The organism is Psychrobacter sp. 72-O-c, from assembly GCF_904846605.1.
Lineage (GTDB): Bacteria > Pseudomonadota > Gammaproteobacteria > Pseudomonadales > Moraxellaceae > Psychrobacter.
In genome coordinates this window covers 1-48,893 of the sequence record NZ_CAJHBI010000026.1, presented here as the reverse complement: position 1 = coordinate 48,893, position 48,893 = coordinate 1, and the positions used below count along the sequence as shown (strand labels likewise).

Annotated in this window: 38 protein-coding genes, 1 other RNA gene and 1 pseudogene; 11 read left to right on the top strand and 29 right to left on the bottom strand. The window is 43.8% G+C overall.

The genetic code is table 11. The annotated features are described in order from the left end of the window. Positions 1 to 137: 137 nt before the first annotated feature. Positions 138 to 464 (top strand): annotated as a pseudogene (locus tag JMX97_RS10230) (DUF1971 domain-containing protein); the annotation flags it as partial. Between the two features lie 116 nt (positions 465 to 580). Here the strand turns inward: JMX97_RS10230 and JMX97_RS10225 are convergent. Then, positions 581 to 1,003 carry a tetratricopeptide repeat protein gene (locus tag JMX97_RS10225; RefSeq protein WP_201557792.1) on the bottom strand — a complete coding sequence of 141 codons (423 nt, stop codon included), beginning with the start codon at positions 1,001 to 1,003 and terminating at the stop codon, positions 581 to 583. Between the two features lie 442 nt (positions 1,004 to 1,445). Next, positions 1,446 to 2,315, bottom strand: a complete 870-nt coding sequence (locus JMX97_RS10220) for a LysR family transcriptional regulator (RefSeq protein WP_201557790.1) — start codon at positions 2,313 to 2,315, stop codon at positions 1,446 to 1,448. Between the two features lie 121 nt (positions 2,316 to 2,436). Between JMX97_RS10220 and JMX97_RS10215 the strand changes: the two genes are divergently transcribed. Beyond that, complete coding sequence (locus JMX97_RS10215) at positions 2,437 to 2,928, top strand: lactoylglutathione lyase family protein (protein WP_201557788.1); 492 nt, start codon at positions 2,437 to 2,439, stop codon at positions 2,926 to 2,928. A gap of 258 nt (positions 2,929 to 3,186) precedes the next feature. Here the strand turns inward: JMX97_RS10215 and JMX97_RS10210 are convergent, their stop codons facing one another. Then, the gene (locus tag JMX97_RS10210; RefSeq protein ID WP_201557786.1) at positions 3,187 to 3,786 is read right to left on the bottom strand and encodes a class I SAM-dependent methyltransferase; all 600 of its coding nucleotides are present in this window, start codon (positions 3,784 to 3,786) and stop codon (positions 3,187 to 3,189) included. Between the two features lie 200 nt (positions 3,787 to 3,986). On the opposite strand from JMX97_RS10210, the gene benE reads away from it, so the two are divergent. Further along, the gene (benE, locus tag JMX97_RS10205; protein ID WP_201557784.1) at positions 3,987 to 5,183 is read left to right on the top strand and encodes a benzoate/H(+) symporter BenE; all 1,197 of its coding nucleotides are present in this window, start codon (positions 3,987 to 3,989) and stop codon (positions 5,181 to 5,183) included. A 287-nt stretch (positions 5,184 to 5,470) separates the two neighbouring features. Here the strand turns inward: benE and hrpA are convergent, their stop codons facing one another. The 4 genes from hrpA to JMX97_RS10190 all read right to left on the bottom strand — a co-directional run bounded on the left by hrpA (position 5,471) and on the right by JMX97_RS10190 (position 12,674). Then, positions 5,471 to 9,772: an ATP-dependent RNA helicase HrpA gene (gene hrpA, locus JMX97_RS10200; protein ID WP_201557782.1), complete on the bottom strand. Its 4,302-nt coding sequence runs from the start codon at positions 9,770 to 9,772 to the stop codon at positions 5,471 to 5,473. 234 nt (positions 9,773 to 10,006) lie between these two features. Beyond that, on the bottom strand, positions 10,007 to 10,483 hold the full coding sequence (locus tag JMX97_RS13915) for an alpha/beta fold hydrolase (protein ID WP_265089455.1): 477 nt from the start codon (positions 10,481 to 10,483) through the stop codon (positions 10,007 to 10,009). 19 nt (positions 10,484 to 10,502) lie between these two features. After that, the gene (locus JMX97_RS13910) at positions 10,503 to 11,027 is read right to left on the bottom strand and encodes an alpha/beta fold hydrolase (protein ID WP_265089454.1); all 525 of its coding nucleotides are present in this window, start codon (positions 11,025 to 11,027) and stop codon (positions 10,503 to 10,505) included. A 225-nt stretch (positions 11,028 to 11,252) separates the two neighbouring features. Next, positions 11,253 to 12,674 (bottom strand): SLC13 family permease, encoded by a 1,422-nt coding sequence (locus JMX97_RS10190; protein WP_201557780.1) that lies wholly within the window; start codon positions 12,672 to 12,674, stop codon positions 11,253 to 11,255. Positions 12,675 to 13,073: 399 nt separating this feature from the next. On the opposite strand from JMX97_RS10190, the gene JMX97_RS10185 reads away from it, so the two are divergent. Then, positions 13,074 to 13,235, top strand: coding sequence for a hypothetical protein (locus JMX97_RS10185; RefSeq protein WP_201557777.1), 162 nt, complete (start codon positions 13,074 to 13,076; stop codon positions 13,233 to 13,235). Between the two features lie 69 nt (positions 13,236 to 13,304). On the opposite strand, the gene JMX97_RS10180 is transcribed toward JMX97_RS10185, so the two are convergent. Both JMX97_RS10180 and JMX97_RS10175 read right to left on the bottom strand, forming a co-directional pair. After that, positions 13,305 to 14,003: a YoaK family protein gene (locus JMX97_RS10180; RefSeq protein WP_201557776.1), complete on the bottom strand. Its 699-nt coding sequence runs from the start codon at positions 14,001 to 14,003 to the stop codon at positions 13,305 to 13,307. A 171-nt stretch (positions 14,004 to 14,174) separates the two neighbouring features. Then, positions 14,175 to 14,984, bottom strand: a complete 810-nt coding sequence (locus tag JMX97_RS10175) for an enoyl-ACP reductase (protein WP_201557775.1) — start codon at positions 14,982 to 14,984, stop codon at positions 14,175 to 14,177. Positions 14,985 to 15,318: 334 nt separating this feature from the next. Between JMX97_RS10175 and folE the strand changes: the two genes are divergently transcribed. Next, complete coding sequence (gene folE, locus JMX97_RS10170) at positions 15,319 to 15,915, top strand: GTP cyclohydrolase I FolE (protein ID WP_227671550.1); 597 nt, start codon at positions 15,319 to 15,321, stop codon at positions 15,913 to 15,915. A gap of 838 nt (positions 15,916 to 16,753) precedes the next feature. On the opposite strand, the gene msrB is transcribed toward folE, so the two are convergent. The 11 genes from msrB to ffs form a co-directional block, all read right to left on the bottom strand. Continuing rightward, positions 16,754 to 17,986 carry a peptide-methionine (R)-S-oxide reductase MsrB gene (msrB, locus tag JMX97_RS10165; RefSeq protein ID WP_201557768.1) on the bottom strand — a complete coding sequence of 411 codons (1,233 nt, stop codon included), beginning with the start codon at positions 17,984 to 17,986 and terminating at the stop codon, positions 16,754 to 16,756. Between the two features lie 251 nt (positions 17,987 to 18,237). Next, positions 18,238 to 19,917, bottom strand: coding sequence for an ABC transporter ATP-binding protein (locus JMX97_RS10160; RefSeq protein ID WP_201557763.1), 1,680 nt, complete (start codon positions 19,915 to 19,917; stop codon positions 18,238 to 18,240). A 1-nt stretch (position 19,918) separates the two neighbouring features. Further along, on the bottom strand, positions 19,919 to 21,085 hold the full coding sequence (locus JMX97_RS10155; RefSeq protein WP_227671551.1) for an ABC transporter permease: 1,167 nt from the start codon (positions 21,083 to 21,085) through the stop codon (positions 19,919 to 19,921). Beyond that, positions 21,085 to 22,155 carry a microcin C ABC transporter permease YejB gene (yejB, locus tag JMX97_RS10150; protein WP_201557762.1) on the bottom strand — a complete coding sequence of 357 codons (1,071 nt, stop codon included), beginning with the start codon at positions 22,153 to 22,155 and terminating at the stop codon, positions 21,085 to 21,087. Before yejB ends, JMX97_RS10155 begins: the two co-directional genes overlap by 1 nt. Positions 22,156 to 22,270: 115 nt before the next feature. Next, on the bottom strand, positions 22,271 to 23,050 hold the full coding sequence (gene gloB / locus JMX97_RS10145; protein ID WP_201557761.1) for a hydroxyacylglutathione hydrolase: 780 nt from the start codon (positions 23,048 to 23,050) through the stop codon (positions 22,271 to 22,273). Between the two features lie 105 nt (positions 23,051 to 23,155). Next, the gene (locus tag JMX97_RS10140; RefSeq protein ID WP_201557760.1) at positions 23,156 to 24,988 is read right to left on the bottom strand and encodes an extracellular solute-binding protein; all 1,833 of its coding nucleotides are present in this window, start codon (positions 24,986 to 24,988) and stop codon (positions 23,156 to 23,158) included. 251 nt (positions 24,989 to 25,239) lie between these two features. Beyond that, positions 25,240 to 26,379, bottom strand: a complete 1,140-nt coding sequence (gene serC, locus JMX97_RS10135) for a 3-phosphoserine/phosphohydroxythreonine transaminase (protein WP_413786404.1) — start codon at positions 26,377 to 26,379, stop codon at positions 25,240 to 25,242. Between the two features lie 136 nt (positions 26,380 to 26,515). Further along, complete coding sequence (locus JMX97_RS10130) at positions 26,516 to 27,433, bottom strand: hypothetical protein (protein WP_201557758.1); 918 nt, start codon at positions 27,431 to 27,433, stop codon at positions 26,516 to 26,518. Positions 27,434 to 27,560: 127 nt separating this feature from the next. Beyond that, positions 27,561 to 30,500: a M48 family metalloprotease gene (locus JMX97_RS10125; protein WP_201557757.1), complete on the bottom strand. Its 2,940-nt coding sequence runs from the start codon at positions 30,498 to 30,500 to the stop codon at positions 27,561 to 27,563. A gap of 52 nt (positions 30,501 to 30,552) precedes the next feature. Beyond that, positions 30,553 to 31,149 carry a LemA family protein gene (locus JMX97_RS10120; protein ID WP_201557754.1) on the bottom strand — a complete coding sequence of 199 codons (597 nt, stop codon included), beginning with the start codon at positions 31,147 to 31,149 and terminating at the stop codon, positions 30,553 to 30,555. A 194-nt stretch (positions 31,150 to 31,343) separates the two neighbouring features. Next, positions 31,344 to 31,440, bottom strand: an RNA gene (ffs, locus tag JMX97_RS10115) — signal recognition particle sRNA small type. A 291-nt stretch (positions 31,441 to 31,731) separates the two neighbouring features. Here ffs and JMX97_RS10110 point away from each other — a divergent pair. Continuing rightward, positions 31,732 to 32,448, top strand: a complete 717-nt coding sequence (locus JMX97_RS10110) for an SIMPL domain-containing protein (RefSeq protein ID WP_201557752.1) — start codon at positions 31,732 to 31,734, stop codon at positions 32,446 to 32,448. Positions 32,449 to 32,648: 200 nt separating this feature from the next. On the opposite strand, the gene JMX97_RS10105 is transcribed toward JMX97_RS10110, so the two are convergent. Further along, a complete protein-coding gene (locus tag JMX97_RS10105; protein WP_201557798.1) occupies positions 32,649 to 33,374 on the bottom strand; it encodes a DUF4124 domain-containing protein in 726 nt (241 codons plus the stop codon). Positions 33,375 to 33,695: 321 nt separating this feature from the next. Next, entirely contained in the window at positions 33,696 to 35,105 is a 1,410-nt protein-coding gene (glnA, locus tag JMX97_RS10100) for a type I glutamate--ammonia ligase (RefSeq protein WP_201557750.1), read from the bottom strand. A gap of 780 nt (positions 35,106 to 35,885) precedes the next feature. Here glnA and JMX97_RS10095 point away from each other — a divergent pair. The 5 genes from JMX97_RS10095 (at position 35,886) to JMX97_RS10075 (ending at position 41,607) form a co-directional block, all read left to right on the top strand. Beyond that, positions 35,886 to 36,509, top strand: coding sequence for an anthranilate synthase component II (locus tag JMX97_RS10095; protein ID WP_201557749.1), 624 nt, complete (start codon positions 35,886 to 35,888; stop codon positions 36,507 to 36,509). An 86-nt stretch (positions 36,510 to 36,595) separates the two neighbouring features. Continuing rightward, positions 36,596 to 37,726: an anthranilate phosphoribosyltransferase gene (gene trpD / locus JMX97_RS10090; protein ID WP_201557748.1), complete on the top strand. Its 1,131-nt coding sequence runs from the start codon at positions 36,596 to 36,598 to the stop codon at positions 37,724 to 37,726. Positions 37,727 to 38,080: 354 nt separating this feature from the next. Then, on the top strand, positions 38,081 to 39,172 hold the full coding sequence (ychF, locus tag JMX97_RS10085; RefSeq protein WP_201557746.1) for a redox-regulated ATPase YchF: 1,092 nt from the start codon (positions 38,081 to 38,083) through the stop codon (positions 39,170 to 39,172). A 184-nt stretch (positions 39,173 to 39,356) separates the two neighbouring features. Next, a complete protein-coding gene (locus tag JMX97_RS10080; protein WP_201557744.1) occupies positions 39,357 to 40,829 on the top strand; it encodes a deoxyguanosinetriphosphate triphosphohydrolase in 1,473 nt (490 codons plus the stop codon). A 97-nt stretch (positions 40,830 to 40,926) separates the two neighbouring features. Further along, positions 40,927 to 41,607 carry a TetR family transcriptional regulator gene (locus tag JMX97_RS10075; protein ID WP_201557742.1) on the top strand — a complete coding sequence of 227 codons (681 nt, stop codon included), beginning with the start codon at positions 40,927 to 40,929 and terminating at the stop codon, positions 41,605 to 41,607. 78 nt (positions 41,608 to 41,685) lie between these two features. Here the strand turns inward: JMX97_RS10075 and gspK are convergent, their stop codons facing one another. The 7 genes from gspK to JMX97_RS10040 all read right to left on the bottom strand — a co-directional run bounded on the left by gspK (position 41,686) and on the right by JMX97_RS10040 (position 48,748). Further along, positions 41,686 to 42,789 carry a type II secretion system minor pseudopilin GspK gene (gene gspK / locus JMX97_RS10070; RefSeq protein ID WP_227671553.1) on the bottom strand — a complete coding sequence of 368 codons (1,104 nt, stop codon included), beginning with the start codon at positions 42,787 to 42,789 and terminating at the stop codon, positions 41,686 to 41,688. 33 nt (positions 42,790 to 42,822) lie between these two features. After that, positions 42,823 to 43,572, bottom strand: a complete 750-nt coding sequence (gene gspJ, locus JMX97_RS10065; RefSeq protein WP_201557740.1) for a type II secretion system minor pseudopilin GspJ — start codon at positions 43,570 to 43,572, stop codon at positions 42,823 to 42,825. Continuing rightward, positions 43,569 to 44,000, bottom strand: a complete 432-nt coding sequence (gene gspI, locus JMX97_RS10060; RefSeq protein WP_201557739.1) for a type II secretion system minor pseudopilin GspI — start codon at positions 43,998 to 44,000, stop codon at positions 43,569 to 43,571. The genes gspJ and gspI overlap by 4 nt, the downstream gene beginning before the upstream one ends. Positions 44,001 to 44,003: 3 nt before the next feature. Beyond that, entirely contained in the window at positions 44,004 to 44,690 is a 687-nt protein-coding gene (locus tag JMX97_RS10055; RefSeq protein WP_265089456.1) for a prepilin-type N-terminal cleavage/methylation domain-containing protein, read from the bottom strand. Between the two features lie 419 nt (positions 44,691 to 45,109). After that, positions 45,110 to 45,793 carry a TetR/AcrR family transcriptional regulator gene (locus JMX97_RS10050; protein WP_201557738.1) on the bottom strand — a complete coding sequence of 228 codons (684 nt, stop codon included), beginning with the start codon at positions 45,791 to 45,793 and terminating at the stop codon, positions 45,110 to 45,112. 209 nt (positions 45,794 to 46,002) lie between these two features. Continuing rightward, on the bottom strand, positions 46,003 to 46,791 hold the full coding sequence (locus tag JMX97_RS10045) for a TatD family hydrolase (RefSeq protein ID WP_201557737.1): 789 nt from the start codon (positions 46,789 to 46,791) through the stop codon (positions 46,003 to 46,005). Positions 46,792 to 46,960: 169 nt separating this feature from the next. Further along, on the bottom strand, positions 46,961 to 48,748 hold the full coding sequence (locus JMX97_RS10040) for a GspE/PulE family protein (RefSeq protein WP_201557736.1): 1,788 nt from the start codon (positions 48,746 to 48,748) through the stop codon (positions 46,961 to 46,963). Positions 48,749 to 48,893 lie beyond the last annotated feature (145 nt).

Below are 48,893 nucleotides of genomic sequence, written 5' to 3'. Positions count from 1 at the left end.
GGCTTAGATGTGTATAGCTCATGGTTGCAATCTCACTTTGGTGGTGGATAGAAACTGTGATGCTAGCGCATCTAGGCCTCTTTTTCACCTGCTGTTTGAAATTGCACTTCATGTGTTAATCTAAGAAGGATAAAGTCCCTGACGCTTTATTAAACCATCACAACACCGCTGAAGGCGTTTACGGCCAAATTTGCGTCATGCAAGGCACTGTCACCTTCTACGGGTTTGCCAATGAAGCTGCCACCGAACCTGAGCAAACCATAGTAATTGCAGCAGGACAATTTGCCGTCAGTCCACCTGAATATTGGCATCGGGTCGAATTAACTGATGACGCCCAATTCAATATTAACTTCTGGACTGAAGGCGATACTGGTAATAAATCGATGTTCAATAGCTCTAAGATTCACAGTAAACCGATTGAAGCTTTATTTGATAAATCAGACAAGGCTAAACCAACTGAGTAATAATCAACTACTCAATATATGCATATATTTAAGGCGCTGGTTCTTGAGAGTCAACGCCTTATTCTTTTGGCTTGCTAATAGGTTTTGGTATACTTAAATTCGTACATAAATACTTTTTACTCGGCTGTTAGCTCAACAAGTAGGTCATGTATTTCGTTCTTAAGTTCTTTATCTTCGATTTTATTGGCACTGATTTTTGCGTTTTGCAGGTTAACGACAGCAGCTTCAATTTGGCCTAATTCAACTTGCAATACCGCCATAGAAAAGGCTATCGATGACATAAAGTCTTTTGAATTAATTTTAATCGCTTTTTCTAAAGCTTTTTGGTAGATAACTAAAGCCTCGTCTAATTCCTCTGTAAAATCAGCCAGAGTCTCCCATTGTACGGGATGATCTTTATCGGTATTTTCGTTATCGGTGCATATAGTTTGCAGATCTATATAAAGCGCATCGAAGGCCTCTTGATTATGTCTATTATTAGCCTCTAATAGCTCTTCAGCTAAGATATAGACTGACTTATATATTTTGGTATTGACCATTACTCATTTCCTTTTTCTACGATTGTTAATACAGCATAAAATAGATACGCTGATATTTGTGTGCGGCTGGTAAAAATTTCTGGCTTACTATGATTTGATCTAAAATTGTCGCCTACGTAATTTCATGCCAGCGAAGTCAAAAAAAATACTGTTTGAATGCGATATCAGCTTCTATAGTCAGAACTAAATAAAACGGGTACACACATGGTTTTAGATAACTGGCAAAAAATTTTCTAGCTTGCTGTGTGACTGCGTCACTCTAGAGGCTTCGAAAACTTCTTTCAGCTATCCTGTATCTGTTTTACAGCGGCTTAGCTATAGAGGCCAACCTTGAGCGAGTATACATAGAAAAGTAAATGGCCGTTGTTCTTATCGCTTACTTTCTTTTAGTTTTTATTTTTGCCATTAATGCTTATTTATCCTGTCTGGTTATTGTTACGACTTACAGCCATTTTTGCATTTCGTTAACAACCGTCTGCATTCTATTGGGTAGCGCGTAGTCCCGCCTTGTAGCAAGATACAAGGTTTTACTGACCGGAGTGGTCAAACGATGGCTTTTAATAAGGTGAGGTTTCTGAAAGGCTTCAACGGCATGTTCTGGCAATACCGTAAAGCCTAATCCCCTACTTACCGGCTCTAGGATTAAACCAATCTGATTTGAAAAGCCTCTTTTTTCAAAATCATTACTGTGCTGAAACTCAGGATAATTGGCACTAAGCAGCATACCAGCATGATGAGCACCATCAGGATGATCGATAAATCCCAACTCCATTAGCGCCCCCCAGCTTGGTTCATTGACAGAGACAGGCGTCACTAATAACAATGCCTCGTTGGCAATAGCCGTACCACTTATCGTCTCTATCGCTGAGGTATCAGTCATAAAGCCGATATCAACCTCATGATAGGTCAAGGCGCGTTCGACATCAGCATTTGGAGCAAACCGATAATCAATCACCAGCTTAGGATACTGCTGTTGCAGAGCCAGTAGATGCGGATACAGCTTGAGTCCAACGCTTCCCGGCGACATTAGACGTACTACCCCTTCATAAGCGGGATCCTCGCCAATACGCTGCTCCAAATTCGATAAGCTCAAAAGTATACCTTGTGCTTCAGCATATAATCGCGCGCCTGCATCCGTCAGAGAGAACTGCTTACCTTGCCGAATAAGCAATGCAATATCCAATTGCGCCTCTAGCTTATTGATGTGCTGACTCACACCAGACTGCGTCATATATAGGCGTTCAGCCGTACGAGTAAAGTGACCGACTTCGACAAGTGTGCAAAAGGTACGTAACCATGTGGTATTTATCATTAAATTTCATACTTATTTTTATAATAAATGATAATTTTACGTAATGACTATAGGTTTGTATACTTATTTCACGTCAACAAGAGCACGTTAAATAAAAACCTATCAAACCGGAGTACACGTAATGAAGAATGTTTATCCTAGAAGTTTTTCGCACATTGGTCTGTCAGTCCCTGATTTAGACAAGGCCGTCAAGTTCTACACTGAAGTGATGGGTTGGTATACCATCGTAGAGCCCACTAAGATTGTCGAGGATGACAGTCCTGTTGGTCAGATGTGCACTGAGATATTTGGTAAGGGTTGGGGTCATTTGCATATCTCACACCTGTCTACGGCTGATCGTGTGGGTGTTGAGCTATTCCAGTTTAAGAATCAAGAGAATCCTGAAGATAACTTTGAATACTGGAAAACAGGCATCTTTCACTTTTGTGTCCAAGATCCAAACCTTGAAGAGCTCGTTGATAGTATCATCGCAGCAGGCGGTAAAAAACGGATGGAAAAACCACGTTATTACTATCCTGGCGAAAAACCTTACCGTATGATTTATATGGAAGACCCGTTCGGTAATATTGTTGAGATATACAGCCACAGCTATGAGCTTACTTACAGTTTGTAAAAGGCGTACTAAGACAGCTGTTTAATGAGTGTCATAACAGGTGATAGCGGTGACTACGAGTGATGAATAGACTGCTATTACCTGTTTTAAGGCTGCCTACCGAAACTCTTGTCAGTAGCCGTAGGGTCGGCTAGTTTAGGCAAAGTTTCGAAAAGCCAGTGGGCAAAACGAACCTGCCTTTATGACTTTGCTAGCTTTAAAAATAACCTCGTTAACTTTAAAAGTGACGGGTTATGCTATCGCTAATCTACCCTACTCTTACTTTTTATAACCGACAAATTGCACAACTGCGCTGAGACCTTGATGGCGCGTTCCTTCTGAAATAGTGCGGTGTTTTGCAATACCTATAACTTCCTCAAGCTCTGCAAGCTCACTCTGCAAATCTTCTAATGAGACGAATCTGTCTTTTTGCGTGGCAGGCGGCCCACCGACTCCTTCCATGGTAGTCTGCTGATAAGTATAAGCTTCGAGAATAAACACACCGCCCGGCTTCAATGCCGGTGCAACCTGTGCATGGACGCGTCGCTGTATTGGTTCAGGCATGTGTGCCCAAATAGAAACAATGCCATCCCATTGCGCAGCACCTAATTTATAATCGGCCAAATCTGCAACCTGAGTCGAGATTTCCACACCTTTATCACTGGCTAGTTTTAGCGCTTTGTTTAAACCAACTTTGGACAGATCCATAGCAGTGACTTGATAGCCATTTTGAGCTAAGAATACCGCATTCCTTCCCTCTCCTTCAGCTAAGCACAGCACACGCCCGCCTGCTGGTATTTTGTAAAACTCCTCTTTTAAAAAGTCGTTAGCTTCTGTGCCATAGGCAAAACCTGCCTCATTATAGCGCTGATCCCACATTTTACCTTCCTTCTGTTGCTTGATATTCAGTCTTATTCTACTATCTAATCAATAGCATTGTCTGCGCTGATGGTAAAACGTGTGTTCTATGCAAGTTAGTATCGTAGCGTGGATGAAGCGAAAGCATAACCCCCGTTAGCTTCTGTCCCAATAATGTTAGCTCCTGATGTAATGTATAGTGATGTTTACAAGAAGATAATATGGCAACTTTAATACAAACTCTTAGAGAAGATTGGTCAATTTCAGCGTCTATTGCCGGTTTTTTAGCGGTACTCATCGCTTATTCTGGCCCGCTGATTATTTTCTTTCAAGCAGCACAAGCCGCGCAAGTTTCAGATGCCATGATGGCGTCTTGGATTTGGGGGATTTCTATAGGGGCAGCTATACCTAGTATTTATCTATCCATCAAATATAAGACTCCTGTGGTCATGGGTTGGTCTGCCCCAGGGACGGCCTTATTAATAACGCTATTTCCACAGATGAGTATTAATGAGGCGGTTGCTGCTTATATTATCTCAGCCTTGGTTATCTTTATCATTGGCGCCACAGGCTATCTTGATAAAATTCTAAAGTTGATCCCTCCTGGTATTGCGGCTGGGATGATGGCCGGTATCCTGTTTCAGTTTGGCTTGGAATTATTTGTCGCCACTGACACCATGCCGTTTATCGTCTTCAGTATGCTGGCTTGTTATTTACTAGCGAAGCGCTGGTCACCGCGCTATACGATGATCTGGGTATTGCTTTGCGGCGTTATCTTAAGTGTGGTATTCGGCAAGATGAACCCTGTCGATATCAACTTTTCGATAACCATACCCACACTCATCTGGCCAGAATGGTCATGGAATTCAACTTTGAACCTAGCCCTTCCGCTTATCTTAGTGAGCTTAACCGGACAGCTCTTACCCGGTATGGCTATTTTGAGGTTGAGTGGTTACGACATTCCTGCTAAACCTATTATTACAGTCTCCAGTATTGCCTCTTTAGCCGTCGCTTGTGTTGGCGGCATCACGGTTATATTAGGGGCTATTACCGCCGCATTATGTACGGGAAAAGACGCGCACGAGCTCAAAGAAAAGCGCTACATCGCAGGAATAGCCAATGGTATTTTTTACTTATTAGGGGGCTTATTTTCTGGTAGTATCGTGACCGTATTTAGCTTGCTACCCAAAGAGCTCATCGCAGCCTTAGCAGGTCTCGCATTAATCGGTGCCATCTCTGCCAATATTACCGTTGCCATGAAAGATGATAACCAAAGAGAATCGGCGTTGATTACCTTTTTAGCCACGGCTTCCGGCATGCATTTTTTGGGGCTTAGTTCAGTATTCTGGGGGATTTGTATCGGTATGATTGCACACTTCGTATTGACTAAGAAACGTGTGACGGATGTTTCTGTGTAGCTAGATAAAAAGCTTGCCTTTTAGTGGTGGCCCCATAGCCTGATAGCTTAAGGCAAGTATCCATTAGCTAAGTATTTTCTGAGCACTTTCATAATTCATCAAAAACACTAGAATTAGTGTCCAGAAAGTATTAACTAACAGTGAAGGTAGTAGCCGTAAGGTTAAGTAGTTTTGGTAAAGTCTTGAAAGCACAGCCGACAAAATTTAAACCGCCTCGATGATTTCTATGACAACTTTAAAATAGGCGGGTTACACATTCGCTAACCCACCCTACAAAAAATCCCACCCTAACTCACCTTATCCCACATTTTACTAAGACGCTTCGGTGATACTGCCATGCGAGTTTTCATCGGTTGGGCGAAGAGTTGAATGCGATATTCCTCGACTAGCCAGCGATATTCGCTGATAGACTCAGCATTGGCGCGCCCTGATAACCGCTCCATATGTAAATCTAGCGCATAGACGCCATCGAGATCCGCTTCAATATTGTGCTCAAGTCTTTCAAGGCGAATCTCCAGCGCTTCGAGATAACGCGGATACTGCTGCCAATGGCTATAATCCATACGGTAGACAAAATTAGCCAAATGTAAATCTTCTAATTGGTCTTCCATATCGTCGATAGACTCACCAAATATTTCCCGATCGAGCATTAATAATCCTTGGCGAATACGCTGCCACCGGGTATAGACATTTTTAAGTGTCTTGATCACCGTCTGTCCGGTTAGTAGGAAGTTACTAATCACCACGTCTGAGGTTTGCTGATATTCTTCTAACGTGAAGGGTAGCTCTTCAGCTAAGCCGATAGCAATATCACCAGCGCTCTCAGGCAAGTCTTCACTATGATCAAATAAGATATAGTGCTCTTCAAGAGCAGCATCTAGTGCGGCATCAATGACGATGGTTTTTAGCTTTTCCATATCACCGAGTGGCGCAAAGGCCAGTTTAAATATCTTATCTATCTGACTGGTCAGCTGCTTTTTCTTCGCACCCAGCTGCCCTTTCATTAGCGTCAGAACGCCAATGCGGTGCGCTTGCAAAGCGGCGGTCACGTCAGTATATTGATGAATCGATACCGCCTCGCCAGCCTCATCAGTAACCAAGGCGGCAAACTGCTTCATGACTACGCCAGCGCTATGATGGTTTTTGCTAAACTTAAAATGCTCAGGAAAGCTAGTATGCGCGCCTTGCTGTTCAGTGACGGCTTGACTGGTCTCGCTAGCATGACGGACTTGCAAGGTTTGCAGGTCACGACCTTTTTCGATAATGCGATTCTTATCATCGACCACACAGATTTGCGGCTGTAAATAACGGTCAATGGTAGATGGGTTGAAGTTGTCGGGTGTTACCGACATAATTCCGCGGCGATTTAGCGCTTGGCACAGTTGCTTTAACAACCCTTGCGATTGCGCAGGTTGTAGCTCATCGAATAAACTGTCGGCCGTATCAGGAATCGGTACTATCTGTCGGCGAATGTCTTTCGGCAACGATTTCAATAGCTGTAACACCAGCTCAAATCGCCAACCGGGTACGCCCCATAACAATTCAATCGCATCCAATTGCGGTAAAGCCGCTAATGGCACACGAATAGTCACCCCATCTTCGTCGCTTGACGGATCGAAGATATAGCGTAGCGGTAGCTTTAAATCACCCAATTGCCAAACTTCTGGGAAATCACCAGTGGTTGGTGCTTGGCTGTTTAGTACATCTTCATCAGTAAAGAATAGATATTTGTTATCGGTTTTTTCAATGTCCGCACGCCAATCTTCAAAGGCTTTACGGCTGGCAATGTGCTCAGGTGTTTTCTGATCATAAAACTGATAGAGCGTCTCTTCATCAACCAGTAAATCACGACGACGCAGCTTGTCTTCGATGCGTTCAATATCAGCCACTTTATCCATATTATGCTGTAAAAATGGCGCTTGCCGGCCGAAGTTACCGGTTACTAGACCATCACGGATAAATATCTCGCGTGCTTCAATTAGATTAACTTGTTCATAGTTAGTCAGCTGCTTACCAATAATAATCAAGCCAAACAAGCTGATCTGCGCGTAGGCTTTTACCCGTCCAGTCTTCTTCGACCAGTGTGGCTCAAAGTAGTGATACTTTAATAAGTTACCAGCCGCTGAGATAATCCATTCTGGTTCAATCTTGGCAACCGTACGCATAAAGACTTGTGAGGTCTCTACCATCTCAAACGCCATCACCCACGGTGGTATTTGCTTAAATACGGTACTGGCTGGGAATATCTTGGCCTTTTGCTGGCGTGCGGCTAGATATTCACCACGATTTTCGGTTTTATGGGCGATAATTGACAGCAATCCAGTCAATAATGCACGATGTAAATTGGCATATTTAACCGCTTTTAGTTCCTCATCATCAATGCCTGTCGGATCACTATTAATATCGAGCTCATCAAGGTTGTTTTTAGAGCCATTTTTAGCACCGTTTTTATTACTGGCTTTTGAACTACTGACATCTTTGAGCTTAAGCTCGGTAACCATTTGTACCAGCTGACGATGGGTTTGATGCCATTCACGGACACGTGGAAAGCTCAAATAGTTGTTTTTGGCAAACTGCCTACGCTGATTGCCGGATAATTTATTGCCATCCTCATCTTTTTCAAACAGCGTTTTCCAAAGACTCAAATAGAATAAAAAATCCGAGTCATCTTGGCGGAATACTGCGTGCTTTTGATCTGCTTGCGTGCGCTTATTAGCAGGACGCTCACGTGGGTCTTGAACCGCAAGCGCTGCTACCACAATCAGCATTTCACGAATACAGTCAAAGTCACTACCCGCGACTAACATGCGTGCCAGCCTTGGGTCTATTGGCATCCGTGCCATTTTTTGTCCGGTAGACGTAAGACGCAGATGATCTAAACCTTTGCGTTTTGGCTTATTGTTTGTCTGGCTGGTTTCCCTGTCAGTTGCTGGCTCATTTTTGGGTGTAATCGCGCCCAACTCATCAAGCAATTTATGACCATCAGTAACCAAACGGCTGTCAGGCGGCTCAATAAAATCAAAGTCATCAACACTGCCTAAGCGCAAGTTAGCCATCTGTAAGATTACTGACGCCAAATTGGTTCGTAAAATCTCCGGCTCAGTAAACTCAGGACGGCCACTGAAATCCTCTTCGCTATACAAGCGAATACAAACCCCTGGCGCGACCCGACCACAGCGACCTTTACGCTGATTGGCTGCTGCTTGGGCAATGGCTTCAATCGGTAAGCGCTGCACACGCGAGCGGTAGGAGTAGCGTGAGATACGTGCAAAGCCCAAGTCAATCACATAACGAATACCAGGTACGGTCAAAGCGGTCTCAGCGACGTTGGTAGCGATGACAATACGTCGACCCCTACCTGACGGCTGGAAGATACGCTGCTGTTCCTCATAGGTCTGCCGCGCAAATAATGGTAATATTTCTGTGTGCTTTGGCCCATGACGTTCAAGCACTTCTTGCGTTTCACGAATTTCAGCTTCGGTGGCGGCAAATATCAAAATATCGGCTTGATCCGCATGACCCTTGCTTTGCGCATCACTAAAGCATTCTTCTACGGCGGCAACCACAGCACGCGGTAGATTCTCTTCAAAATCATCGTAACTATCGTCATCTGAGCTGGTCACCGGCTCATCGGTGAGCGGACGATAACGTACCTCGACCGGAAAGTTGCGGCCTTCTACATTAAAAATAGGCGCAGGTATCTGACGTTTTAACTTGGCATCATAGCGGCTAAAGTAATCACTAAAACGCTGGGTATCTAGGGTTGCTGAAGTAATAATGACTTTCAAATCAGGCCGTCTGGGCAGTAATTGCTTTAGATAACCCATAATAAAGTCAATATTTAAGCTTCGCTCATGGGCCTCATCGATAATGATCGTATCGTATTTACTTAAAAAGCGATCGTGACCTAATTCAGCAAGTAAGATACCATCGGTCATCAGCTTAATTACTGACTGCGCGGTACCTTGCTCGTTAAAGCGAATCTTAAAGCTGACCGTACCTCCTAACTGTTCACCTAACTCTTCAGCGATGCGGTTTGCCACACTGCGCGCCGCCAGCCTGCGCGGCTGAGTATGTCCAATCTGCCCTCTTATGCCGCGACCTGCCAGCATCGCCAATTTTGGCAGCTGAGTAGTCTTACCAGAGCCCGTCTCGCCCGCCACTATAATGACTTGATTATCGATAATCGCTTGCACCAAATCATCGCTTCGTTGGCTGACGGGTAAATCGAGATTTAGCCTTGCAGGTAGATTTTCTGGGATGCTATCCATGCGCGCTTGCACCGCTTGCTGTGAGCGGGTTTTTAGCTTTTCAAACTGTGCCTGCTTTTTCTCTAAATCATCGCTATTTTTAGCGTCGTGTTTGCCATCTGTACTAGGTTTTTTATTAGATGATTTTCTAGACGAAGAACCACGCGTAAGCTCACGTTCAAGTTTGCTTAAATAGAATTCATCTTTAGCAAGTACAGGTACATTGCCTGCAATTTGCGGCTGAGAATTTGTTTTATCCTCTACGTGATTCTTTATATCAATATTATCGTTTAGGTCATTCTTGTTCGTATTTTCGGTGTTCTTTGAAGTATTAGTCATATTTGCTTAGGCTATTTTTTTATATGAAGAGTGGTTAGATTATGGGGATAATTTGGCTGCGATTCAAGATACAGTCGAATTTCAAACCTTAAGTCTCAAGCCTTGAAGTGTTGCATACTACCATTCTAATATACTTTTACTAATATACTTTTGATAGTGCCATTAAAAAAGTGCGGCTGGATGGTCACACTTTCGAGTAATATACTTTTGACGTCAGAAGTTTCGCAAGTGCTGCTATTCACTGACTGGTTTTCCAGCCAAAAATTGTTTGACTACCGCGACTGTCGTAATGGGATCTTCTTCATGTGGCACGTGTCCTAAGCCGTCGAATATTTTGAGCTGACTGTTACTGATATCTCGATGAAAAAGAGCAGCGTTTTCGACTGGAATAAGGTCATCCTGTGCACCCCATAAGATCAAGGTTGGTATGACCAACTGCTTGATTTGCTCTGGATTGGCCGCGCTATCAGTCTCTTGCAAGCGCCGACTAAGCGCTTGGCGATTGCCTTGGCGCAATGTCAAATCATAGTAGCGATCAACCAAAGCCTCATCGACTTTGCTATCATTTGCATAAACGCTCAGAACGCTCTTTTTAACGACATCTCGGGGCAATACACGATTTAAGATAGGCGTTAACACAGGATATTTTGCGAGCTTAAAACCAATGGGTACGCTTTTTGGCGTGGCCGGATAGCCAACTGAGTCGATCAATATCAGTTTTTCCACGTACTCAGGATATAAGACGGCTGTACGCCAAGCAATTCCCCCCCCCTAGTGAGTTGCCTGCCAAAATGACTCGATCTAAACGCAACGTATCTAGTAGCTCTACAACAAAAGCGGCGTAGTTAGCGCTAGTGTACTCTGTCGTCTTATCAATATATGGCCCGGTCAAACCAAAGCCAGGCAGATCCATACTCACCACACAATACTCATCGCTGAGCTGCGCTGTCCAACCTTCCCAAGTATGCACGCTTGCTGAAGTACCATGTAATAAAACCATAATTTCTGGTAGTTTTTTACCAGATTTAACCGCATTATCGATCATCGGTCTACTACGATAAACCTCACATTGTGCTGACTGCACTACGTGAACTTGCATGCCTTGTACATCTATAAACTCACTATTAGGCAGTTGCCATTGTTTTAACTCAGCAACACTGCGATCAGGCGCCCAAAAAAATGCCAGTGTAGCGACTACTATGGCAAATATACTTATGCAAATATAGAAAGCAACTTTTACTAGACCTGGCATCATTTTAATTAAATCCATTTAATTATATTTGATTAATTTGCATAGCTAAATATTATTGATACAGCAGTCATAACAACGCTTATAATAGCAGCAAAAAAATGAACAGCCCCAAGCGTTGTTAACTGACAAGTACAAAACAATCAAACCTATGCAAAAAACCCGATGTCCAGCTATAGCGCAGACATCGGGTTTTTACATTAATTATTGCAATACTGGATTAATCAGTCATTAGAGTAAAAAGAAATACGCCCATAATCCGACCACAAAGGTGGCAATGATATTAAGTATCACACCAGTACGTATCATCTCTGACTGCTTGATAAGCCCTGTACCAAAGACAATCGCATTTGGCGGAGTGGCAACCGGTAGCATAAAGGCACACGAGGCACCAATACCAATAATCATTACCAATACGGCAGGCGGTAGACCCATTTGCTCAGCAATAGCCGCAAAAACGGGTACTAATAGAGCAGCAGAAGCGGTATTAGAGGCAAACTCCGTTAAGAAGATAATGAATGCCGCTACTGAAAGCACCACTAAGATAAGCGGTGCAGATGACAGCCCATTGGCGACTGCTTGCCCAAGAACCAAGGAGGCTCCTGAGACTTTTAGAACCGTTGATAGCGCAATACCACCACCGAACAACATAAGTACGCCCCAGTCAGTGTTGTCAGAGACCTGTTTCCATGACACCAAACCTAAGCTGACCACTGCTGATGCTGCTAACAATGCGACAATGGAATCGACATCATCGACATTAAGCGCTGCACCGATTTTTTTAGAGAGTATCCAGCTCAACGCGGTTATAATAAATACGATAATCGTCAGTACACGGGGTTTATTCCATGCAATAGGCTCATCTTCGTTGAGCGTGACCTGACGATTGAGATTGGGTTTAAGGAAAAGATACATTGCGCCCAATAATAGTGGCAACAGCACCAACATCATGGGAATACCAAACTTCATCCAATCAACAAAAGCAATATCAAGCGCTTTGGCAGCAATCGCATTAGGCGGTGAACCAACAATCGTACCCAAACCCCCAAGATTAGCAGAATAGGCGATACCTAATAGCACAAACACGAAAGTGCCACGGTCTTTTTCACGGTCAACCTGCGTTAAAATACCCAACGCCAATGGCAACATCATCGCCGCAGTGGCCGTATTCGATATCCACATCGATAAAAATGCAGTCACCCCAAATATCAAAAATACTGCGGTTCCAAGATTGCCACCTGACATTGATAAAATCTTGAGCGCAATTTTTCTATCCAATTTCTGCACATGCAACGCTGCCGCTAACGCAAAACCACCAAAGAACAAATAAATAATCGGGTTGGCAAAACTTTGTAAACCGATTTCGGCATCGAAGTCTGGTATACCAATAAGTGCCCCTATTACGACGACCAATATCGCGGTAATAGTCACATGCACCGCTTCAGTCAACCACAACACGCCAATAAAGAATAGCAGGGTGAGGCCTTTATTGGCACTGATATCGTACGGTAGGACGTTGTAAATAATCATACTGATAATCGCAGCTATTGCCACTACTATTAGCCCTTTACCAGTGCCCTTTGGGAAGGTATCGGTAAATAAATATTCGTTGCCATCATCAGGAAGATGGCTGTCTAATTTCTGCTCTGACATAAAATATCCTTCTTGTGTCCAAGAACAGTGATAAAAATTATAGGGGGTAAAGATAAATTTTAGCCATTAGCAATAGCTTTATAACGGCCCCACCAAAATACGTCGTCATCATAGCAGGAATATTCTCCGCTCGAATGCTTTTTACAGTGTTCTCAAAAAACCTTATTATCAATATGTCTTTATCATTACCTGACTGTAATAACTTACCTCAACTGGTCAAATCAGGATGGTATATTGTTACATACCGTCACTAAACAATCGCACATCGTCCCTGTACAACTAGTGATCGATATCACATACTCAATGGGGTAACCTAAAGGCATTAGTCAACTAACGCTTATAGACTTTAATTAATAATATTACCATTGGAAAGTTAATAAAAACAAACAGGAGTAACTCATGTCAAACGACAACAAAACTGACGCTACCACCAAAATGGCACCAAGAGATATTAATCAAGACGGCCTTGCTAAAGAAGACCAGCAGCGTACCGACGATTCAGCGCTCGATATGATGCAAGGTCTACACGAACACGAAGATCATAAAGAAGACGAAAAATAGTCTATCTAATGACTTAGCCTATTTAAGAAAGCCACAACACGAATTTATAAAGTATAAAAAAAGCGCTTATCAATTTGATGAGTGCTTTTTTCGTCTTGGTTGTCGCTTCTCAGGTAAATTATCTGACGCATAGTTGTATATAACAGCAGACATTAACACAATAATGATGGGTAAAAATAACGCGCCATAGCCAACTTTGGCATACAAAAATGCACCCACTGCCCCGCCACCGCAAAAGCAATACCAAATGATAGCCTGAAAGCCAAGGGTAGGTTTACTGATGCGGCGACCTGCCAGCCAGTTACCAATCGCTGCGCCCATGTCGGATGTCAAACCCGTCAAATGGGTCGTACGTATGACCGCGCCGCTATACGTGGCAACCATAGCGTTTTGTAATCCACAGGCCATTGCCGCTGCTAACTGTCCTAGATAATCATGCTGCTGATATAAAAAGTAGCTGATCAATAGCAATGCTGCCTCAATATACAGCGCGCGACCATAGCTTTTTCCCAGCTTTAAAGAGGTTTTCCCAATGACAAACCCACTTAATATCGCCCCTGCCAAAAATGACAATAACGACGCGCCAATATATAAAATACTGCGAGCATCAAAATGCGCGATGGCAGCTGAAAACAAACTGACATTACCAGTGACATGCGATACGGACAGGTTGGTAAAGCCCATTAACGCAGCAGTATTAACGCAGCCGGCACTAAAAGCCAATACCGCGCCACCCCACAGTATCCATTTCGGTAGTTTGGTTATCATATCCGCCGCCTAATAGCTCATCATCCGAAAAAGCCTACAGTATAACTGAAAAAGGTTATAACGAAAAAAGACAGCCGATTGGCTGCCTTTCTCCTTATTTATATATACAAAAACATATAACAGTGGGCGGTTAAGTATTAGTAATTAATTACCAGCTGCCAACCACTCAATCTATTTATCTTGTTCATCTAGCATCATTAATTGCTCACTGATGGCCACAGTATTAAAGCCGGCATCAACGAACATAATTTCCCCAGTGATACCAGACGCCCATGGCGATAGCAGGAAGAGTGCGGCATTACCCACTTCCATTTGGCTAATATTACGCTGTAATGGTGCGATTTTTTCACTGATATCGAGCATTTTACGGAATGACTTAATACCGCTAGCCGCAAGGGTACGGATAGGCCCTGCTGAGATGGCATTAACGCGAATACCTTCACCACCCATTGATGTCGCTAAATATCTTACACTGGCCTCTAGACTGGCTTTTGCCATACCCATGACATTATAGTTTGGCAAGACTGAAATGCTGCCTTCATAAGTCAGAGTTAGCATAGAACCGTGACGCATTGCTAGCAGCTCGCGGGCTTCTTTGGCCAACGCCACAAAGCTATAGCTTGAAATATCATGGGCAATTTGGCTGCCTTCGCGAGTAGTAGCACTGGTAAAGTCACCATTGAGCTGATCCATCGGAGCAAAGCCAATCGCATGTACCACGCCATCAATACCGTCACCCCAATGCGCCGTTACTTGCTCAAAACAGGCAGCAATAGAATCATCAGAGGCCACATCACACTCAAGTACCAGATCGGCCTCGAATTTTTCGGCGGCCATATCCACACGCTTTTTAATTTTATCGTTAGGATAAGTTAGGATTAAAGATGCTCCTTCACGATGCAGCGCTTCAGCGATAGCCCATGCAATAGAGAGTTTGCTGGCGATGCCGGTGACGACAAAGCGTTGTCCTTGGAGTAGCATAATAGTTCCTTGTGGATCGATCGAATATATGCAATTTATATTCGATATGATAAATAAACACTGCTAAATTGCAGAAAAATAAAGCGATAAAAAGATGTCTCATTATACACGAATCAAATTAAGTAAACAGTCGTAAACTATTATAGGTAATTATGAACAATCGCTGATTAAAGCACTTAGCCTTGTCCATAACGGTATGAAGTTGGGCAAAGTTCACGTATAATCACAGCCCTTCCCAGCTTGCACAATTTTTATAAGAATCCTTTATAACCGTTGTTTATAAACAAGGATTTAGCGTTAAGCTACACCCACATTTTGGATGGCTGCCAAACTTATGAGTAATACCCCAACCATAACATCAGATTACCAAGAGAGCATTGAGTCCTATCGTCAACTGATTACTTCAACTGGCGAAGACTTAGAGCGCCCAGGTCTTGGAGATACTCCCATGCGCGCGGCAAAAGCTTTTGCTCACTTGACCAAAGGCTATCATCAAAGCTTGGATAAGGTTGTCAACGACGCGTTGTTCCCATCGACCAATCGTGAGCTGGTACTGGTACAAAACATTGAATTTTATTCGTTATGTGAGCACCATATGCTGCCCTTTCATGGTATCGCACATGTGGGCTACTTACCAAACGGGCAAGTATTAGGCTTATCAAAATTTGCTCGTATCGTAGATATGTTTGCTCGTCGCTTACAGGTTCAAGAAAACTTAAGCGAGCAAGTTGCACAGACCATTATGGATGTGACCGGCTGTCGCGGCGTGGCGGTAGTGATGGATGCGTCTCACATGTGCATGATGATGCGCGGTGTCAGTAAGCAGCATACAACCACACGTACGACCGCTATGCTAGGTGAATTTGTTCATGATAATCAAGCACGTATGGAATTTTTGAGCGCGATACCTAGACGGCAACCGGCATTTTAATTGTTAAAAAAATAAAACAAAAAATAAATTCAAGGATGCGTGAGCGTCCTTTTTTTTGGTTAATTTTTAAGTCTATTTGACTGTTCTTGACTCTCTTACAAACTGTTTAAAAGTCATTGGTCATTATCAAAAACTTTAACTCTAATAAGAATATTACTGGTCTCAGAAATAAATCTTAGAGCTTTTTAAAAAAATAGACTGGCTTTATTACTGTCGCTAAATCTGTTTTTAGGCGTAATTAGGCTTCTCTACTTTAGTAAACCAAGCGTCGCAATAGTCATTTCTAATGGAGTTGAAGCATACGCGTATACCTTCATCATCCATTGTGACATACCAACGATCATCATTGCACCCTGTCAACAATTCAAAGTATTCTCCGCTTACAAACTTGCCTACAATGTAGGTCGTTCCTGCTACGTAACAATCATTACCGTCCGTGCACAGGAGTTCATCTCCAGTCTTTATCATATTTTTTCTCCAATTTGTTTAGTGAATAGGCATTTGTGTCATGCCACATCGTCACTGATATTGACAATGTGACATTAAATGTCGTTATCCGTAAAACGGAGGCAATCATTAATTTATAGGGTCTATATAATCGAATAGGGCCACTATAGAAGTATAGAGTACGCCAGTTGCCTGTAGAAACAAATTGAGAAAGGGTTGAGCGGTCGAAAATTCGTGCTTAGCGGGATATTGATAAAGAGTGCTGAGGACGCACTAAGTTACTCCATTCTGGTCGGCACCACCGCCACCGCAGAGCGCTGACAAAAAAAATCGCTCACCATGTTGGTGATTAGACACCGGTGAGCGATCTCTGATTACAATCAAATAAAGTTTAACTGGCAGATTTTACTTCGTCAATCCAGTTGCCGTAACCTTCCTTTTCCATCTGCGCTAGCGGAATGAAGCGCATTGCTGCTGAGTTCATGCAATAGCGCTTACCTGTGGGTGCTGGACCGTCATCAAATACGTGACCCACGTGCGAGTCAGCGTAGCGGCTGCGAATTTCAGTACGGGTTGAAAAGAAGCCCCGATCTGCCTTTTCAACTACCATATCAGCGCCTAACGGGCGAGTGAAACTCGGCCAGCCAGTTCCAGACTTGAATTGATCGCGAGAAGAATATAGCGGCTCACCCGATATCACGTCTACATACAGCCCAGGCTCTTTGTTATCCCAATAGGCATTTTTGAAAGCGCGCTCGGTACCATCTTCCTGAGTAACTTTATACTGTATGTCACTGAGTGACTTTTTAAGCTCAGCTTGTCCCGGCTTTACAAACGTATCTGGATTGAAGCCTGCACCTGCTTTAGTACTTACTTTAGTGCTTAGAGCATTACCTGAGACTTCCTGCTTTACGCTGCCAGCGGTAGGTTTAAACTGGCTAAAATCCAGCTCATAGTTTTTACCATATACGCTTTCGATAAACTGGTAGCGACCAGAATTAAAGGTGTAATATTTGTAGCGTAGTGGATTCTTCTTATAGTAATCCTGATGATACTCTTCCGCTGGGTAGAAGGTGCTAGCAGGAACAATCTCAATTACCACCTTCTTGTCATATACCCCAGACTCTTGCAGAGATTGCTTGGCGGCTTCAGCGGTCTGCTTTTCTTGCTGGTTGTTATAAAAAATAGCCGGGCGATACTGAGTACCACGATCTACAAATTGACCTTTATCATCGGTCGGATCTGCGATGCGCCACAAGGCTTGCACTATACCCTTATAGCTGATCTGCGTCGGATCATAATATACTTGCGCAGCTTCAGTATGACCAGTGCCGCCTGCCGATACCGAGTTATATGTTGGGTTTTCGGTCTGACCACCAGCATAGCCCGAGACCACTTCTACTACGCCAGGTATTTTCTCATAACCAGCTTCCACACACCAAAAACAGCCACCAGCCACTGTAGCCACAGCCAAATTTGGGTCGGTGGGCGCATAAGGGTTGTCAACCGTAGGGCCTTTCACAGTAGGACTAATTTCAGTAGTAGAGGCAGCACAGCCTACGTAAAGAGCACTGCTCGCCACTATGACCGTACCAACGACTCTAGCTTGTAATTTGAAATTCATAAAAATTTCCTAAAAATAATATTATCCATATATCATAACCTCTCGGTATCACCGAAACATTCCTATATTGTTATATATGTTTACAATGCGTTATATCATTTAAGTTTAACTTATAAAACTACGAACGGTGATCAAGTAGACTGAAAAGACAATATAGGGTCGTTGCGATAAATATTGAATACTTAATAAGCGAAGCTCAGCTTAGTTATTTTATCTTTCATAAGAGATAGATTGGTTAAGTTTTCTCTTATTTAGGCCATGGTACTTGCTTGCAACAAACGCTTGGCATAAGGGTGCTGCGGGTGATTAAAGATGTTTTCGGTACGTCCTGATTCAACACACTCACCATCTTTTAGAACCATGATATGCTGGCACAACGCGCGCACTACCTTTAAATCATGACTGATGAACACGTAGCTTATCTGCAACTTTTCTTGAATTTCACGTAGCAGATTAACCACTGTTACCTGTGTGGTACTGTCGAGCGCGGATGTGGGTTCATCTAATATCAGTAAACGCGGTTGCATGACCAATGCTCGCGCCAATGCTACCCGTTGACGCTGACCGCCCGATAGCTCATGCGGATAACGATGAGCAAACTCCAAAGGTAAATGTACAGTTGTCAGACTATCCACGACGGCTTGCTGACGCGCCACCTTACCGAATCCTTGTACGAGTAGCCCTTCTTCAACAATCTGTAACACCGTCATGCGCGGATTTATACTGGCAAATGGGTCTTGAAATACCATCTGAATCTGCGAGCGAAACTTGCGCAGCTCATTTTTAGGCAAGGCCTTTATATCTTGCCCATTGACAACTATCTGCCCACTAACACGCGCTTGAGTACCAAGCAGCTGACTTAACGCCAGCGCTATAGTGGTTTTACCTGAGCCAGACTCGCCCACGATACCGAGCGCTTGTCCTGTCTGTAAGGCCATGCTCACGTCTTTTACAGCATCGAACCAGCGCTTCGTGCCGCCAAATAAGCTTTTTTCTATAGAAAATTGCACTTGCAGGTTTTTCACTTCTAGCACTGGCACATGATTATCTTTAACCACAATATCAGCTAAATCTAGCGCTGCGCCAAAGTTCTGTTGCATCAGCGTGCGGGTGTAGTCGGCCTTAGGCTGGTGAAAAATTGCTGAGGTATTACCTTCCTCAATGGTCTGTCCTTGGCGCATAACGATAATCTCATCGCTATAACGGCGGACAATATTAAGGTCATGGCTGATTAAAACCATCGCCATATTATGCACACGCTTGAGGCTATCTAACAGCGCTAAAATCTCATGCTGCAAGGTTATATCAAGAGCAGTAGTAGGCTCATCGGCAATCAGAATATCTGGCTTTTGTGCTAGTGCCATAGCGATCATCACCCGCTGGCGTTGACCCCCTGACAGCTCGTGCGGATAGCGGCTAAGCTTATCAGCGGGATCAGTAATATTAACGTCATTTAGCAAAGCGATAGTTTGTTCGCGCCATTGTTTCTTAGATACGCCGCTGAGACGTAACGATTCAGCGATTTGCTTGGCAACGGTATGGAGTGGGTTTAGCGCGGTCATTGGCTCTTGAAATACCATGCCGATACGCTGACCACGAATGGCCTTCAGCGCCTTATTTCGGGCGCTACTACTATTACTACCATTGGCTATTGATAATCTACCTACTTCTTCCAGCTGCACGTTGCCACTAACGATGAGACTCTCTGGTAATAAGCCTAATAGTGCCAGACTGGCAATAGATTTTCCCGATCCGGATTCACCAACGATAGCCAACGTTTGACCTTTTTTAAGTTGATAAGACAGCTTATCAACTAACGGTATGCCTGCAGTAGTAACAATGCTCAGCTGATCGACTGTTAAAATTGTAGAAGCTTGTTCGCTGGTACTACTTTGATGTCGTTCATTATTTTGTTTAACGGTCGTTGTCATATTAAGAGCGCCTCGGATCAAACGCATCACGCAGCGCTTCGCCAATGAAAATAAGCAGCGATAAAATAAAGGTCAAACTAAAAAATCCTGACAAGGCTAGCCACGGCGCATCAAGGTTGTTTTTTCCTTGTACCATCAGCTCACCAAGAGACGGCGAACCAGGCGGTAGACCATACCCTAAGAAATCTAACGCCGTCAGCGCAATGATATTGGCAGTCAAAATAAATGGCAATTGCGATAAGCTCGACGCCAAGGCATTGGGTAGTATATGCCTCATCATGATTTGACTGTCTGAAACGCCAAGATTACGCGCTGCACGGACGTAATCAAAGTTACGAGCGCGTAAAAATTCTGCTCGAACCAAGCCAACCAATCCCATCCAGCCAAACAACAGCATCAACGCAAATAACACAGTAATACTGGGACTAAACAAGCTGACCAAAATAATGATCATAAACAGCTGCGGCATGCCGCCCCACACTTCCATAAAACGCTGACCTGCTAAGTCGATCCAGCCGCCATAATAGCCTTGAATGGCACCGGCGATAATCCCGATAATGGCCCCAGCTATGGTCAGTGCCAAGCCGAATAGTAAGGACACCCGCATACCATAGAGTATCCTCGCCAGCACATCACGCCCCATATCATCAGTGCCCAGCCAATTCTGGCTATTTGGCGCTGCTGGATATGGAAGACCCAGCTCAACGTTGGGCGTCTGATCGGCAAATGGAATGAGCGGCATCACATAATAACCCTGCGCATTGATTAATTCTTGTACCGCAGGATCTTTATAATTGGTCTCAGTCTCAAATATGCCACCAAAAGTCGTCTCAGGATAAGCCTTCAATACCGGTATATAATAATCGCCCTGATACTGTACCAATAGCGGCTTATCATTGGCAATCACATTGACCGCCATACAAATTACGAACACCACCGTAAAAACAACTAAGGAGATCACTCCAAGACGATTATCACGAAAACGATCTAGTCGCGCCTGCCAAACAGGGTTTAAGTGGCGTTTTTTTTGTTTGGCTAGATTGGTTTCTGGGGTCTGGGGTGGTGTAGAGTCAGGAAGTTTAGAATCAGCGTGCTTACCATTTAAAGGAATAGAGTTTGAAGACTCAATAGAAGACTCAGCGTTAGAAGGGGTCTGATGATTCGACATTAGCGCCCCTCAAAATCAATACGGGGATCAATCAAATGGTAGCTTAAATCACTGATTAGCTGTAATAGCAGCCCTACTAAAGTAAAGATAAACAGCGTACCAAAAACTACTGGATAATCTCGTTGCTGAATGGCTTCAAAGCCTAACAACCCTAACCCATCAAGCTTAAAAATAATCTCAATTAAGAAGTTTCCAGCAAAGAAAATACCAACAATAGCTGCGGGAATACCGGCGATAATAATCAACATAGCATTACGGAACACATGACCATACAAAACTTGCCGCTCGCCTAAGCCTTTCGCGCGCGCAGTGAGCACGTATTGTTTACCCAGCTCTTCTAAAAAGCTAAACTTAGTCAGATAAGTCAGGCCAGCGAAGCCGCCAACCGTACTTGCTAGTAACGGCAACGCCAAATGCCAAAAGTAATCTTTAATCTTACCAATCGCTGATAGCTGATCAAAATTCTCTGAGGTCAGTCCTTGCAAAGGGAATAGATTCCAATAGCTGCCACCTGCAAAAAATACCAATAAAATCACAGCAAACACAAACACTGGTATCGCATGCCCTACTGCAAGTAGCATGGCAGTCGCCTTGTCAATCGCTGATCCATGATGCATAGCTTTATAAACACCTAACGGAATGGCTATTAAGTAGATTAATAGCGTACTCCACAGCCCAAGCGATATGGATACTGGCAGCTTTTCTATAATCAACTCTGTAACCGACTGCCCTTTAAAGAAAGACTCGCCAAAGTCTAGACGGGCATAATTCTTTAGCATTAGCCAAAAGCGTTCTGGCGCTGATTTATCAAAGCCATATTGAGCATTGATTGCCGCGACCATATCCTCTGACAGTCCGCGCGTCCCTTGATAAGTACTGTCGTTACCACCTGAACTGCCCGCTCCTATATTGCCATTGAGTGCATTATCTTTAGCCCCTTGTTCAATCAGTGCCAACTGCTGCTCAACTGGACCACCAGGCGCGGCTTGTACAATAACGAAGTTCGCCAGCAATATCAAAAATAGCGTTGGCAATATCAGCAGCAACCTTTTTAAGATATAACGACCCATAGTGACGACTTCCTAAATAAGGAGAAACAACAGTAATCAAGAGTAATAGCAAACAAAGCCAACGATAAGTAAATACGACAGTGTTAATTTTTAGAACTGCACTTTAAAACAAACTTTAGAAGTTGTTTTTTAGCTCGCGTAAAGCTGCAAACACCGTTAGTGGTTTATCATCATCAAGTTTCATCTTGGCCTCGACCCCAGCTATTACAGTAGGTTCATCCGCGCGCAGGAACACATTTACTGCTCGCTCATGCTCTACCGTTACTGGCAATGTTGGGATACCTTTCGACGTCTTTTCTTCTGCTTGCAACAACGTGTGCTGCATGGCTGCATTGTTCGGCTCGATAGACAGACCAAAACGCAGATTACTAGCGGTGTACTCATGCGCCGGATAATATAGTGCGTCAGCTGGCAGGCCATTCAAGCGCTTAAAGCTGGCATATAACTGCTCGATAGTACCGGTAAAGACTCGACCACAGCCGCCACTAAATAGCGTGTCACCGCAAAAGCAATGCTTCTGCCCGTCAACATCTAAAATATAGGCCATGTGGCTAGCAGTATGCCCTGAAACGTCCCATACTTGTGCTGAACAGCCCCAAGCGCTAACAGTACTACCGTCTTTAATAGTCTGGTCTTCATCGACAGTGTGTTCACTATGTGCGACAAGATGGGTCATTGGGAAGTGCTCTTGTAGCTCAGCCACGCCACCAGTATGATCGTAATGATGATGAGTCGTCCAAATCGCTATCAAATCTAGCTCCTGTGCTTCTAGATATTCGATGACTGGCGCTGCCTGACCGGGATCAATGACGATGGCTTGCTTATTACTGTCGTTAATCAATGTCCAAATATAATTGTCATTAAATGCTTTAATGGGATGAATTTGAATACTCATACTGAATCCTTATTAGAAATTATCTTTATTGAAAGCTATATTATTAGAGGCTTTATTTATTAAAGGTTGTCTTTATATTCATATAAGAAACTTAACCGCGCAAGCTTATTGACCTAAATACTTATTGACACGTGCCTCTGCCTGTTTATCAACCCACCAGTAGTCAATCCCAACCGCATTGGTTGGCAGCTTGTCTGCATGCCGATATTGATTCCAGTAGGCTACGTTGGTCTCTGACTTACCATATAAGGGGACTAAGTAATGCCCAGCACGTAGCAGACGATCGAGCACTTGGGTATATAAGACAATCTCTTCACGGCTCTCAGCATTACCAAGCGCCTCTACTACCCTGTCAATGGCGGCATTTTTAATACCAATCGTATTATGGTTGCCCACCTCATCTGCAGCAGCGCTACCCCAAAACGCCGCTTGCTCCGCGCCAGGTGAGAGACTCTGAGCAAACACATCAACGGTCATATCATAGTCATAACTACGCATACGTTCATAATATTGTGGACCATCAACTTGGCGTAATGTCGCATCAAACCCCAAGCGCTTTAAGTTACGGATATAAGGAAGCAGCACACGCCCCATAGTATCGCCTGTCATTAATAGCTCTATCTGCGCCAGCTTGCCATCGGGCTGATATAGCATCATATCGTCGTAATAAAATCCAGCATTTAACAGTAGCTTACGCGCCTTTAATAGCCCTTCACGATTAAAACCACCCCCATCACTGGTCGGCATTTGCCATTCATCTAACACGGCTTGACGCTGAATAGGCTCAAGCTCAGATAATAAAGGCGTTAATATTTGCATTTCAGCGGTTGATGGCCTGCCGGTTGCTGCCAGTTCTGAGCCGTGAAAGAAGCTTTGTAAACGCTCATATTGACCGTGGAATAGTGTCTTATTCATCCACTCAAAATCGTACGCGGCTGTTAGGGCTTGGCGGACACGAATATCTTGAAAAATAGGCCGCCGCATATTCATAATCAGCGCTTGCATAGGTACTGGATTTTGGCTGGTTATCGCTTCTTTATTAATCATTCCGGCTGTTACCGCTGGGAAATTGTAACCAGTCGCCCAGTTAGAGGCTTTATTTTCGGGGCGAAAGCGGTATTGACCTGACTTAAAACCTTCAAAGGCAATCTCATCACTTTGATAATAAACAAACTTAATCATATCAAAATTATAACGACCGCGATTCACCATCAAATGACGTCCCCAATAATTGGGGTCACGCACATAGCTTACTGAGCGCCCAGCATCCACTCGTCCTAACTTATAAGGCCCACTGCCCATCAATGGCGTTAGGCTAATCTTTTCAAAACTTTCATCAATAGAGGTTTTGGCAAAGATAGGAAACTGCCCGACGGTAAGTAGAATCTCTTTATTATCACCGGAAGCAAAGATAAACTTTACTTGCTGCTTATCAAGGGCTTGCACTTCTTTAATGTCACCCAAATAGCTGCGTATATACATCGGCCCTTTGGTTAGTAACGCTTCATAAGTGGCTTTAACATCAGCGCTTGTGACCGGTGTGCCATCCCAAAAACGGGCAGCAGGATTGATATGGTAAATAATCCAGCTGCTATCATCAGGGTCATAGGTGACGCCACTTGCCAGCTGCGGATACATAGTAAAGGCTTCGTTTAAAGATCCGGTCATCAAAGTATCATAGAGATAATTGGTCCCAATCATCGCCACACCAGTGGTCATCCACTGATTGGCGCTATTAAAGGTACCGCGCGCATCCAAGGATAACGTACCGCCAGTTGGGGCATCTGGATTGGCATAAGGCATAAAAGGCGCGTCAATATACGCAGCGGTGCTGTTATGTCCGAGCGCTGAAGTAGTAATGGGCGCGGCAATGCTAACAGGCATCGAGTGGATAGCTATACCCAGTAAAAAAATAGGCAGGATGGATTTTTTTAACATAGTGTTTTTATCATTATAGGCACTACAATCATTCTATATATTTGGCTATATTACCAAACTACAAAATTTTATCATAACAAACTTAGCTTTTTTAACCTAATCGTTTGCGAAGGTGAGTATGGCAAATGACTTATTCTTAGAGCACGGGGGCACCTACCCCAATTAAAAAAGGCGCAACCAGTATCAGTTGCGCCCTCCTTTTAGTATTTAAATAGTACCAAAAAACGATGATTTATAAAACATCGAGGCGTTTAACCATGCTGCTTTTCAAAGTCTTTCATAAAGTCTACCAACAGCTGTACCCATTCAAGCGGAATAGCATTGTAAATACTAGCGCGCATACCACCAACATCACGATGGCCTTTTAAATTAAGTAATCCAGCTTTTTCTGATTGCTCTAAAAATACTTTATCAAGGCTGCTGTCTGCTAAGGTAAACGGCACATTCATGATAGAGCGATGCTTATGCGCGACCGGATTACTATAAAATGCGCTGTTGTCGATCGTCTCATACAATAATGCAGCTTTTTGTTGATTGATTTCACCAATCGCAGCAATCCCGCCTTGTTCCTCTAACCAGTCAAAAACCAATCCGGCTAAATACCAAGAGTAAGTCGCGGGCGTATTAGACATCGACTCCTTCTCTGCTTGATGCTCATAGTTAAGCAGCATTGGACACCACTCGCTTGCTTGTCCTAATAAATCGTCACGAATAATGACAATGACTAAACCAGCAGGGCCAATGTTCTTTTGCGCACCAGCATAAATCATTCCGAATTTAGACACATCTATAGGTTGCGACAAAATAGACGACGACATATCAACAATGAGCGGCGCATTGACTTGTGGTGGCTCAAATATTTGTAGACCATGAATGGTTTCATTAGCGCAATAATGGAAATAGGCAGCATCGTCGCTGATATTCCAATCACTTTGCGCAGGGACATCAGTAAAGTTACTATCTTTGCCTGTCGCGACTAAATTGATTTCACCAAGGCCGAGCGCTGAATAGCGCTGAGCTTCTTTGATTGCCTTACTTGACCAAGCGCCTGTGGTTAGATAGTCGCCGCGGCCGCTATTTAATAAGTTTAAGGGAATCGCTGAGAATTGCAAGCTTGCACCGCCTTGCAAGAATAGTACCTTATAGTTATCAGGAATTTCCATCAGTGTACGCAGCTTAGTTTCAGCCTTTTGGGTGACGGCCACATAGTCTTTACTGCGATGACTCATCTCCATTATAGACATACCACTTCCTTGCCAATCAAGCAGCTCCTCTTGAGCACGCATTAGTACTTCAGTAGGTATAGTGGCAGGTCCAGCACTGAAATTAGGTAAGCGGTGAGGAGCAACTTTTGGAGTCGCTTCTGTAGCCATAGTGGGTTTGGTCGTCATTATAAGTATCCTAAACATGATGGAATAATAGGTTTCGTTGCAGTTTTTCTTAAAACGCTTAACATCAGTCTTACTTTTAGCACTTAATCATTATTGAAGCAGTCTTGCAACACGACAGACTTTATACTGGCTACTTTTACGCTTGATTGGATAGCTGCTCCCACAAATCACGTTTAAGACGGGTATCGGCTAGCATCTCATCAAGCGTGGGTACGCTGGAAAGATTAGGGTGCGTTAGTCCGTCAGGCAATTCGGTTAATGCCGCAACCAATACCTCTTCACTTCTACCAATCTTAAAAATATAACCAGCAAGGCTGGCATTGGCAAGCTCGGCAGTATCCATACCCTCACAGATCGGAAAAGAAGTCGTTTCACACGATAGTGATAAGGCCTGATTCATATTGTGCCATAGTTTTTGACTGTCATTATTCAATGCTTGAATATCAACCATCAGCACCCAATTGCCATAGCGCCCACCCTGTAGATCAAACGGCGCGATCTTCTTCAGGCTGTAGTCATTATTATTTTCAGCAATATTATCTTCAACAGTGCTGTTTGGTTTTAGAGAGGTCTTGGCTGATTCTACTAGTGGTGCTACCAACTGCTCTACAGTTGGCTTAACGTCTGTTTGCGTGACAACCTCAGCGTTAGGGGCAACAGGAGCATTAATGGTATTGTTATCAAATTCAGCCGTTGCTGGGCTTTCTGTTACTGTATTTTCTCTTATGAGGCTTTGCTCATCAGGCATATGAGGAACAATGGCATCGACTTCATTATAGTCGACAATAGCAGGTGCTGTATCTGGCACAGATTCTTTAGGTTCGAAGCTTGCGCGCTCACTACTTAGCCCTGATAGCCCTGATAGCCCTGATAGCCCTGATAGCCCTGATAAGTTTGAAGATACGGGTTGATCTACGGTTGCCGAAGGAATATCCGCAACTTTAATAGTTGGCGAGTCTGTCTGTACCCATGGTTCAATACCCATCATCGCCAAAATCTGACGCTGTTGCGTGTGGCGCTGCTGTAAGAGTAGCTGGTCTTGGGTATCACTCATGGATTAGTACTGTCCTATTTAGTGGCCTACTTATTTGCGAAGGGGCCAATAATCTAGTGAGGAGTTAAATATTTGAGACTTTTGGTTAGCCAAGCTCACGATGACTGTTTTAAGGGTAGCGGAACTATCAGTCGAACAGTTGCCGCACGCCAAGCCAGCGCTCTGCTAACACCGTTAAGCAGTCAAATTCATCTTGACTGACTATCGTATCGTGTAACATCACGGTATGCAATGTGCTTAGCCATAGGCGATAATTATTATGATTAAAGCAGTTATGACTATCGCCATTATAAGCTATTTGACCCCTGTCCTGCTGCGTCTTGTGCTGATTTTCATCAGTTGTCGGAATTAAGGTGATAATAGCCAATAGTTGAATACTATTGAGATGCTGCGCGGTCAATAACAACCATTGTAAATTTGCATCGCTAACTGTCTTTAAATCAATATCAATCAAACGCGCATGCCGCCTTAAGTCTATGACGTAACATTTATGGTTGTCTATAAATAATTGATTGTCTATAAATCCTGCTGTCTGCCCTACTTTATCTTTTACTACAGTATCTTTTGCTAAGCGATAAGCCAATATAACCAGCATCGCCTGTTGATTGGTATCAAGACCTGTAAACGTCTGCCCTGATGGATCAAGCTGGGCAATTATGTCAGATACACCAGCTTGTAATACTTGCTGATATAGGGCATTTTCTGTTGAACCGTCATCACCCAGCACTTGCGACAATACTGGTAACAGCTGCTGTAAATGTAGCGCTTGCCATAAGGACAAGATCGGCGACTGCTGAGGTTTTGATGGTAAATACTGTGCTAACGTTTCAGAATCAGCATCATTTAAATTTTTGGTCAAATCAGCACTCATCTGACCCTTGAATAACTCAAAAAGCCCTTGCTGATAGCGCACTAGCATTGTGCGGCAGTTTTTCTGCTGTTGATAGTGTTGTTGACTGGTATGAGTATGGCTGCTTAGACTTCGTTGGTGTAGCTGTTCTATCGTGGTTACAGATAAGTCATGCTTACTCAATCTTTTGACTGCAAGCGCCAGCAAAGTGCTATCCAGTCGCCGATCAAGCCCAGCAATCGTTTCGAGTAGCTTATAATCTATGGTATGAGGCAATACGCCCTTTTCCTTGCTGCTAGGATTTTCACTATTGAGAGCAGAAGGATTATTAGTACTAATAGGCTCGAGATGATTGGTATGATTGACATAACTGCTATCGTCATTCGCATTGTGGTCAATAGCGGTAATAGCTTGACACGGTCCACACCAAATATCAGCAAGATCATAAACAGCAGTCGTCGATAGTGTGTGTCCTTGATGGCATAACAGCACTGCTTCAATCAGTGCTTGCGCGCCTAACGGATGATGACTGTGATCAAGTACATAATGCGGTAGCGATACGTTTTGGATATCTGTGTCTGAGATTAGCGTGTCCGTTGGCAAATCAGGGCTAAGCTCTGTTTGCCAAGGTTTTAATAGTTTATGCGTGCCAATTGCACTAGCTACCACTTGCAAACGTCCATCAACGATAGTGTCTTCCTTTATGCTGAATTCAAGTCCTGTATCGGGGTCAACTTTACTGTCAAAGCCATTAGAACTAACGTTATCAACAGATATACTCTTTTCTTGATACATGTCAGATAATGAGGGAGAGTTTGAGTTTAAATTTTTACTTAGGCTATTATTACCTTTAAGCTCACCCCAAGTTCCGCTTCGACGCTGATCGTAGATTTCTTTAATTTTTTGTTGATTCAATTGCTGCTCTTTTGCCATTTTTATCGCAAAATTTTGATATTCGCTGGCATTAATCGCGCTCATGCGCTCAGGTAAGCTTGGATGGGTAGCAAACCAAGAAACATCACCCAAATCTGCTCCGCTACTGGCGAAGAAAAAATGACTCAGCCCGTTGATATCAGCAATACCTGATAGACGTGACCCAAGCGAATCTTGGTGAATGGCTTTTAGGGTCTCCAAAATCGCTGGCGAACGTGTCAACTGGATACTGGTTGCATCAGCTAATAGCTCGCGCTCACGGTTAAAGCTGTGCTTAATCAGCTGTGCGCTGGCCATGCTAGAAAAGCTTAAACCATGTAATAATAACGTCCAAACACTACGCGGCGCATTGCGGTTAAGCGCTGATTTATTTTGTAGCCACATCGATTGACTTTTGGCTGATGAGTGCTGTAATTGAGTCTGGGTCTGCCAATAGCTTACCCATTCGGCATGGGTAGTAAAATCTGCCGTCTTCAATTCGGTGTTGCGTGCTTGCGAGTCAATTTCTCTTTGTGCTACCGATGCTTGTCGACTGGTCATACTATCAAAATAGCTGCTGTGCCGACTATGCCCAGAAGTTAAGTTCTCGATAGGATCACTCCAATCATATAATATTTGCAACCCTGCCAGCACCACCATTAATTGCAGGTTAAACTTGGCATCACCGTGCATTATATGGCCATATTCATGGCCAATAAGTCCATATAGCGCCTCATCAGGCAGCTTATCCAGCGCCCCTTGGGTCACGACCAATACCATGTCTTGTGTATGCCGACCAGCGACAAAACCATTAATGCCTTGCTCGTTAGGCATGACATACAATATTGGCATACTCAGCCCTGAAGCAATCGCTAACTGCTGAGCAAACTCATAATAACGACGATAAACTGGCGGAAAATCACGCTCATCACGTACCGCAATGTGACGCGAGGTATAACGAACTGGTGACACAGGCGTGTGTTGATGCGCCACGCCTTGGCTGTACTCTAATGCTTCTTGGCTACTATCAATAAACAATCTGACTGCGCCAACGCGCTTGGCAATCGCTCGTCCACCCGCTTTTAAACGCCGATATTCAAGGTAACTGCCCACCATAAAGCTAAATAGCGTCCAAATAATAACCAGCACCAACACCCAATAATAGATACCGCCGATAAATAACGTCAATAACAGCGCCATGACACCCAGCGCTACCGCCATGTGCGCCAGTACAATCAGTAAAAACAGACCATATAGCAACAAACTGCGCCACGTACGGGTACGCTGCTCACCAAAAAAATCCATCCGCCTATCTTGTCCGAACCCAGTCAAAATCTACCTCAAAGCTAATTAACAATTAATTAAAGTTCACATTGGGCGCTTGGCTAATGGTCTCTTTATCTGCAAATACTAAAGGGCTTAGCGGACGAAAACCAAACGTCGTGCTCACTAAATTATTCGGAAATACTTCGCGATCATTGTTATAAAACATCACACTATCATTGTAATGTTGACGCGCAAAACCGATGCGGTTTTCGGTATTGGTCAACTCATCCATCAGCTCTTTGATTAAACTGTCTGCCTTTAATTCAGGATAGGCTTCGACAACGGCATAAAACTGACCCAACGCTTTTGAAAGCAAACCTTCTGCTTGCGCAAATAGCGCCATGTGTTCCAGCGACTCAGGCTGATGCTGGCTAGAGTCTTGCAAGCTCTGCGCACGATTACGTGCCTCAGTCACCCGCGTGAGCGTCTCTTGTTCATGTGTTAAATAACGCTTGGCAGTCTCAACCAAATTGGGAATCAAATCATGACGGCGTTTGAGCTGCACATCTATCTGGGCAAAGCCATTCTTCGCTTGATTACGTGCGCGTACTAGCTTATTGAATATCATCACTCCGACAATAACCACCAGCACGGTAAATACAATAAAGAACCAAACGAACATTTTCATAATAGCGTTTCCAAGCGATCAATTTAACAGCGACTAATACATAGTATTTTAACCTATAATAATAAGTGAAACTTAAGAATTGGATAAAATCTTGACCAAAAAAAAGCCCTTCAAAATTGGGGGCTTAATGCATCAGGCGAGCATTTTGAGCTTTCTATTAGAACGACCGTCAAATTTTAGACAAAAAAAAGCGACTCCAAAAGCACATCCTCGGCACACATTGAAACTATTACCGTTGCTACCTTCCGGTCCTGGCGGGGTTCATAGTACAATATTGCGAGGCTACCAATGGAGCCACCAGTTGCAAATTATACAAGAATTTCTCAGTATTACAACCCATATCGTAAGATAAAGGATATTTAGTTGCTCTGATAGCCAATTCTATTAATCACAAGCTCAAGACAACAAGAGTATAGTGACAAAACCCTTACAGCATATCGTGTATATTTTGCTATTTTAAATAAATATGTTAGATATACTGTCTGTTACCCAACTAAAAAAACGTAACGTCATCAGCTAACATATGACAGATTTTTACTATTAGTCTAACCTTGTTATTACAAATTTTTCTTAGGAGATATTATGAAGAACACTTTACTTAATAAAGCCGCTGTTGCTACTAGCGCCGCGTGTCTATTGACGGCTATGATGGGCACGGCACATGCTGAGCCTAGCGGTTATGATCAATTAAGCTTTCAAACAGAAGTAAAAGAGGAGGTAGCAAACGATGAGGTACGCGCCAGTTTATATAAAAAGCTACAAGCCACTAATGCCAAAACGCTAGCAACCAATCTTAATACCTCAGTTAATAAAGCCTTGGCCATTGCCAAGCGCTACCCTAGCGTAACTGTCAGCACAGGACAACAACGCACCTATCCACGCTATGACAAAAATGACAAAATCGTTGGCTGGACAGGACAAGCAAACATAGATCTCAAAAGCACTGACTTTGCCGCGACCAGCCAGCTGATTGCAGACTTGCAAGAAACCTTAGTTATGGATAATCTAAACTTTGGGGTATCAGAGGCTAAAAAAGACGCCTTAGAGCAAAAGCTGATGACCGATGCCTCACGCGCCTTTCAACAGCAAGCTAAAAACCTAACTCGAGCATGGGATGCACGTGGCTATCGCGTCATTACGGTCAATTTGAACACAGGAAGCAACTATCCACGCCCTATGTATGGTGCGATGAATATGAAAGCAGATTCGGCTGAGTCGTCAGTGCCCTCTCAAAGCTTTGAATCTGGTAACAGTACTATCTCAGTCACGGCTAATGGTACGATTGAGCTGACTAAATAAGGCTAATACGGTTTAAACCCGCTTTTACTAATGTGATGTACTACTAAGGCCAAGCACTTTAAACTGTGCTTGGCCTTATGGTTTTTGAGATTAAAAATAATTAAACATTTAAGATATACGAGGATAGCCAATACTGAGCTTAGAGATTCAAATTGACTGTTTAAATAGCTGTATAAGTATCTGCAGCACTTGTTCTGGACTTACTGTTTAGTGGTACTGTCTTGACGCAGTTTTAGCAGCACTTTTTGATGCCAAGGTAACTGCTGAAAAGCCAAGAGCTGTTGGGCGATTTTCTTATTATTTTGCAATCTCGCTGTATTTTGAATCACATAAACCGTACGTTCAACTTGCTTAAGCATTTGACCTGTCTCATTTTTTACCACTGCTGTGATGCTATGCTTCCCTGGTAGAATGTCGACGGTCGCAATCGAAGCACTTAGTCCTTGAGCCACCTCATTACCATCTAGGTAAATACTCACACTATCACCCGCTTGCAGTGCAGGGTTTAGCTGTAGATTTACCACAATACTTTGAGCAGGACGATGATAAGCTCGCTCTTCACTGGGCTCAGTCATAGTCAACTGATAGTTTACCGATACCGCTTTAAGAGCTGGAATGTCCGCAGTCAATTTCGGTGCGACTTGTCTATTATTCACAGACTCACCACTAGGGTTACTACTCGCACTGCGGTTATTAGTGTTAGTACTTGCATTGCTATCAGTCGTGATACCGGTTTGACTGACCTGCTTGCCCGCTTGCTGCTCATAACTTTGCGGACGATCGGTAAAGGTAACCTGACCCGTTTGCTCATCAACGACTTTATAAATAGGGTCCGCATTAAGCATAGGCGCATAGAGACTGGCTGTGCTAATTAATAAGCCCGCTAATATCTTATTTTTAATTTGTGCATGGCTGCGTATGGTCATTACTGTCTGAATAAGTGGTGAGTGTGAGTGCATAGTCAGTCAACCTAGTAAGTGCGTGTTATTGATAAATATTATAATACTATTATGGAGTATTTTTAGGGTAATAACAGTAGTAGCTGTGAACACGGCTTACTTGATAAACAAAAGCATAAATGAGTTAACTCCATCAAAAATTAATAGCATTATCTTGTGTGGCCTAATGTACGTGGTCTATAACCTCTTACTAACTCAAACCTTCTCTGTGCACACACAATAAAAAACCAGCCAAGATCAACTTGACTGGTTTTTTTATTCAGAACAACCTAACGTATTAACTACTAATTAGCAGCTATAGTACAAGTCAAACTCAACCGGATGCACAGTAACGTTAACGCGCTGTACCTCTTCTTCTTTTAGCGCAATGAATGCCTCGAGCATGTCTTTAGTGAACACATCACCTTTTAACAAGAACTCGTGATCCTCTTTTAATGCTTCGAGCGCCACTTCTAAATTTTCAGCAACGGTTGGGATTTGTGCTTCTTCTTCAGGTGGCAAATCATACAAGTTTTTATCAGCCGCATCGCCTGGGTGCATTTTATTTTGGATACCGTCAAGGCCAGCCATCAATAATGCAGCAAACGCTAAATATGGGTTGGCTGCTGGATCAGGGAAACGCGCTTCGATACGAACCGCTTTTGGGCTGCTAACGTGTGGAATGCGAATAGACGCTGAACGGTTAGAAGCAGAATATGCCAGTTTAATAGGCGCTTCATAATGTGGTACGAGACGCTTGTAGCTGTTAGTAGATGGGTTAGTAATCGCATTCAATGCACGTGCATGCTTGATAATACCGCCGATGAAGTATAACGCGGTCTCAGACAGACCCGCATATTCGTCACCAGAAAAAGTGTTTTGGCCATCTTTTGAGATGGACATATGCACATGCATACCTGAGCCATTATCACCAACGATAGGCTTAGGCATAAAGGTCGCTGTTTTACCGAACTGATGCGCCACGTTATGGACGACATATTTTAGCTGCTGTACTTCGTCAGCTTTTCGTACCAAAGTGTTGAACGCAACGCCAATTTCTGACTGACAAGGCGCAACTTCATGATGATGCACCTCAATGCAACCTTCGCCAATAATCTCTTCTAGGCGCTCGCACATGACCGCGCGCATATCTTGTGAGCTATCGACCGGCGGTACTGGGAAATAAGCCCCTTTAACGCGTGGACGATGCGCCATATTGCCCCATTCATAAGACTCGTTAGTCGACCATGCTGCTTCTTCAGCGATAATTTTATGACTAACACCTGACATCTCAATTGACCACTTCACTTCGTCAAACACGAAGAATTCAGGCTCAGGACCGAAGTAGGCAGTATCACCGATACCGGTTGATTTTAAATATTCTTCAGCACGGCGAGCGATAGAGCGTGGATCACGTTCATAGCCTTGTAGGGTCGATGGTTCGATAATATCGCAAGTTACCACAACAGTAATGGCATCAAAGAAGGGGTCAAGAAAAGCGGTCTCTGGATCAGGACGCAAGATCATATCGGACGCTTCAATGCCCTTCCAGCCAGCGATGGATGAACCATCAAACATTTTGCCATCTTCCATCACTTCTTCGTCAATGGTATAAGCCGGAAAGCTGATGTGTTGTTCTTTACCGCGAGTATCAGTGAAACGAAAGTCAACCCATTTGGCATTGGATGATTTGATAAGATCTAGTAATTTATTCGACATGAATAGTCCCCTAGTGGTTGTTATTTAATTGCGATCTAAGTTTTGTTTGTTCGTTAATATATTTGAATTTTTCTACTTGAGCATAAATTCAAATATTATGGCTATTATCAGCATAATTTAAAGCAATTAATTAGCGTTATGGGCCAACTTATTCACTTAAAATACATCTAAATTTCTTATAAGCTTAGTCAACGTTGACGCTATTTTAACAATATCTGACTAAAAATGCTGAATTGTTATGACTGTTTTGTCAGCCCAACTGTCATATTCTAGCTATAAGCTTATACTAATAAACATTGCGACATGAATTTATGTAGATAAACTGATTCAAATAAAAGGTTGCAAACGCTGTGCCAAATTTTTATATCAGCTGTCGTGTAAACTGGCCACCATCAGCAAGACTATAAAAAACACCAGATGTGCAGCAATTTAGTATTAAGTCAACTCAGCTACTCCTGTAAACTATGCACCTAATAATGGCAGCTAATGTTGAGGTTGATGCACCATAATAGTGATTTATGCACTTTATTGATTCAAAACCGTGTGTGTTAATTCATTGTAACCTTGCAATATTATAATATTGCCCTCAAAAATACTGGTGTAGGCAATAAAAAATTCTGTCCTCCACCGAATAGTAGCGGAGCTACATTTGATAGCTATCAAAATAATGGTAAGATATCAGGCTTCAATAAAAGTATGACAATAGCATATGTTGAATAGCTAAAGGCGCAATGGATGCGCCTTTATAAAGTATAACGCCAACAAGAGGTTGAAACCATAATGATTCTGATGATCGATAATTACGACAGCTTTACGTACAATATTGTACAGTACTTCGGTGAATTACAGCAGGACATCACCGTTTGGCGTAATGATCAGGTCAGCATCGAACAGATTAAGACCCTCGCCCCCGATGTTATTGTTATTGGCCCCGGCCCTTGTGATCCTGATCGCGCGGGTATCTCGTTAGAGGTTATTGATACTTTTAAGGGAATCATTCCTATCTTAGGTATTTGCCTAGGGCATCAGGCGATTGGACAAGCATTTGGTGGACACGTAGTCAAAGCTGGCGAAGTGATGCACGGACGCCTGTCTGCTGTTTATCACAATGGCCAAGGTGTCTTTGCTGATTTACCCAATCCATCACAAGTCACACGCTATCATTCGCTCGTGGTTGATAAAGCCACCCTGCCTGATTGTTTGGAGGTGACCGCGTGGACACAAAATGCAGATGGCAGTATTGAAGAACTCATGGGCGTACGTCATAAAAGCTTTGCTATTGAGGGTGTGCAGTTCCATCCGGAGTCTATCCTAAGTGAAGCGGGCTATCAGCTGCTCAATAACTTTTTGCGAATTCATAATTTGGCAGTATTAGACTCAGACGAATTGCCACAAGTGGGCTAGTCATTTATCAAATCTGCGCTGGTAAGCCTACTCTTATTAGCATAGAATTTTTTTGAGACAAAAATATAATAACAAGCGAGACCATCATGACCACTACTAATATTCAGGATGCGCAAAGCGTAAAAACCGCTGAAGATATCGCTCAGCTCTCCGATGAGCAAATTCATAAACTGCTGACTAGCGCTTTAGATAGAATTTTCCAGCATATCGATTTGACCTTTGATGAGATGCATCAAGTCATGCTAATCATCATGCAAGGCAAATGTAGCAATGCCATGATGGGGGCTATCTTAACCGGTCTGCGTATGAAGGGAGAGTCTATTGATGAGATTACAGCTTCTGCCAGTGCCATGCGTGATTTAGCAGCCAATATTGTACCGAAAGCTTGTGACTATTTGGTCGACATTGTCGGTACGGGCGGCGATGGGGCTAACTTATTTAATGTGTCTACCGCTTCAGCTTTGGTAGCGGCAGCCGCTGGCGCACAGGTCGCTAAGCACGGCAACCGCGGCGTATCTACTAATTCTGGTAGCTCAGATTTGCTTGAGAAGGCAGGTATCAGCCTAGCACTAACACCGATGCAAGCGCTTGATTGTATCGAAAATCAAGGCATTGGCTTTTTGTTTGCGCCCAATCATCACAGCGCCATGCGTTATGCCAATCCTGTACGCCGTGAGCTAAAAGCGCGAACGATTTTTAATATCTTAGGTCCCCTCACCAACCCTGCTGGCGTGCCCAATCTAGTTATTGGGGTATTTACCGCTCAACTGTGCGAACCACTAGCGAAAGTCATGAAAAACCTAGGCGCACGTCACGTGATGGTCGTTGGAGCAAAAGATGGCTTAGATGAGATTAGCCTTGCTACCTCGACTACGGTCGCTGAGCTAAAAGATGGTGAGATATCCGTTTATGAGCTAATGCCAGAAGATGCAGGTATCGAATCACAAACGCTCATTGGACTTGATGTGGATTCACCAGAACAAAGCCTTGAGCTAATACGTGCGGCTTTATCAGGGGCGCAGACCAATGACCGTTCGGTACTCAAAGCGCGCGATATGATTGCACTCAATGCTGGTGCAGCCATTTATACCGCAGGATTGACCAGTAATTACCCCAATGGGGTCAATCAAGCACAAACGGTTATTCAAAACGGTTCCGCATTGGCCAAACTTGAGTCATTAGCAGCCTATACACAGCAGCTAGCTGCTAAGGCTTAATTGAAAATCTATTTGTTAATGTTTCAAAAAACATGCTGTCATCAGATATGCCTATAATTGATGTAAAAGAATAAGAGGTCAAACGACTTTAAGTGATTGGTGAGCCTTAAGAGTCGGCTACAGTCAATCTGCAACACTATTGATAAACCACCTCGTTGTAAAAAGACCAATGGCAAGCAAAACATTAGAACGGTTAAGAAGACTGATAACTTAGCGGTTTTATAATGGACGGACTATATTAGCATTCGCCAACAACCTCCCCATATTAGGCTAAAATTTGCTACAATAGCGCCAATTTTTATTCCACACTATATTAATTTATTCCACACTATACTAATTGATTGAGAGACTGTTATGGGTTTTAACTGCGGCATCGTCGGCCTACCAAACGTGGGTAAATCTACCTTGTTTAATGCTTTAACCAAAGCGGGAATCGCTGCTGAAAACTTTCCGTTTTGTACCAAAGATCCCAATACCGGTATCGTGCCAGTACCCGATCTACGCCTAAAAAAGTTGGCGGATATCGTCAAGCCTGAACGCGTATTGCCAACCACCATGGAATTCGTTGATATTGCAGGCCTAGTCGCCGGTGCATCAAAAGGTGAAGGCATGGGCAACCAGTTCCTGGCCAACATTCGTGAAACTGACGCCATTGCGCATGTCGTACGCTGTTTTGATGATGATAATGTCGTACACGTCGATGGCCGCATCAGCCCCATTGATGATATCGAAACTATCAATACCGAATTGGCATTGGCTGATTTAGACGCCGTTGAACGTGCCGTGTTCAATTTGACCAAAAAAGCCAAAGGTGGCGATAAAGACGCCCAAGCCATGCTTGATGTGTTCAAAAAAATTGAGCCATTACTTGCTGAAGGTCAACCTGCACGCGCAGCAAATATTGATAGCGATGAGAAGAAGCTTATCAGAAGCTACGGTCTGATCACTCTTAAGCCAACCATGTATATTGCTAACGTTAGTGAAGACGGCTTCGAGAACAACCCTTACCTTGACGCGGTACGTAACTATGCGACTGGCGATGAGTCTATTGTCATTCCGCTATGCAACCAAATCGAGTCTGAAATTGCGCAGCTTGATGAAGATGATAAAAAAGACTTTTTAGAAGATATGGGTATGCTCGAGGCCGGTCTTGACCAAGTCATCCGTGGCGGTTATGACTTACTCGATATGCAGACTTACTTTACCGCTGGGGTTAAAGAAGTACGCGCTTGGACTGTTGCTATTGGCGCAACTGCTCCTCAAGCGGCTGGTGTGATTCATACTGACTTTGAGCGCGGCTTTATTCGTGCCGACGTTATCGCCTATGACGACTTTATTGAACATAACGGTGAAAAAGGCGCTGCTACTGCTGGTAAGTCACGTCTAGAAGGCAAGACTTATATCGTACAAGATGGCGATGTGATGCATTTCCGCTTCAACGTATAAGTGAATTATTAACTTAATACTACTCTTGATTTAGTACTAAGCTTACTGATACGATTTTTATTTACCGGTCTTAGCATAAGATTATTAAAAGCCAGCCTTGATGCTGGCTTTTTTATGCGCCTGATTTTAGTATAGTGGGTTCTGTCCTTTTAAAATAATAACAAGGAATAATGGGAGATGAATTATGAGCGCTAACTTTAATAAACCGTACAATACTAGTGACCATTGGGCGCGATTGTTTAGTGCCCAGCGCTTGGGCAATGATAAGAAAGCGCCGGCTCAGGATAGCGCCCGTAGCGCCTTTCATAAAGATTACGACCGCTTGGTATTTTCACATTCGTTTCGCCAGCTTAACCAAAAGACCCAAGTCCATCCGTTGACCAATCAATTAGGTATTCATACGCGCTTAACCCATTCGCTGGAAGTGTCCTGTATTGGGCGCTCATTAGGGATGATGGCCGCAGAAAAGCTACATGATAGGTTACCAAATGGCTTGCCAGCGGGAGTCACGCCAGCAGACGTCGGTGTGATTGTCCAAGCCGCTTGCCTCGCCCATGATATCGGTAATCCGCCTTTTGGTCATGCTGGAGAATATGCGATTCGCGATTGGTTTATGCATCCTGAGCGCAAGGCCGTATTGCAGCATCTAAGTATCAATGAGCAGTTAGATGTTCTAGCCTATGAAGGCAATGCACAAGGGTTTAGACTGTTAGTACGCAATGAGCATCACCCTGATATGGGCGGCATGCGCTTAACTTGTGCTACCTTAGGCGCATTTATGAAGTACCCGTGGCTGGCCGTGCACAGCAATGAGGTTGCTGTTGATACTACAAATGAAGAACTTTTTCATACTAAAAACGGCAATAATAACAGACAACAGCCAGCGCCTAATGTACAAAAAAAACTACAAAAATTTGGCTGCTTTTACAGTGAAGCTGAGCAGCTCGAGCAACTGGCTGCTTGTTTACAATTGCCCCGTTCGGAACAACATGATGGCTTTGCTCGTCATCCATTGGCTTATTTACTGGAGGCCGCAGATGATATTTGCTACGCACTAATTGACTTAGAAGATGGTATTCATCTTGGAATGCTCAGTTACAAGGAGGTGGCGAGTATACTTTATGAGTTGATTGGTGAGCGCCCTGACACTATCACTCTGTCGCCACAGATGTCTGTTAGGCAAAGTTTGGCATCACTACGGGCACGAGCAATGATGCGTCTAGTCAATACCGTTACCGATGCCTTTGTTAGCAATGCTGATGCTATGTTAGCAGGAACACTCACGGGTAGCTTATTCACTCATTGCGATACCAACGTACAAAATGGTATCACGCAGGCCAAGCAGCTGGCTCGTGAGCAAATATTTAATCATCCTAGTAAAGTACGAATGGAGCTGATGGCCAATCAATGCTTACATCGATTGCTGGATGCTTTTATGCCACTGGCATGGACCGCACTTACTGCTACGCCAAAATCGTTTGAGCAGCAACGTTTGTTAATCTTGCTACAGCCGCATCTTGATGAGCATCGGCGCGTACTATCAGATAATATTTACCATAACATTTTAAATATTCTAGACTTTATTACAGGCATGAACGATCATGAAGCTTATAGATTGGCGCAAGAATTACAAGGTCATTGGGGTACGATGGTATAATAAGCTAACAGTACAACCTACTATAACTGAGTATTTCATTCGTATTCTAGCGATGAAATGAGTATGATAAACACCTATCGGGTAATTTTGAAATATTATGAGCAGTCGCGAACAGAAGAAACTTCAAACTCGGCACGCATTTTTTAATGCAGTGCTCGATTTATGTATGACAGGTCAGTCTTTTAGCTCTATTAGCCTCAGGCAGGTAACACGCGAGGTTGGCGTTGTGCCGACTGCGTTTTATCGTCACTTCGATGATATGGAATCGCTGGGACAGGCATTGGTGGTTGAAGAGTTGGGTAATACTTTAGCCATTTTACGTGATAGCCTGCATATTGGGCGTAAACGTAGCTTTGAGCGGCAAATTGCCAAGAGTATTCAACTATTTTTGCAAACGGTTAGCGAACAGCCTTACTATTGGCAGTTTTTGGTTAGTGAGCGCTTTGGTGGCTCAGAAGCGGTACGTAAGGCTATCAGTGAGCTAATAAAAATGCACGGGCAGATTTTAGGGGAAGATTTGGCACTACAGCCAGCGTTTACCCATATCAATACTTACGATCGCCGATTGCTTGCTGAAGCTGGTGTGAATATGTTTTTTTCTTGGATTATCGATTGGCTGGAGCTGACTTATTCTGAGGATCATGATGATGAGATTGATTTGACAGAAATTGAAGAAAAGAAACAATTAATGCTACATAATTGTACCCGCCAAGCACAAATGTTGTTTTATGGGGCTTATAACTGGAAGTCGAGCGAAGAGACTCGCCTGACTGATTGATAGCTCTAACTTTCTCTCTTTACAATATATTTAGTCCCAATGAGATGGGCATCATAGATATTAGGGCTGAGTCTTTTCTCAAAAGCTAGGTCGAAATGCCCATAAGCGCTGCGCAACGACTTTGATAACCTTAGGGCTGTTATCTTGGTTACGGCTGTTATTGTTAGTGTCGCTATTGGTATTATTACTGCCGCCGCCGTCGTTGCTGTTTGTGGCATCATTGCCATTATTAGCATTATCCTTACTGCTATCAGCACTGGTTTTGCTAATCAATACTGTCGCAAAGCGCTGCCTCGCCTCACCAACATTTGAGCTGTCCGTAGCAGTGATAAGCGCCATAAATGCTTGGCTATCAACCGCTAATAGTGGCGCTAGTGCTCTGCGCTGCTCATCTTTCAGAATACTCAAAGCTGGTAGTTGCCATAAGTCATCAATAGACCCTACTACTTGCTGCGCGCGTAGATCGACCAGCGTTTGCATCTGCTCAGCAGTCGCGCCGTCCATTAGAGAGGCCAGTAGCACAGGACTTGCCGTGTTGACGTTAATCGGTAAATAATAAGGTACAGCCGTAACATAAGGCCTTAGGGTCGCTAATACTTCAGCACTCACTCCGCGAACCTCTTGTAGCTGCTCGACACTTACCAGTGGTTGATTTGGCAAGGTTTTATCTGCTGTATTGCCTGACTGCTGAGCATAAACCACACTCTCATCGCCGCCATCTTTATAAGTCTCGCTATCCGTATCTTGCCAGTCAAGTACGGCAACGGCGATATCAGGCTCCAAATTTAACTGAGTCAATAAACGCTGAAAGGTAGCAAGCGCTGCGGTATCGACCGCGCTGTCATGATATAGATTATTGATATTAAAACGGCTGGCTTCGTCACGCAGCTCAGTGGTAATAGCGTGCGTCCCTAAGGCATAGGGCGGTAGCGGCTGTGCCCAAATATCTTGTACGCTATCGGTATCATTTAGCTGATTATCAGCACGAAGCATAGTGATTGCCAACTGCTGACCTGCATTAATATCTTGTAGCAGCTGGTCTTGGTTGAAGATCAAGCCACTACGGCGAATGGCAATCTTTTGACTGGCCAGCATCGATCCTGCAACCACAGTAATGCTGACAACCAATAGCAAGACGGTCAACAGCGCCACACCACGCTCAGAGTCCGGTGTCATTGACATAAGCGACTCTTTTTATTGGTCGATTGACGCATTTTACACACCACCTTCTACACTGCTATTACTGTTATGTGGTGTGGCTTGCGGTGCAAGCGCCCATTGCCACGTGATCGGCATCTCTTGATAGGTGAAGTTGACCGCAACGCCTTTAGGCAGGAGGATGCTCTCAAACTTATTAGAGGCCACATTAGCCGTTTGTCCTAGCACTCTATTAGCGTTGTTGCTGTTATTGCTGCCATCTGTGCTAGGGAACTTGCTACTCATCTCCGGCAAATAGGCTTGCCAGCTCCCTGCGGTCACGCCTTCAAGCAGTACGCTGTCTAGACTGACGCTATCACGTCCTCCTTGAATACTGGTATATTGTCGGCGGATTAAACGTTGATCAGCAAAAATATATTCAACCCGCTGCACGCTGGTACTACTTTGATAGCGTGGATCAGGATCAGCAAATCGAACAAAATTAATATGTTCATCATCTAAGCTCATAAAGGGCTCAGCAGCGATTGGATTCGTTTGGTTGTTATTGTTATTAGAGTTGCTATTGTTGCTGCTGTTATTACTGACACTTTGCGCATTGGGCGCTTGATAAGCAATAATCTGTCCCATATCTTGTTGTAGCTGCAGATACGCGTATTGCAATACCGCCAAATTATCAGCATGGAACTGAGCTCGTTCACGCGCACGATTAACGCTGTCAAATACTTGCCATCCGGCAACCGCTAGCATGGCAAATATCGCCATCGCTACCATCAATTCAAGTAACGTAAAGCCATGCTGCGGCCTCATGACTTACCACCGGTGGGATCTAATTTTCCTAAATCCATACTACCAGTCTCTTGCTCAGCATCGCTTAGCACCACATTGATATCAGTAACAGTCGTACGAGCTTGACCGTCGACGATAGGTGCGACCGTGATATTCACCTCTTTTAGAGCGGGTGTCAGGGTATCAGCAACTGTCATGACGACTTGCCAATCTCGACCTTGAGCAGTGGTGGTTTGCGTGCGATTGGCCGTCAAATAGGTATCTTGGATACGCAAATCAGCAGCCGCATTTTGCGCCACAAAATGGGCAAGCGTGCTCGTTCGTAATACATCGACTGAATTTAAGTAAGCACTACTGGCGCGGCTGGCGGCTACCGCGACCACCGCCAGAATGGCTAGCGCCACCATTACCTCAATTAGCGTAAACCCGCTCTCACGATTTGACATCATTCGTTATAACCCTTGCCCTATCGTCATGCTGCCATCAGGCATGATAGTAATCACCTCACCAACCAAGCGCGACTGATGGCGTACCTCAATCGTCGCTGGCGTGGCTTGTCCCGTTCCGAACCATAATACTTGCGGTACCGTTTGCGTGGTAAACCAAGGCTGCAAGGCTCGCGTCTCTACTGCCCCATTTGCACTATTCATATTACTGCTGTTATTAACCGCTTCTAAGCTTTGAATACTCAGACTAACCCCAGCAGGCAGTTCGGGCAAGGTAACATCAGGTTCGAAATCCCAGCTTGGGGTTGGCGATTGCTCTCCATTAGAACCAGGCATACCGGACAGGTCTGCTGAAAGCTCCATAGCGTTTTTGGGCGTACTATCCGCGTTACTTAGTTTATCAACCGTTTGGTAAGCGATATACGGGTTTGATAATGTGACAATAACAGGTGTCACTTGGCCTCGCGTGTCTGCTTGTAAACTTAGCCCCATCGGTTGCATACGCTCAGCCGATAATAGACGGACATAGCTGAGCGAATCGGTTAGATGCTCATAAAAGGCGCGGTTTTTACGGGACTCACTACTGCCGACCGATAAGCTTATCATGCCAGCAAATATAGATATAATAACCACCACCACTACGATTTCAACTAGGGTAAAACCAGTCTGTGAACGAGAGACGGTTGGTGATATTAATATTGAAGGTAATTTTTGAGAAGGAAGTATCTTAGAAGGAGGTATCTTAGAAGGAGGTATCTTAGAAGGAGGTGTTTGACAACCATTTGTCTTAGAATGATTTGATTGAGAGTGAATTAACTGAGAATGATTTAATTGATAACAGTAAGGAAAACAATGACAGATACCAATTTTTATATCTGCGTTATTATTTAGACTAAGCACTTTTTTGCTTGTTAATAGACAGAAAGGGCAAGCGGCCACTGAGCTGAACTTAGTCTTAGCAGTGACCGGCATATTATCCCTATTATTATGTAGAGCAATGAGTAAATGTGATAAATTTTTAAAAAACTTAAGCGCTTGAACTAATTTAAACGCTTAGGCATTAATATTTTACAACATGGCTTTTTGAAACCTTGATAACCTAATAAACGCTATTAATAGTTAGCATTACGATGTTCTTCTGACTCAGTCTCAATCTGATCTACCAACTCTTGCATATCTTCATCCATGACCTGTTCATCAGCAGCAGGATAATGACTGGGTAACTCTAACATCTGCTGAACAAAAGCATAACGTAAGGTATCACGGCGACCTAAATAACGCTGATAAAAACTAGAGTTCAATAATCCTGCACCGCCCTGACCCATTGCCCAAATAGAAGACAAATAATCTCGGGTGCTCAGACTGCTGCGCTCATCTTTTAAATAAACGCTAATAATGTCAATTAAGCGCTTCATACGATGGCGACGAATATCATACAGCTCACCGAACAAGCGGTTGAGACCCGTAACCGAGGCAGCAAGGCGCTCTTCGATTTGGTTCAGCAGCATGGCTTTTTGTGGATTATAGAGCTGCTGAAAAATCATACGGGCGACTCCTGCCGATGGGCAATCATCAATACGATTGATCTCAAACAACTGCTCTTCATAACGGAGAATAATACGCAGATATAGCTCATCTTTACTGGAGAAATGCTTATATAGCGTCCCTTTGGCCAAATCAAGCTGGTCTGCCAGACTGTCTAAAGTGATATCACCGTCGCCTGACTCCAGTAACAATTGCTCAGCCATCGCTAAGATATTCTCTTCTCGTGCTTTGAACTGGTGTTGACGACTCATGCTTTCTCCTAAAATCTAACAAAATTAAGCGTATGACCACAGTACTATATATAGTACGTTCAGCTGTGTGCTGACAATGACTATAGAATAATTACAAGGTAGCCATGAAGTGATTGAAACAAGTTGCTACGTTCGGCTGTATCTTATGGATAGTTAACGGCTTAATAAGTAATTTCAATAAATGACTGATTGGTCATAGCATAACGATTTTAGTGATACTGTGCTAGTAAATTTTCGAAGTTTTTTGCAGTCAGCGCGCCAACTTCTTCGGCACTACAGCCATACAAATCTGCGAGACAACTTGCCACGTATGGCACATAGGCAGGCTCATTGGACCTACCACGTTTGGGTACGGGTGCTAAATAAGGGCTATCTGTTTCAATCAGCAGTCTATCTCTAGGAACTTTTTGCGCGGCGTCACGTATGGTTTGCGCGCTTTTAAAGCTAACAATCCCTGAGAATGAGATATAAAATCCCAAATCAAGTGCCTTTTTGGCAGTTTCCCAATCTTCAGTAAAGCAATGAATAATGCCGTGCTCAGCGCCTTCAGCTTTTAGGATATCAATCGTGTCGTGTTTTGCCTCACGAGTATGAACGATAATTGGTTTTTTTAGCTGTTGGCTGGCATGAACATGACGCGCAAGGCTGGCTTGTTGCTCGTGCTTATTGTCAGTCGACCAGTAATAATCCAGCCCCGTCTCCCCTATGGCCCATACATGATCGGCATTGGCGGTTTCCACTAAACGCTCTATAGTCGCTGATTGCAATACGGCGATATCTTCGCAAGGATGGATGCCCACACTCATGCCCAAATTCAGGGTCTCATCACCATAAGTGCTAACAATATTGGCAATCTCGTCATACTCTGCAAAGTCACACATAATCGCCATCGCACGCGTGACATTGGCGTCTTTCATAGCGGCAATCGCGCCGGCTAAATCACCATCGTGGCGAGTTAAATCTAAACGGTTAAGATGGCAATGGCTATCAGTAAACATAAATAATCTCTTCGATAAAAAATGTATTAATAAAAAATCTTCTTAGTGAATAGATATTGCCTTAGTCGTGAGGTTTTTCAAGACAAAGACAATAGGCAGGGCTTAAGCATTACTATTAGTACGCGTTGAACAGCGTTTATTTATTTTCGATTACCACTTACTGCAACGGTCATTGCAACGGTACCACTCGCATCACTTCCTCAAGCGTTGTCACGCCCTCGCTAATACGTTTTGCGCCAGATAAGCGTAATGGCTGTAAGCCTTCGCGGTACGCTTGTTGTTTGATAACATCTAAATTCGAATCTGCTGCAACCAGTTTTTTTAGCTCATTGGATAATGGCATAATCTCATATAAACCAATGCGCCCTTGATAACCGGTATGCCGACAGTGCTCACAGCCCTGCGCACTATAGATTTGCGTAGGCAACGGCGCGCGCCAAGGCTGTACCAACTCCTGCCATTGAATAGCAACCTCGCTATCAGCGGTTACTGTCTGCGCTTGCTTACAGTGCGGGCATAGCGTTCGCAGTAGCCGCTGGGCCATCACGCCCAATATGGTAGCTGAGGTCAAAAACGGCTGGATACCTAAGTCATGTAAGCGCGTTATCGAGCTTGGCGCATCATTCGTGTGCAAGGTCGATAGCACCAAATGCCCCGTTAATGACGCTTGTACGGCCATATTTGCGGTTTCAGCATCACGAATCTCACCTACCATAATAATATCGGGATCTTGGCGCATTAATGAGCGAATACCATCGGCAAAGTGCAGATCAACCCCCGCATTAACCTGCATTTGATTAAAGGCCGGCTCAATCATCTCGATAGGATCTTCGATGGTGCAAACGTTCACCTGCTCGGTCGCCAGCTGCTTTAATGTGCTATATAAAGTAGTGGTTTTACCTGAACCGGTCGGACCGGTGACTAGAATAATACCATTAGGATGGGCTGTTAGCTCATTCCACGTTTCTAACTGTTTACCAGATAAGCCAAGTTGGGCAAAGGTACGCACTAAGACTTCAGGATCAAACACCCGCATGACTAATTTCTCACCAAAAGCCGTGGGTAAAGTAGACAAACGCAGTTCGGTTTCCGTCCCTTTTGGGGTCCGCGTTTTTAAGCGACCATCTTGTGGTTTGCGCTTTTCAGCGACATTGAGTCGCCCTAAGATTTTAATCCGGGCCGTTACCGCCACTATAATGGCCAGCGGCATCTCATAAACCGTATGCAGCACCCCATCAATGCGAAAGCGCACCTTTCCAGTCTCACGGCGTGGCTCAAGGTGAATGTCACTGGCACGCTGCTCAAAGGCATATTGCAGCAGCCAATCCACGACTTTTACAATATGCTGATCATTGGCATCGGGATTGGTATTATCACCGAGCTGTAATAAGGCTTCGACATTCGTGACATCAGCAGCAGCGCGTTTATGGAGAGAATTTGCACCTGCAATCGCTTGGGTTACTTGATAGAACTCTTGGCGATAACGATTAATCTGCTCAGGATTGATATAGACCGTACGGAAAGTTTTAGATTTGATAATTTTTTCTATATTAGAGTGCCAATCGCTATAAAACGGTTGATCCGTACCAATCACCACCTCATCATTAGTAACTTCTATCGGCAAAATATGCTGCGATCGGGCGTACTCAAATGACATGATTTTCGTTACCGCTGGCACATCAACTTTTAGCGGGTCGATACGCACGAGTGACAACTCTGCCTTTGCGGCCAGCCATTGATTCAACCATGCCAGCGTCAGCTTATGATCATTCTTATTACCCAAATAATGACCATTGGGCAAACCAAACTCGCTAACCGTCATTAGCGGATGTTGCGCTTTATCACGGCGACTGGTTATCACGAGATTATAACTGCGCTGATCGATCACCTTATCTGCCAATAACTCATCCAGACACCAGCGCAGATCGACCACTAACGAGAACTTCGGAATCGACATATTCGTCTTCTTTTATTACTTAGATTAACACATGAAGTGCAATTTCAAACAGCAGGTGAAAAAGAGGCCTAGATGCGCTAGCATCACAGTTTCTATCCACCACCAAAGTGAGATTGCAACCATGAGCTATACACATCTAAGCCTA

Bases quoted from the DNA above. Each gene is read 5' to 3' on its own strand.
- serC (WP_413786404.1), bottom strand. From the start codon at position 26,379: ATGACGACCAAACCCACTATGGCTACAGAAGCGACTCCAAAAGTTGCT.
- JMX97_RS13910 (WP_265089454.1), bottom strand. From the start codon at position 11,027: ATGATGCCAGGTCTAGTAAAAGTTGCTTTCTATATTTGCATAAGTATA.
- JMX97_RS10155 (WP_227671551.1), bottom strand. From the start codon at position 21,085: ATGTCGAATCATCAGACCCCTTCTAACGCTGAGTCTTCTATTGAGTCT.
- gspK (WP_227671553.1), bottom strand. From the start codon at position 42,789: ATGTCAATGACACCGGACTCTGAGCGTGGTGTGGCGCTGTTGACCGTC.
- msrB (WP_201557768.1), bottom strand. From the start codon at position 17,986: ATGAATTTCAAATTACAAGCTAGAGTCGTTGGTACGGTCATAGTGGCG.
- JMX97_RS10140 (WP_201557760.1), bottom strand. From the start codon at position 24,988: ATGTTAAAAAAATCCATCCTGCCTATTTTTTTACTGGGTATAGCTATC.
- JMX97_RS10190 (WP_201557780.1), bottom strand. From the start codon at position 12,674: ATGTCAGAGCAGAAATTAGACAGCCATCTTCCTGATGATGGCAACGAA.
- JMX97_RS10110 (WP_201557752.1), top strand. From the start codon at position 31,732: ATGAAGAACACTTTACTTAATAAAGCCGCTGTTGCTACTAGCGCCGCG.
- JMX97_RS10095 (WP_201557749.1), top strand. From the start codon at position 35,886: ATGATTCTGATGATCGATAATTACGACAGCTTTACGTACAATATTGTA.
- JMX97_RS10050 (WP_201557738.1), bottom strand. From the start codon at position 45,793: ATGAGTCGTCAACACCAGTTCAAAGCACGAGAAGAGAATATCTTAGCG.
- JMX97_RS10180 (WP_201557776.1), bottom strand. From the start codon at position 14,003: ATGATAACCAAACTACCGAAATGGATACTGTGGGGTGGCGCGGTATTG.
- JMX97_RS10075 (WP_201557742.1), top strand. From the start codon at position 40,927: ATGAGCAGTCGCGAACAGAAGAAACTTCAAACTCGGCACGCATTTTTT.
- glnA (WP_201557750.1), bottom strand. From the start codon at position 35,105: ATGTCGAATAAATTACTAGATCTTATCAAATCATCCAATGCCAAATGG.
- trpD (WP_201557748.1), top strand. From the start codon at position 36,596: ATGACCACTACTAATATTCAGGATGCGCAAAGCGTAAAAACCGCTGAA.
- JMX97_RS10105 (WP_201557798.1), bottom strand. From the start codon at position 33,374: ATGACCATACGCAGCCATGCACAAATTAAAAATAAGATATTAGCGGGC.
- JMX97_RS10045 (WP_201557737.1), bottom strand. From the start codon at position 46,791: ATGTTTACTGATAGCCATTGCCATCTTAACCGTTTAGATTTAACTCGC.
- JMX97_RS10160 (WP_201557763.1), bottom strand. From the start codon at position 19,917: ATGACAACGACCGTTAAACAAAATAATGAACGACATCAAAGTAGTACC.
- yejB (WP_201557762.1), bottom strand. From the start codon at position 22,155: ATGGGTCGTTATATCTTAAAAAGGTTGCTGCTGATATTGCCAACGCTA.
- JMX97_RS10120 (WP_201557754.1), bottom strand. From the start codon at position 31,149: ATGAAAATGTTCGTTTGGTTCTTTATTGTATTTACCGTGCTGGTGGTT.
- gspI (WP_201557739.1), bottom strand. From the start codon at position 44,000: ATGATGTCAAATCGTGAGAGCGGGTTTACGCTAATTGAGGTAATGGTG.
- JMX97_RS10225 (WP_201557792.1), bottom strand. From the start codon at position 1,003: ATGGTCAATACCAAAATATATAAGTCAGTCTATATCTTAGCTGAAGAG.
- ychF (WP_201557746.1), top strand. From the start codon at position 38,081: ATGGGTTTTAACTGCGGCATCGTCGGCCTACCAAACGTGGGTAAATCT.
- folE (WP_227671550.1), top strand. From the start codon at position 15,319: ATGAGTAATACCCCAACCATAACATCAGATTACCAAGAGAGCATTGAG.
- JMX97_RS10220 (WP_201557790.1), bottom strand. From the start codon at position 2,315: ATGATAAATACCACATGGTTACGTACCTTTTGCACACTTGTCGAAGTC.
- benE (WP_201557784.1), top strand. From the start codon at position 3,987: ATGGCAACTTTAATACAAACTCTTAGAGAAGATTGGTCAATTTCAGCG.
- JMX97_RS10175 (WP_201557775.1), bottom strand. From the start codon at position 14,984: ATGCTACTCCAAGGACAACGCTTTGTCGTCACCGGCATCGCCAGCAAA.
- hrpA (WP_201557782.1), bottom strand. From the start codon at position 9,772: ATGACTAATACTTCAAAGAACACCGAAAATACGAACAAGAATGACCTA.
- JMX97_RS10130 (WP_201557758.1), bottom strand. From the start codon at position 27,433: ATGAGTGATACCCAAGACCAGCTACTCTTACAGCAGCGCCACACGCAA.
- gspJ (WP_201557740.1), bottom strand. From the start codon at position 43,572: ATGAGGCCGCAGCATGGCTTTACGTTACTTGAATTGATGGTAGCGATG.
- JMX97_RS10040 (WP_201557736.1), bottom strand. From the start codon at position 48,748: ATGTCGATTCCGAAGTTCTCGTTAGTGGTCGATCTGCGCTGGTGTCTG.
- gloB (WP_201557761.1), bottom strand. From the start codon at position 23,050: ATGAGTATTCAAATTCATCCCATTAAAGCATTTAATGACAATTATATT.
- JMX97_RS10080 (WP_201557744.1), top strand. From the start codon at position 39,357: ATGAGCGCTAACTTTAATAAACCGTACAATACTAGTGACCATTGGGCG.
- JMX97_RS10210 (WP_201557786.1), bottom strand. From the start codon at position 3,786: ATGTGGGATCAGCGCTATAATGAGGCAGGTTTTGCCTATGGCACAGAA.
- JMX97_RS10185 (WP_201557777.1), top strand. From the start codon at position 13,074: ATGTCAAACGACAACAAAACTGACGCTACCACCAAAATGGCACCAAGA.
- JMX97_RS10125 (WP_201557757.1), bottom strand. From the start codon at position 30,500: ATGGATTTTTTTGGTGAGCAGCGTACCCGTACGTGGCGCAGTTTGTTG.
- JMX97_RS10215 (WP_201557788.1), top strand. From the start codon at position 2,437: ATGAAGAATGTTTATCCTAGAAGTTTTTCGCACATTGGTCTGTCAGTC.